Genomic DNA, 57671 nt, shown 5'->3' with positions numbered 1-57671 from the left:
CAATCCGCTAGCGGGATCGCGCGCCGTTCAATCCAGCGCGGAAGCCGGTCCGAAGAACTCATAGCGCGCCTGTCTGGCCGGCACGCCGAGCGTTTCCAGATGCTTCTTGACGGCCTTCATAAACGACTTCGGCCCGAGAAAATACACGTCGACGTCGTGCGTCGCCGGCATCCACTCGCGCAGCCGTGCTTCGTCGAGATAACCGACCGCATCAGGCGCGCTGTCTTCCGCGCGCGGCTTCTCATACACATAAAAGCGCTTCAGCTGCGGATGGCGCCCTGCGAGTTCGTCGATAAAGTGGCGGAACGCATGCACGCCGCCGTGACGCGCCGCATGAATGAAGTGCACCGGCCGCGCGGTCTTCAGCGCAACGCGCAACATCGCGAGCGTCGGCGTGATGCCGACCCCGCCGCTAATCAGCACGAGCGGCTTTGAACTGTCTTCGAGCGTGAAGTCGCCGGATGGCGCGAACACATCGAGCGTGTCGTCTTCGATCACATGATCGTGCAGGTAGTTCGATACCTTGCCGTTCGGTTCGCGCTTCACGCTGATCCGATACTCGTGTCCGTTCGCGGCGGCCGACAGCGAATAGTTACGGCGCACCTCCACGCCGTCTATCACCACGCGCAGCGCGATGTACTGGCCCGGCTCGAAGTCGAGCAGATCGCCGCCGTCCGCGGGACGCAGATAGAACGACGTGATCTCGTCGCTCTCGCGCACCTTGCGCGCGACCGTGAATTTGCGCGTGCCGCGCCAGCCGCCCTTTGCGGTTTCCTTCGCCGCATACGCGCCTTCTTCGAGACCGATCAGGATATCGGCGAGCTGCTGATAAGCCGCGCCCCACGCGTCGATCACCGCGTCGGTCGCGATCTCGGCCCCAAGCACCTCGCGAATCGCTCGCAGCAGGCAAGCACCGACGATCGGATAATGTTCGGGCAGGATGTTCAGCGACACGTGCTTGTTGACGATTTGCGACACAAGGCCGCCCAACTGCTCGAGCTGATCGATATGACGCGCGTACATCAGCACGCCGTTCGCCAGCGCGCGTGCCTGGTCGCCGTTGGCCTGGTGAGCCTGATTGAACAGCGGACGCACTTCCGGATACTCGGACAGCATCGTCTTGTAGAAGTGGCTGATGAGGGCTTCGCCGCCGCTTTCGAGGAGCGGAATGGTGGCTTTGACGATGGCGCGATGTTCGGCTGACAGCATGGACCTTACCTCTTTTCTATGAGTGGCTGAAGACCCGGCAAGCGGGTTCGCGCTTAATAACGCATGAAGCGGGCCAGCATTGATCTGTATTAAAATCAGTGCATTACGAATAGCCGAAGTGGATATGACACGAGTCGAATCGACTACTGAAGTAGTCGCGCTGACTGCATCGGGCCTGCTTGACGCGCTGTTGCCGCTGGTCCAGGACCTGTCGCGCGACCTGTCTGATGGCGAGCGCTACCGGCGCCTGCTCACCACGTTGCGCGAGCTTTTTTCCGGCGACGCGGCCGCGCTGTTGCGGCTCGATGGCGATACGCTCGTGCCGCTTGCGATCGACGGCCTGACCAGCGACACACTGGGCCGGCGCTTTCGCGTGAGCGACCATCCACGCTTTGTCGCGCTGCTCGCGAGGCGGGAACCGACCCGCTTCCCTGCCGATTCAGGCTTGCCGGATCCGTACGACGGTCTCGTGCAAGGCGTGAGCGGCCACCTCGAAGTGCACGACTGTCTTGGCTGTCCGCTTTATATCAACGGGCGTCCGTGGGGCCTGCTAACGCTCGACGCACTCAACCCCGCGCGCTTCGATAGCGTCGACATGAGTCTGCTGCAGGCGTTTCTCAGTCTGGCGGCCGCCACGGTCAGTGTGGCCGAGCGCATCGATACCCTCGCGCGCAATACCGAAGAAGAACGCCAACGGGCCGAAGCGTACCGGCAGGCAAGTGGACCGAGAACCCGGGAAATCATCGGCAGTAGCGCGGCGCATCGGCAATTAATCGATGAAATCCGTACGGTCGCGAATAGCGATCTGACGGTGCTGATCACCGGCGAGACGGGCGTTGGCAAGGAACTCGTGGCCAGTGCGATTCACACGGGTTCGCCGCGCGCGGACAAGGCGCTGATCAGCCTGAACTGTGCGGCATTGCCGGACACGTTAGTTGAAAGCGAACTGTTCGGGCATGTGCGCGGCGCGTTTTCGGGGGCATCATCGGACCGGCGCGGCAAGTTCGAACTCGCGGACGGCGGCACGCTGCTGCTTGACGAAGTCGGCGAATTGCCGCTCGCCGTGCAGGCCAAGCTGCTTCGCGTGCTGCAGAATGGGCAACTGCAACGCATCGGCTCGGACAGCGAGCATAAGGTCGACGTGCGGCTGATTGCCGCGACCAACCGCGATCTTGCCGAAGAGGTACGTGCCGGCCGGTTCCGTGCGGACCTGTACCATCGGTTGAGCGTCTATCCGCTGCGCGTGCCACCGTTGCGCGAGCGTGGGCGCGACGTATTGCTGCTGGCCGGCTTTTTCCTCGAGGAAAACCGCGCGCGCCTCGGGTTGCTGAGCATCCGGCTCGCGACCGACGCCCAGTCGGCGCTGCTTGCCTACCGGTGGCCGGGCAATGTGCGCGAGCTCGAGCATATGATCGGGCGAAGCGCCTTCAAGGCATTGTCGCGGCACCGCGAACGGCCGCGCATCCTGACGCTGACTGCGCTGGACCTCGGCATATCGACTGCGCCCGCATCGGTCGCCGCTCAGCGTGCAGCGGGGCAAAGCGAACTGGATGACGCGGATGCGCCCGGCGATTTCCGCAGCTCGGTGATCGCGTTCGAACGCTCTCTCGTATCCGGTGCGCTGGAGCGGCACGACAATAACTGGGCGGCCGTTGCGCGTGCGTTGGGGATGGACCGCGCGAACCTGAACCGGCTGGCGAAGCGTCTCGGGCTTAAATAGAAGCGCCTGCCCCGCTGCGCCAGCACGCTCGTCGGTCAGGAACTGATTTGGTAGTATCTGATCGGTCAGCCAGACCATCATTGCGTTCATCGAGGAGATTCCCGTGCGGCACTACACCAAAGAGAATTTCAATCTGATGGACAGCGTCGGTTTCGCGCTCAACAAGGCACGCAACCTGATCATCATGGAAATGGATGCCGCGCTGAAGGAAGTCGATATTTCGAGCCAGCAAATGGGCATCCTGCTGCTGTTGAAACAGCAAACCGCGAGCACGCCGTTCGAGTTGTCGAAAACACTCGGCATCGATACCGGCTTGATGACCCGAATGCTCGACAAGCTTGAATCGAAGGGTCTGGTCGTGCGTTCCCGCGACGACGAAGACCGGCGCGTCGTGAATCTTTCGCTAACCGGCAGCGGCCGCGCAGTGGCCGCGCAAATTCCCGAAATCGCGCCCGCCGTGCTGAACGAACGTCTGAAGAAATTCACCAAGGCCGAGGTCGAAGAATTGCGCCGTTTGCTGCGCAAGTTCGTCAACGACTAACCGGCCGCTCCGCTAACCGACTCCACATCACCATTCCGCCTGGCCCGAACGCGGTTCGATACGCTCTGTCAAAATCTTCTTGAAAGTATCTGATGCATCAGCTATTGTTCATGCAGAGAATGAAGGAGCCAGAGATGTCGTTCTATACACCGGACAACTTTCATCAGATCGGCAGCGTCGGGTTCGTGCTCAACAAGGTGCGCAATCAGATCTCAGCAGACATGGACTCTGCGCTGAAGGGGATGCACGTGAAGGGGCAACACATCGGCATCCTGATGTCGCTGCTGCGCGGATCGAACACCACGCCGGCCAGCTTGTCGCGACACCTCGGTGTCGATTCGGGCCTGATGACGCGCATGCTGGACAAGCTCGAAGGACTCGGTTTGATCGTGCGCTCGCGCGACACGGTGGACCGTCGGGTGGTCAATCTGCAGCTCACCGCCGCGGGACGGGCAACCGCGCAGCGCGTCGCGGAACTCGCGCCGGACGTGTTGAACGCGCGGCTGCGGAGTTTCTCCGGCGCGGAGTATGACGAACTGTGCCGTCTGTTACACAAGCTATTGCAAGACTGAGCCGTTTTTTTAACCCATATATCTGATAGGTCAGAAAATGAGCAGTCAATCAAAAGCGACACACTGTGCGTTTCGTGGACTGAAAGCCGGTATATCGGTGATAGGTGCGGCGGTGCTGTCCGCGTGCGTGAACTATGCGGGCATCCATAGCGACAAGCAGATGGCAAAGCCGCAGTACTATGCGACACAGCAGAGCATGCCGTCGGAAGGCGGCCATTGGCCAACCGGCGACTGGGCGGATCAGTTCGGCGATGCGCAGCTGAAGGCGCTGATCGACGAAGCGCTGAACGTCAGTCCGACGATCGAACAGGCGCGTGCCCGGGTGGCCGCCGCGGCCGCTTACAGCGAGACCGCGAAAGCCGCGACCTTGCCGCGTGCCGATGCCAGCTACTCGTATACGCGCCAGCAATTTTCCGGCACGACCTATGTGCCACCGCCGTTTGCGGGAAGCTGGCAGTCGGAAAACAAGGGCGTGCTCAGCGCGTCGTACGAACTCGACCTGTGGGGTAAAAACCGCGAAGCGCTGAAGGCCGCGCTGTCGCAATTGCAGGCGAGCGAAGCCGACGCGCAAGTCGTCCGGCTGACGTTGACGACAGCGGTCGCGCGTTCGTACAACCAGCTGGCGCGGCTCTATCTGCTGCGCGATATCGCCCAGCAGGAAATCGCACAGCGTGAACAGATCGACCGCATCACCGCCGGACGCATCGCAACCGGCCTCGACACCGAAGTCGAGCGCAAGACCGCGCAGGCGAATCTCGCGACGAGCCGTGCAGCGCTGAAAGCGATCGACGGCTCGATCGTCACGACACGTTATCAGATCGCGGCGCTGCTTGGCGCCGGTCCGGACCGCGGGCTGCAGATCGCGCGCCCCACGCTTGGCATCGGCGATGAAGTGCGGCTGCCGGACAATCTGCCGGCGGACCTGGTGAGCCGCCGCCCGGATATCGTCGCGGCGCGCTGGCGCGTCGACGCGTTGACGCACGAGGTCAAATCGACGAAGGCCGAGTTTTATCCGGACATCAACCTCAGCGCCGCGATTGGCCTCGACGCATTCGGCTTCGGCCGCTTTCTGAACGCGGCGAGCCGCACGGTTTCCGCAGGGCCGGCCATTCACTTGCCGATCTTCGACGCAGGCGAGTTGCGCGCAAAACTGAAGGGACGCTACGCGGAATTCGACTATGCGGTCGCGACCTACAACCAGACGCTCGTGACCGCATTGAGCGAAGTGGCGACGCAACTGGCCGATATCCGCTCAACCGACGGTCAACTTGACGACGCACAGACGGCACAAAGCGCGGCACGCCGTGCGGACGAACTGGCGCTCACTCAGTACAAGGCAGGGCTGACAAACCAGTTGACCGTGCTCAACGCGGACGTGAATGCGCTGTCGGCGGACCAGGCCGTTGCGAACCTGACGATGAATCGTCGCGATCAGCAGATCGCACTCGCCGCTGCGTTAGGCGGCGGATATACGGATGCGTCGGATACGAACGATGCGGTGGGACTCGCGGCGACCGATACCGCGCGATCTTCCACCGCCTCGCGCTGACGCGCGCCCATGCAACCCATGCAAGCCCCCCGGACACGGCACCCGCACGATTCAGCCCTGGAGATTGAAATGAGCGAAATGGACACCCCGAAGCAAACGAACGCAGCGGTAGCCGACGCGGCGCCCGCATCGCCTCAGGACGCACAGACAGCGCCGGCATCGCGCAAGCGGACGCTCCTGCTCGCGCTACTCGGCGCGGCGGTCGTCGTCGCAGGCACCGCATACGGCGCGTACTACGTGACGGTCGGCCAATACCATGAGTCCACCGACGACGCGTATGTCAGCGGCAATCTCGTGCAACTGACACCGCAGGTGACCGGTACGGTCGTCGCGGTGAATGCCGACGACACGCAGATCGTCAACGAAGGCGACCCGGTCGTGACGCTCGACCCAGCCGATGCGAAAGTGGCGCTCGGCAACGCGGAAGCCGCGCTTGCGCAAACGGTGCGGCAGGTCAGCAGCCTGTACGTGAATAACGATTTCTATCGCGCGACTGTCGCGCAGCGGCAGTCCGATCTCGCACGCGTGACGAGCGACTTGAAGCGCCGCCAGGCCGTTGCGGATACCGGCGCGGTGTCGGCCGAAGACGTCGCGCACGCACGCGACGCGGTCACTGCCGCGCAGGCGGCGCTCGATGCCGCGCGTCAACAGGCGCAAGCGAACCGCGCGCTGACCGACCGCACGACGGTCGCGCAACACCCGAACGTTCAGGCCGCCGCATCGAAAGTGCGCGACGCGTACCTCGCTTACGCGCGCAACACGCTGCCCGCACCGGTTACCGGCTATGTAGCGCGCCGCTCGGTGCAGGTCGGTCAGCGCGTCGCCCCGGGCACGCCGCTAATGGCAATCGTGCCGCTCGACGGCGTATGGGTCGATGCGAACTATAAGGAAAGCCAACTGCGACGGATGCGCATCGGCCAGCCGGTGACATTGAGCGCCGACGTGTATGGCAGCAAAGTCGCCTATCACGGGCGCGTGGTCGGATTTTCAGCAGGGACGGGCGCCGCATTCGCGGTGCTGCCGCCGCAAAACGCGACCGGTAACTGGATCAAGGTCGTGCAACGCTTGCCGGTGCGTATCCAGCTCGATCAGCGCGAACTCGACGCACATCCGCTGCGAATCGGGCTATCGATGCAGGTCGACGTCGAGACGCGCGATGACTCCGGCCATCAGCTAGGCGCCGCGATCAATACCGCGTACCGGACCGACGTTTTTGCCGCGTACGGTGCGCAGGCTGACAACGAAATCGCACGCATCATCGCGGCGAATATCGTAGAGGAAGGCCAAACCGCATCCGCCGACGCGAGGCACGGCCATCCCGCGAAAGCCGCAACCGCAAATACAGCGGCACAGCATGATTCGGTGCAACCGGCGAGCTGAATCGAGCCGCAAACCGTGGAGCGATCTTTTTGATCCGTATATCTGACACATCAGATTGTCAGAACACGTACTGAAACCAGCGAACGCAAAAAAGGAATCGAGAAATGGACACTTCGACGAACTCCGCGAGCCCGCCGCCGTTAAGCGGCGGAAAACTGGTGCTCGCAACGCTCGCAGTTGCGCTCGCGACGTTCATGAACGTGCTGGACTCGTCGATTGCGAACGTCGCGATCCCTACGATTTCCGGCAATCTCGGCGTATCGGTCGACGAAGGCACGTGGGTGATCACGCTGTTTTCCGCGGCAAACGCGGTGTCGATTCCGCTGACTGGCTGGCTCACGCAGCGCATCGGCCAGATCAGGTTGTTTGTCGGCGCGATTCTGCTGTTCGTGCTGTCGTCATGGTTGTGCGGTATTGCGCCGAATCTGATCGTGCTGCTTGCCGCGCGCGTGCTGCAGGGTGCGGTGGCCGGCCCGCTGATTCCGCTCTCGCAGGCGATCCTGCTCGGCTCGTATCCGAAGGAGAAAAGCTCGCATGCGCTCGCACTATGGGCGATGACGGCGACGGTCGGCCCGATTGCGGGCCCGGCACTCGGTGGCTGGATTACCGACAGCTATTCATGGTCATGGATCTTCTACATCAACATCCCGGTTGGGCTATTTGCGGCAGCCGTGACATGGATGATCTATCGGACTCGCGAAACGCGGACGCGGTATCTGCCGATCGACAAGATCGGGCTGCTGTCCCTGATCGCATGGGTCGCGTCGTTGCAGATCATGCTCGACAAGGGCAAAGACCTCGATTGGTTCAATTCGCCGGTAATCTGCGGGCTCGGCGTATTCGCGGCGGTCAGTTTCGTGTTCTTCCTGATCTGGGAACTGACCGAGAAGAACCCTGTGGTCGATCTCCGGCTCTTTGCCGTGCGCAATTTCCGAGGCGGCACGATCGCGATTTCGATCGGCTACGCGTTGTTCTTCTCCAATCTTGTGCTTCTGCCGCAGTGGATCCAGGGCTATCTGAACTATCGGTCGGTCGACGCGGGCATAGTGACCGCGCCGCTTGGCATATTCGCGGTGCTGCTCGCACCGGTGATGGCACGCATCATGCCGAAATCGGACGCGCGCGTGCTGGCCACGCTGGCGTTTATCGGCTTCGCGATCGTGTTCTTCATGCGCTCGGGCTATACGACCGGTGTCGACGCGTGGACGCTCGTGCTGCCGACGCTGCTGCAAGGCATTCCGATGGCGCTGTTCTTCGTGCCGCTGACGGCGATCATTCTGTCTGGGCTGCCGCCCGAACGGATTCCCGCGGCGGCCGGCCTGTCGAACTTCGTGCGCGTGTTCGCGGGCGGTGTCGGCACATCGCTGGCAACGACCGGCTGGAACAACCGCACAATCCTGCACTACTCGCGACTCACCGAGCAGGCGAGCATCGACAATCCGACCTTTAACGGCACGATCGGCTCGCTGCATACGACGCTAGGCGGCAGCAGCGATCAGGCGCTGGCGTTCTTCGAACGCTCGCTGAATGCGCAGGCCGCGATGCTTGGGCTGAATGACATTTTCTGGCTGTCGGCTGTGATCTTTATCTTGATCATTCCGCTGATCTGGCTGACGAAGCCGGCCAAGGGCGGCGCAGCGGGTGCCGCGGCCGGTGCACATTGAACCGCAAGTCGATCAGGCGATAAGCGCGTTGCGCGGCAACCTCGGTTTAACGCATCGCCGGTGCGGGAAAACCGGCCTTGCCACAGCTGGCTGAGCCCGGTAACAATGCGGTCGGAGCGCAGCGTGCGCCGCCCCCGACGGATGCTCAGCCTATGCTGAATGAACTGATCAAGACCATTCTCCTGCTGGTGACCGGTCTGTTCCCGGTCATCAATCCACCGGCGACTGCATTCATCACATTGACGATGATTCCGCACGCGACGCAAGCGGAGCGGGCCGAGCTGGCCACGCGCATCGCCGTCAATAGTCTGTTCATCCTGCTCGGCTCGCTGTCGATCGGTGCTTACGTTCTTTCGTTCTTCGGCATCTCGGTGCCGGTGCTGCGGGTCGCGGGCGGTATCGTGATCGCCGCCGCCGGCTGGAGCCTGCTGCAGTCTCCGACCGGCGACGCCGCTGAAAAGGACGCGCCGCCGTCAACCGGCATCGATCACGACGCATCGTTGCGCGCGAAAGCGTTCTATCCGCTGACGTTGCCGATCACCGTCGGGTCCGGTGCGATCTCGGTGGCGATTGCGTTGGGGACGGGGTCGCCGAAGGCGGGGCTGTCGCCGGGTCACCTGATCGGCGTTGGCATCGCGCTGCTTATTCTGTGCGCGAGCATCTATGTGTGTGTCCGATTCGCGGGGCACCTCGAGAGACTGCTCGGCGCGGTTGGGGTTCAGGTGGTGATGCGGCTACTGTCGTTCGTGCTGTTATGCATTGGCGTGCAGATCATGTGGCTTGGTGTTGCTGACCTGGTCACGTCGATTCATATCCCGTAGCGATATCGCGCGCGGCGTTCCGGCGAGGGCCCGGCCCGTTCTATATCGGCTCATTCTTCGCTCATTGTGCGCAGTCACACTCTCCGTTGTCCGATGCGTTCGAAGCAACCGCATCCGCGCTCAAGGAGAACGACATGAAAGGGATCCGCCATCTTTTGGTCGCTGGCGCGCTGACCGGCGGCATGATCGGCGTCGCGCAAGCGCATGTGTTTGTCGGGGTCGGCATCGCGCCGGTCGTGCCTGCGGTGCCGGTCGTACCGGTGCCGGTCTATGCACCGCCGCCACCTGTTTACTACGCACCGCCCCCGCCGGTGTATGTGGCGCCGCCCGTTGTCGCTGGCTACTATGGGTATCCTTACGGCTGGCATCGGCCGTACTACGCGTACGGCTACTGGCGCTGATGCGCAACAGATAGACCGTCTCGTTGAGCGGGCAGGGCAGCTTGCGTTAATCGCGCGGCTCGCCTGCGCGGCCCGAATCGGCTAACGGCAATCGGCGAGAAACGCTGCATACCGTGAGGCGTATCGTCCTCGCGGGCATTTATACCGGGCCGTTGTCGACGCAACAGAAACTCGCGCTCTTCACATCGATACACGACGCACCGCCGTAGGTGACGGGCTCGTCATAAGCGCTGACGCCGCTGCTCGGCGTCGAGAAACGGTGCACAACAGTATCGCTGAGGCCACTCATTCTTCGCTAATTCTCCGTCACTACGATGGTGTCTGTGGGAAGACACAACGCCTGAACCACAGACCATCAAAATCACCGGAGGGAATTACCATGAAATCGCTGATCAAGACCGTTGCTGTTGCCGCCGCTCTCGTTCTGCCGGCCGTTTGCTTTGCGCAGTCCGCTCCTCAGTCCGCTGTTCAGTTCACCGCTCAGTCTGCTGATGCTGGCGAATATGTGCAGATTGTCGAGATCGAAGCAATCGGCTATGCACCGGCCGCCGACCAGGGCCAGCCCGCTGCGGCCACTGCACCGGATCACACGACGACCGCGCAACCGGCTGACCAGGAAGGCTACGGTGGTGTCGCGAGCGGCATGTCCAAGTCCGGCCGCCCCGCATACGACCCGGCTAATGACGTCGGTATGAATTCAATCTTTCTGCATCACTAAGCCTTGTTGTCTGCCTTCGCAACGAACGTCAGGCCATGAGCATCACAAACTCCACCGGGGGCGTACAGCGCAGGCTGTGCGCCCTTCGTGTTTGAGTCGTTCGGGCATGCGTACGCTTGAACCGGGCGCAGCATCGGTAGAGTAGAATCGATTCGAAAAAGGCCTTGCGACGAGCTTTCCAGTCGCTTTGCGACCGGCCGGATCCGGTCTTTCGCTTCCGGATCGACTCGGGCGTCTTCGTCAACGTCACTCTGTCGCCGCGCCGCCATGATCAGATCGCTAAAAACCCAACTCGTGCTGGCGCTATGCGCGGTCGTCAGTGTGGTCGGCATTGTCCAGGGCATCAGTTCCTATCAGTTATCCAAAGCGGGCATGAGCGCGCTGCTCGATTTACGTCTCGAGCAGGTCGCGTACCGGCTTCGCGGCGGTCTGGGCGATGCGATTCCAGAGATTGCGGCGCGCGGTTCGCAGCCGGTCCGCGACATCCTGATCACCATCTGGCGCGACGATCTCGAAACGCCATACCGCTCCACCGAACCTTCATTGCCGCTGCCGCGGGACGCACAGGGCGGCTTCAGTTCGCAGATCGTGAACGGCGAGCAATGGCGTATCTATACGTTGCGCGAACCGCCACGGGTCATCCAGGTTGCGCAGCGCTCGGCAGTGCGTCACGAACTGGTGCAGCAAGCCGCGGTGAAAACGCTATGGCCGATCCTCGTGCTGGTGCCACTGGTTTGTGCGGCTGTGATGCTGGTCGTGCGCTTTTCGTTTCTTCAGTTGAACCGGCTCGGTTCCGAAGTACAGGCGATCGACGCCGCGCACCTGCAAGCACTGCCTACGCGTGGCGTACCGATCGAACTGCGCCCGTTTATCGATTCGATCAACCGGATGATCGAACGCCTCGCGCGATCGATCGAGACGGAGCGGAAGTTTATTTCCGATGCCGCGCACGAACTGCGCACGCCGCTCACCGCGCTGCAATTGCAGGCGGACAACCTGCAGCGCGATATCGTGCAGGGCAATCAGGAGCGGTTTCAGGAACTGCGCCGCGGCATCGCGCGCAGCGGCAGCATGATCGCGCAAATGTTGCGCCTCGCGCGGGCTGATGCGTCGCTGCAGACCGATGTGGTCACGCTGGTTGACGTATCGGATGTCGTGGTCGACGCGGTGGCCGAAGTGTTGCCGATCGCGATGGAACGCAACATCGATATCGGCGCGGAGGAAATGGCGAGTGCGAAAGTGCGGGCGATCGAAGCGGATCTTGGCATTGCGATCCGCAACCTCGTCAGCAATGCGATCCGCTATACGCCGGACGGCGGCAAAGTCGACTTGCGCACCGAAGTGCGCGGCAACATGGTATGGATCGAAGTGATCGACACGGGGCCGGGCATTGCGGAAGACCTTTTACCGCGCGTATTCGATCGCTTCTTTCGCGCGAATGCGGATATTGAAGGCAGCGGTCTCGGCCTGTCGATCGTCAAGGCGATCGTGGCCAAGTATGGCGGCACCGCATCGCTCAGGAATCGCGACGACGGCCGATCGGGAATCGTTGCATCGATCGGCTTCAGAATCGCGGTGTAGCCGCATAGCCGCCTGCCGCTTGGCTGGATAGCGCTCATTCGCCGCTCATTTTCCGCACGTACGATTGACCTGTCTCCCGAGGACAGGCCCGCGATACGTGACGCTGCCCGCTGATACGAATCTCTGGCCCCTCTGATTCTGGCTCGGCGATCGGCGTTGGCCAGAATCATTCGCCGGCCGCATGCGGTCGGCTTTTTTTTGCGCTTTTGCGCGAAACGCCGCGCGCCGTGACTCACTACAATGCAATGCAATGCAATCCGACTCATGGTGAACGCAAAGACGTGAGCGTGCGCCATTTCCGTTGTCCTGAACGCTCTCGAGTCGGCTATTATTCCGATACCCGGCGTCGCTACCCCCTGCTCCTCCTGGTCTTCCTCCGCACGCGCCGGCGGGGCTACGGCCTGATATGAAAACCGCTCTGCCGAGCGGTTTTCATGTTCATTGCGCCGCAGATCGAACACTACATATTCGTTGTCTGACACGAAATCATGCGAGTGCTACTGATTGAAGACGACCTGCAAATTGGACAAAGCCTGCTGCGCGCGCTAAAGGATGCGGATTACAGCGTCGATTGGGTGCGCGACGGTATAGCCGGCTGCACGGCGATCGAGGCGGCGGAATACACCGTCGTGCTGCTCGATCTTGGCTTACCGGGAATGAGCGGCATTGAACTGCTGAAAAGCTGCCGCACGAAAGGGAACCCGGTCCCGGTGCTGATCCTCACCGCGCGCGACGATCTCGACGCCCGCGTGCAAGGGCTCGATCTCGGCGCTGACGACTACATGCTCAAACCGTTTCAGGTACCCGAACTGCTCGCGAGAATCCGCGCGGTGATCAGGCGCAAGGCGGGCTACGCGGTATCGCGTCTGGGTGACGACACGCTAAGCCTCGATCTCGACAAACGCACGCTGTGCTGCAATGGCGTGACGTCCGTGCTGTCGGCCCGCGAATTCGCGTTAATGCTGGCGTTTCTCGAGCGGCCCGGTACGATACTGTCTCGCGAGCAACTCGAAGACCGGCTGTACGGCTGGGGCAAAGAGGTGGAAAGTAACGCGGTCGACGTGCTGATCCACTCGGTGCGCAAGAAGTTCGGCGTGACGGTCATACGCAATGTGCGCGGACTCGGCTGGACGGTCATGCTAAACGACGCCGCCGCAAAAAACTGAATGCGCCTGAAACAACGCGGCGTCGCTTGCGGCACGTTAGCGCGCCTACTGCCCGGCGAACGAACTGATCGTGCGCGCAAGCCCGGCCGGGTATTGATACATCATCGCGTGGCCGCCCGCCTCTACAACCAGCAAACGCGCGTTCGGCAGCAACTGCTTTAACGCTTCCGCGTTCTTCTGCAGCACGACAGTATCTTCGTTGCCGCTCATCACGAGCGTCGGAATACGTACCGCGCGTAGCGCTTGCGCGGCTTGATCATTCGCTTCCCAATCGCGCAGCGCGTCGGTTTGTCCGGCGGTGACCGCAGCGGAAATTCTGTGCTTGCCGTAGTCCGCCGGTGTGAACATATCCTGCTTGAAGCAGCGCGACGCTTCGTCGACGTCCGCTGCCGGAAACAGCACGCCCATCACATCGTGCAATGTGACACCGGGCTTGCCGGACAACATCGCTTCGACCTGCGGCGAGACCGGCGTACCGGAGCTGCCGGGCGCCGGCGCGCTGAGCAGCACCAGCTTGCCGATCGAAGCGGGCGAGTCGATGGCCAACTGCTGAACGATCGCGCCGCCCATCGACCAGCCGGCAACTGTCGGCTGCTGCAGATGCAGCGCATCGATCAGTGCCGCTGTGTCGCGTGCCATGTCTTCGATCGAGAAGGTGCTTGCATTCGGTTCAGAACGGCCCACGCCGCGATTGTCGAAGACGATCACATCATGCTGCTTCGCAAGCTCGGTGAGAAAGGCCGCATCCCATTCGGTCAGCGTCGCGCGAAAACCCGTGACCAGCACGAGCGGGCTGCCATTGCCTAACCTGTAGTAAGCGATCTGACCGCGCGGCGTGTCCGCGATCTGCTCGCGAGCCTGCGCTGCGATGCCGGTTGGTGGATTGTTCGTCTTGCACATGGGTTCCGGTGAATAGCGTTGAGTCTCGGCGCGCGCGGCGATCGCGGTCAGTCCGCAAAGCGAAACGACAAGCCCGGTGGCCATTTTTCGACGAATATTCATGAGATGCCTTCGCACGCAAGAAGATGAATCGAGCGGTTCAAATCAACCGTCGACGATTCTATCGACCGTCAATGAGCCGTGGGTTAAATCGTGCGACGGCGAGTGCGATGCGACAGCGCGATAGGCGAAAGTCAGGGCTTGCACGTCATCTTGAAGTCGATATCGGACTCGGCGGTGATCTGGAAACCGAGCCGTTCGTACAGACGCATCGCCGGGTTGCGTCGAAGCACACGAAGCGACACCGTGACGCCGGCTTCACGCGCTTCGGCGAGTACCGCGCGGATCACACCTCCACCGATGCCACGGCCCTGATAGCCGGGCAGGATCTGTATCTGCTGAAGGCGCCAGTCGTCTTCCGACCGAATGAGCTTGATCAGACCGATGCGCTGCGCATCGCAACAGATGATCCGCGCAGTCTCGAAGTTCGCCAGCATGCGCAGCCGATGCGACTCGTCATCGACCGGTTCGCCGGCGCGCACGAGATGCTCGGTCATCGTGAGCTTGCGTAGCTCCAGCAGAAACACTTCGTCGTCTCGCGTCGCGGCGCGCAAGCGAATGGCATCGTTCATTGTGTTTGTTCGGTTCGTCTGCGTGGGAGGACGATCGCCTGCATCGTAATTCATCTGTGAGGATTGGGTCGTCGGTTCAAATGCGATTCACGAAGGTGAGAAGATTCGGGATCACCTGAGCGACGAACCTGCTGGTGCTCGAGGCGGTCCGCCGAACCCGGCAGCGGACCGCGAACCGCCTGCGCGAACAACGTCTACGTGAAATCAACCGAAGATCGGCAGCGTGCCCAGCACCGCAAAGCCGATCACCGCACCGGCGACCGCGCCCAGCACACGCGCGGGATACGCATGAATCCGCAGCAGTGCGGTAGCTGCCGCGCCGATTCCGACCATACCGCTTACCGCGAACACGGCGAACAGCACGAAGAGACTGACCCAATAAGCGAAAGCGAAGGTTTCGACCATGATGGACCTCAATACAGTGAATGGATGAGCAGGTGGGTGAGTGTTGCAACCGGTTATGGGTGGCTATACAGGTTGCCGAGGACCGGACGATCATCCCAGCGCGTATCGATCGTGATCACGCGCTTGCTGGTCGCGCTGCTTGCGGCGGTCGACGGACCATAGGATGTGTCTTTGCCTGCGGCCGCGCGGTCTGCCGCGTGGCTCGCGGCATAAGTCGTCGCCGCGTCGGGCGCGGCATCCGGGTAATGCGTGCTGCTTTGCGGGTACTGGCCGTTGCGCACGGCGGCGAACAGTTCGGCGCGAACCTGCGCACGCGAGGCAGGCGCGGTATCCGCAGCATGGCTGACAAGTGGCATTGCGATGAACGATGCGACGACGAGGACCTGGCTAAGACGTTTCATGATGAGCTAACTCCCGATGGGTTACCGTTGTCGACGGCATGGACGAACTTTAGGGTTCTCCATGTGCCACGTGAATCGCAGGCCGGATCAGCAAACCGCTCATTCGACTCATCGCGAGGCGCGCCCGACCTGCAAGGGCGGCAGAGCGCTTGCGCCGCCGCGCCGTGCAGTGCAGTGCAGTCAGCGCATTGCGACCCCGCACGGGTCCTTTCGAATACCTGTCTCCCGTTTGTTCTCACCTTTGCGCGGAAAGCAGGGGCCGCCGCGCTGCTTCACCTGCATCCAGGCATTTGTGCGCATCGGGACAAGTCCGGCGAATTTCCTCCACCTACGCTTGCGATCGTGCGATGCAAAGAGGCGTACATGGGGTGTGCCGTTGACATCTGCCGCTCACGGAGTCTTGCGATGCATACCGAAGTTATCGACTACGGGCAGGGCCGCCTGCGCGCGGCCGCCACGCGCGCGGGTTGGCGCGAAGTCGTTATCGGCGTGGTTTGTCTGCTGGTGCTGCTGATGTCCGGCCGCGCGATGGCCGCGGGGACTGCCACGCCCGCCGAGTGCAACGCGCTCCAGGCAAAGTACCCGCAGCTCAAGGGCAAGACGCTCACCAACGCGATCAACCCGCATACGCCGGGTTACGAAGCACTCGACCCGAACGATCCGAGCAAGTACGTTGGCTTCGATATCGACCTGGGCGAAGCGATCGGCGATTGCCTCGGCTTCAAGATGGCCTACAAGCCGGTTACGTTCGCCGCGCTGCTGACGACGTTGCAAAGCGGTCAGGCCGACATCGTGATCTCCGACATCTACGCAACCGAGGAGCGCGCGAAGGCGGCGGACTTCATCACGTATTCGAAGGTGTTCGACGGTGTGCTGGTCGCGAAAGGCAACCCGAAGAAGATCACCGGTATCAATCCGTCGATGTGCGGGGCGACGGCCGCGGAGAACACCGGCTATGTCGAAATCCCGCTGATCAACAATCTCGCGCCGGCATGCAAGGCCGCGGGCAAGCCCGAGCCGACCGTGCAGCTGTACGACAACAACGCGAACTGTATTCAGGCGATTCTGGCGGGCCGCGCGGACACGTACATCAACGATGTGAATACCGTCGATCAGGCGGTGAAGGCATACCCGGACAAGCTCGAAAAGGCGAGCGCGGTGACGCTGCCGTATTCGGTCGGGATCGGCGTGCCGAAGAACCAGCCTGAGTTCCGCGCAGCGGTGATGGCGGCGCTCGTCGCGCTGCAGAAGTCCGGGGCGCAGGCACAACTGCTGAAGAAGTGGTCGCTGCCGTCGGAAAACCTCGAAGCGCCGAAGCTTATCGTCTCGAACTGAACGCGGCTGACCGATGGATCTGTTTCTGCACTACCTGAGTTTGCCGTATCTGCTGCGCGGGATCGGCTTCACGATTGCGGTGACCGCGCTCGGGCTCGCTGGCGGTTTGCTGGTGGGCGTCGTGCTGGCCGCGATGCAGTTGAGCAAGGTCGGCCCGCTGGCGGTCATCGCGCGTGGCTACACCGTGATCTTTCGCGGTACACCGCTGATCTTGCAACTGGTGTTCGCGTACGACGCGCTGCCTCATATCGGACTCAAGCTGAGCGCGCTGGGCGCGGCGGGTCTCGCGCTCGCGGCGAACGAAGGGCCGTTTATCGCGGAGATTCTGCGGGCTGGCGTGCTTGGCGTCGATCGCGGCCAACTGCTCGCGGGGCAGGCGCTCGGCATGACACCTGCCGTGCTGCTGCGCCGCGTGATTTCGCCGCAAGCGATCCGCACGATTGTGCCGGCGCTCGGCAACGAGTCCGTCAGTGCGTTGAAGAACTCGTCGCTCGCATCGGTGATCGCGGTCGACGAGCTGACGTTGCGCAGCACGCAGCTCGCGTCGTCGACGTTCGATTTCTTTTCGATCTTCTTCGCCTCGGGTTTGATGTACCTGGTGCTGACCGGCGCGATCGCGATGATTCAGCTGATGGCCGAGGCCGCACTCGATCTCGATCGGACTCCGTCGGACCGTTTCGCGCGGTTCCTGCCCTGGCGACGGGCCGCGCGTGCGGAGAATGACGCGGGGCAGTCGAACCACGGTCGTGCCGGCGATGAAGCTGCGATCGCCGCCGTGCAATCGGCGGAAAACGGGCAAACGACAACGTCGACAACGGACTCGCAGACGTCGTCGCGAGGCCCATTGCGCGTCGTCGGCGCGCCGCGTCCCGATCGCGCGAAACGCTATGCGGAACTGGCGCAAAGGCCGGCCGCGGTACGCGTGATGGGGCTGCACAAACGCTACGGCAAGCAGACCGTACTCGATCGCTTCGATCTGACCGTGCAGTCCGGTGAGGTGATCGCGCTGCTTGGCCCGAGCGGTTCGGGCAAGAGCACGCTGCTGCGCTGTATCAACCATCTGGAGCAATGGGACGCCGGCCAGATTCATGTTGGTGGACGCAGGCTCGGTTACCGCGAGGACGGCCGCCCGATGAATGCGCGCGACATCGCGAACGAGCGCGCGAGCGTGGGCGTCGGCATGGTGTTCCAGCAGTTCAATCTGTTTAGCCATTTGAGCGCGCGCGAGAATATTGCCGGTCCGTTGCGCTGGGTACACGGGATGAATGCTGCCGCTGCGGATCGCCGTGCATACGAGCTGCTCGACCGCGTTGGCTTGAGCCATCGCGCCGACGCGCTGCCGCGTCATCTATCGGGCGGTCAGCAGCAGCGTGTTGCGATTGCGCGGGCGCTCGCGCCGAATCCGCGCGTTTTGCTGCTCGACGAGCCGACCTCGGCGCTTGACCCGGAACTCGTCGGCGAAGTGCTCGAGGTGATCCGGCGCCTTGCGCTCGAAGATGGCCTGACCATGATTATTTCGACCCACCAGTTGCGCTTTGCCGATCAGGTCGCCGACCGGGTGGTGTTCATGAGCGGCGGCAATGTCGTCGAAGAAGGGCCCGCGCATGAACTGCTAACGCGCCCGCGTCATCCGCTGACGACGCGCTTCCTCAACGTGATGGGCGCCGACACGCGTTTCGAAGTCGCGCCCTGAGCCGCAACCGAATCCGCATTGCCCGGCGCCGGCTGCGTCGGGTTCCTCACGACACGAGGTTCGACACCGATGAAGCACCACACCCTCCCCGTATCGACGAAAACGATTCATTGGGGTTATTTCAGCAAGCAGGTGGCGCCCGCGCTGACGGTGCGCTCCGGCGACCGCGTGACGATCGAGACGCTCACGCATCACGCGAACGACGACCACGAACGGATGGTTGCCGGCGACCCGGCCGCCGAAAGTGTGTTCCACTGGACCCGCGAGCACAAGGCGGTGCCGCGTCGTGGCGCGGGCCCGACCGAAGGGCCATTCAAGCTCGGTTCCGGCGAAGGAGTCGGTGTGCATCTGCTGACCGGACCGGTGGCGATCGAAGGCGCTGAGGCGGGCGACGTGCTCGAAGTCCGCATTCTCGATGTGCGTCCGCGTCCGAGTTGCAACGCATGCTATGCGGGGCGCTGCTTCGGGTCGAACGTCGCGGCGTCGTGGGGCTTTCAGTATCGCGATCTGATCGAGGAACCGAAGCCGCGCGAAGTCGTGACGATCTTCGAACTCGACACCACCGGCGAACCGCACGCGCGCGCGGTCTACAACTACGTCTGGACGCCGCAGACCGACCCGGACGGCGTGGTGCACGCGATGATCGACTATCCGGGCGTGAAAGTCGACCACACGCTCGTGCGCAAGCGCGAGAACATTTTGCCGAACATCAAGGTGCCCGCAAGGCTACACTTCGGCACGATGGGGCTCGCGCCCGCCGAAGCGGACTACGTGAGCTCGATACCGCCGGGCTATACCGGCGGCAATATGGACGACTGGCGGATCGGCAAGGGCGCGCGCATGTACTACCCGGTCGCGGTGGACGGCGCGTATTTCTCGGTCGGCGATCCGCACGCGGCGCAAGGCGACAGCGAACTCGGCGGCACCGCGATCGAATGCTCGCTGACCGGCGATTTCGAATTCGTGCTGCACAAGAAAAACGATCTGGGCGGCACGACGCTCGAAGGGCTCACGCATCCGATGCTCGAAACCGATGAGCTGTGGTCCGTGTACGGATTCACGTTCGCGAACTATCTCGCTGAACTGGGCCCGAACGCGCAGCTCGAAGTGGCGCAGCATGCGAGCCTCGATAAAGCGATGCGCGACGCGTTCCGAAAGCTGCGCCGCTTTCTGATGACGGTGCACCGGATGAGTGAGGATGAAGCGATTGCATTGATGTCGGTGGCGGCGGACTTCGGCGTGACGCAGGTGGTCGACGGCAATTGGGGCGTGCATGGGTCAATCCGGAAGAACGTGTTTGCCGCGCGTTGAGCGTTGAGTTGGATTCGCTGACGCGTTGATGGAACGCAGCTGACGCGGTGCTTACATGTATTGCGCCAGCACAGTGCACATGCGCGACGCTGGCGCAGGCATGCACGCGCTTATGCTCATCAAAAGGGCATCGCTTGTTGTTCGTGCAACCTGTCGATACTCGGCGGTGCGTCCGCTCTCATGCGCCGCGCATCGGCGGTCGTGTCTTTCCCCGTCGGTGGCACAAAGGTTGCCTTGGATTGCCGTATAACGCGTCCGGCACTGTGCGAGGAAACCGACCGAACCGGTTCTGGGCGTTGCTGTGCGACGCTCCCGCGTCGCGTGTCACGACCCGGGAGTCCCTCGTTGGAATCGCTGCGCTTCACGACCGAATCCTATCCACAAGCGGAGCGGCTGCGCGCGTGGCGTGCTGCGCTCGATCGGCTCGGCCTGCGCAGCAGTGGCGGCGCGTTGCACGGCACGCGCGCGCTGCACGGCACGATCGAATCGCGGACGTCGATCGGCGGCTTTTCGCTCAGTGTCCTCACCTCGGGCGCGCAGACGCTCGAACTAAAGACGTCTGCTGCCGATAGTCTGCAAATCGTGCTTACGGTCGACGGCGCCGCGACGCTCGTCGTCGATGGCCGGCGCGAAGCGGTGGCGGTGCACGACATCGTCTACTTGCCGTCGCGCGAGCACGCGTCGCTGGTGTTTCCGACAGACTTTCGCGTCTTTATCGTGCGTGTGCCGCGCGCGGCGATCGGCTCACGCCTGTTCGCCTCGTCGTCGATGCGCGCCGGGAGAATCGCCGCGGACGCAGGCATCGGACACGTGTTTTCAGGGTTTCTCGCGTCGATTGCGGAGAGTGTCGACACGTTGTCCATTAGCGAGCTGCGTCCGCTCGAGCTTGCGCTCGCGGAATTTCTCGTCGCGTGTCTCGCGGGTCATCAGCACGAAGCGAGTATCAGCGGGTTGACCGCGTCGCAGGCGGCGATCTTCACGCGGGTGTGCCGCACGATCGACGAACGGCTCGGCGATTCGCATATCAGCCTCGCTGCAATCGCGCAGCAAGCGGGCGTGTCGTCGCGCTATCTGCAGAAGCTGTTCGAAACGGTGGGGCAGAGCTTTTCCGCGTATCTGCGGCAGCGGCGGCTCGAGCGTTGTCGCGCGGAGCTTGTCGATCCGCTCTACGAAAGGATGTCCATTTCGGATATCTGCTTTCGCTGGGGCTTTAACGATCCCGCGCATTTCAGCCGTTCATTTCGCGAGCAGTATCAAATGTCGCCACGCGTGTTTCGCCATGAAGCGAGTCTTGAACTCGCGCGGCATCTGGTGCGGCGCATGTCACGCGGTGTGCCGTTGAATGCGGAATCGTCGCTTGCGCAGACGGCGCCGGCTGTACCGCGCGAGTCTGCGCCGGCCGAAGACGCTTTTGCGTCGGCAATACCGCTTGATGCAGCGCGCGAAACGAATGGAGCCGACGACGACACGATTGTCGTCCGTCCACCCGCACAGACGCGTTTAGAGCCGGCCAAAAGCACAAGTGCCGGACGACGGCCGGCAAGGCCGCGACATCATCTATTGCGCGCAACCGCGAACACTGTGCACTGGGGCTATTTCTCTCACGACCTGAAAGCAGTGCTCGAAGTGGACAGCGGCGACACCGTCACGATCGAGACGCTCACGCAACACGCATCCGACGACTGGGCGCGTATGGTGGCCGGCGACCCCGGCGCGGAAAGCGTGTTTCACTGGACGGCCGAGCGCAAGAACGTGGACCGGCGCGGCGCCGGCCCGCTCAACGCATCGATCTACGGGCGCGGTGCGGGCGAAGGCTTCGGCGTGCATATCTGCACGGGCCCGGTTGCGGTTCGCGGCGCGGAAGTGGGCGACGTGCTCGAAGTCAGGATTCTCGACGTGCATCCACGCCGCTGCGCGAATCCGCATTTCGCGGGCCGCGCATTTGGCAGCAACGCGGCGGCATGGTGGGGCTTTCACTATCGCGAACTGCTGACCGAGCCGAAGCCGCGCGAAGTGATCACGATCTATGAGCTCGACGCCGAATTGCCGGAGCACGGCGCGTCGTTTGCGCGTGCCGTCTACAACTATCGCTGGACGCCGCAGCGCGATCCGTTTGGCGTTGTGCATCCGACAATCGATTATCCGGGTGTGCCGGTCGATCATGCGACGGTCGTCGAGAATCACAACGTGTTGAAGAACGTACGCATTCCCGTGCGGCCGCACTTTGGCCTGATTGCGGTCGCCCCGCAGCAAGACGGCCTGATCGATTCGATTCCGCCGTCCGCATTCGGCGGCAACCTCGATAACTGGCGCGTCGCACGCGGCGCGAGTGTGTATCTGACCGTCGGCGTGCCTGGCGCATTGCTATCGATTGGCGATCCGCACGCATCGCAGGGCGATTCGGAGCTATGCGGCACCGCGATCGAATGCTCGCTGACCGGTGATTTCCAGTTGATCCTGCACAAGAAGGCGACGCTTGCCGGGCAACCGTTCGCGGACCTTACGTATCCACTCGTCGAAACTGCGGACGAATGGGTACTGCATGGATTCAGTCACCCTAACTATCTGGCGGAGTTCGGATCGCATGCGCAGAGCAAGGTGTACGAGAAATCGACGCTCGATCTGGCGATGCGCGATGCGTTCATCAAGACGAGAAGGTTTCTGATGACCACCAAAGGGCTAAGCGAAGACGAAGCGATTTCGCTGATGTCGGTCGCGGTGGATTTTGGCGTAACGCAGGTGGTGGATGGAAATTGGGGTGTGCACGCGATCATTCGCAAGTCGATGTTTATCGACGGTGATTAGCGCGACCGCGCCGCGCCGAGCGCCAGAGCCGGCGCGGACCGGAGTCTTTCATCCGCGCCGATTGCCCAGGGACAGCCGTTAGCCGTTCGCGGTTAGCGGTTAGCCGAAAGTCGCGAGCGGATCGCCCGCTGCCAACGCTTGCGCGCGGTCCGGCGCGGGCGGATAGATCCATTGCGTGTTGATCATCTGCTTGCGCGTCTTGCCTTCGGCGTGCGTCAGCTTGATTTGCCGGTCCCAACCCTCGGAATAGATGGCGCCCCATTCGCCGAGGTCGACGCACGTCGCATAGAACGGCTGCCGATAGGCGAGCGTCGGCGTACCGAGCAGATCGGCCGCGACATTGTGCCCGCCGAATTTGCCCATCACCATCGCGTGCTGGCAGGACATCAATGCGTAGTGTCCGTCGTCGTCGCACAGCACTCGTGCGACATCGCCGGCGACGAAGATATCGCGTGCTTGCGGCACGCGCAGATCCGGCGCGACTTCGACGCGACCCAGCGCGTCGAGATGCGAGGCGACTTGCGACGTGAGCGCGCTGGCGCGCATACCGCCGGCCCAGATCACTGTTTTCGCTTCAATTCGAGTGCCAGATGCGGTACGAACGCCGTCCGCGTCGACCGACACCACGCTGGACCCCAGCACGGTCTCGATACCCATCGACTTAAATGCCTCGGTTACAAACGGGCGGGGATTAGGTCCGAGATCCGGACCGACCTCGGCCTGCGAACCGATCACCACCACACGAACGGCCGCGTCAGCGCCGAACACTTCTCGCAGACGCTTCGGCAATTCGGTCGCAGCCTCGATACCCGTAAAGCCGCAACCGACCACGGCAACCGTGTTGCGCGACGGCGAATCCGGCAGCTTTGCGAGCGAGGCCAGGTGGTTTTCCAGCGCGACGGCATCTTCGATACGATCGACGGAGAATGCATATTCGGCGAGGCCTGGAACGGGCGGTCTGCCCAGCTTGCTGCCGCTCGTCAGCAACAAGCGGTCGTACGCGAGCGATCGCATTTGTCCGTTCGCTGACACGACGTTCACCGTCTTTTGTTGAACCGAAATGGCGTCGACACTGCCCTCGGCGAACTTCACACCGACGGCTTCGAGCAGGGGCAGCAGCGGTGCGGCCATCTTCTGCGGCTCGCTCTCATACATCCGCGGCCGGATCTGCAATTCCGGCTTCGGCGAAATCAGCGTGACTTCAACGTCACTGCTTCTGACACCGGCTGCGTCCAGTACGCGAGCTGCGCCTAGCGCGCCCCATACGCCGGCAAAACCGGCACCTACGATCAGGATCTTCTGCGACATGATGATTGCTTCCGATTAGAGACTTGCGAAGTCGGCGACGTGCGCTGACCGCGCAGAAACGGGTGTCCTGCGCTGTCTCGTCATGAGGACTACAACCGGTCATCGCGACGCGGCGCCCGAGGTAGGGTTCCGGCGCCGCGACGGATCGAGGTTGTAGCGCTGGGTGGATATCGGCAGCGTCAAACTGCAAACGTGCTGCACGACGTCATCGTAGGCAGGTGTCGGGTATCGCGGTAGGCACGCGGACGGGCTCACGGTGTTGCGCGATGTGCATCAATCGGCACTGGCCGGCAGCGCCGCTTCATTTTTCGAAGTATGGCTTTTTGCGCGATCGAATCGAACAGTCAGGTGTCGCCGGTGCAGGTCTTCGGTTACGGCCCTAACCGGCAAGAAAGTCGGTTATAGACAAGCGCGAACGCGAACGGGTCGCCACGCTCGATAAGCGAGCAGACGCTCGAGCAAGAATGAATTGGTAAACCAGTGGAGGTCAGGCGTATGCGACGGATACGTCAATGATCATTGACGCCTTCGAACGGCGATCGCGGCAACGGGTCGCCGTCGACGAACGCGGTCGCATAACTGATTGCGAACTCGAATGCGGAAATGCGATTGGCGAATGCGCCAAGGTCGCCCAGCGAAGTGGCTTCGCCGTCTTCTTCCAGTATGCACGCGCGTGCGAGGAAGAGGTTTCCGTGCCGGATGGCGGACGGCTGAATTGCCGCGCCGTGATGATAGAAAATCATTTGATTTCCCCCGGGGACTCGCCCTGGCACAGTGTACTGCGACAAAAGTGTCAGCGATAAGGCATCGAGACTTTTCTTGCGGGCCATTCCGTGTGGTGCGCCCACGCGAGTCAAAACGTCACGCTACGGTCCTGGCAGGGCGAAATTGCCGCACGAACTATTCGCGCTGCGTTTGTTTAACTTTGTACTCGGGGCTTCTCGTATGCACCCATCGCCGCGATGTACTATGCTGCAATGCAACAGGTCCGGTTGTCTGTTCGGGCACCAGCGGGAATGGATGGGCTCGCTGATGCTGCCGCTGTATCTGCAATGGCATGGATTACCCATATGGGAGGTCAAGGATGTTCGATGCCGAGATCGCCACCACCCTCCTTAACCGCTGGGAACGCATGCGGAGAACCGAAGGCGTATCAGCGCTTGAACTGCTGCGCGAAGGGAAACTCGCTTTTCGTCACCACGTCTGCACAACGGCGGGCATGAGCGACACGCAGGACAGCGGCGCCTTCGACATCGAACTGCTGACGTTCGACGATGGCTCGACCGCATTGCGTTTATCGACCGGCGCGCATCTTGCCGCGTGGACTCGCTGGGTCGCGATCGACCCGGTCACCGACGAGGCTCAAGCGCCTCGCTATGCAATTGATCTGTAGAGTTGAATATCGCCGTCGCTATTCAAGCTCTCACATGCCAAACGCATCGGTGCCACAGAAATGTCATGTGCGCGGACTAGGGTCAATTGGTCGTGCCACCTTCGAGGGAGTCGTATGAAATTCCTTCTGACGATATTCGCAGGCATCGGTTTCGCGCTGTCCGCGCAGACCGCGCATGCAGTCGACATCACCGGTGCGGGAAGCACATTTGCGGCGCCGATCTATACGAAATGGGCCGACGCGTATCGGAAGGCCGGTGGCGGGCGCGTCAATTACCAGGGCATAGGTTCGTCCGGTGGCATCAAGCAGATTATTGCCAGAACGGTGGACTTTGCCGGCTCCGATGCACCGCTGACGGACGAGCAGCTTGCGAAGGATGGGTTGTTCCAGTTTCCGACGGTGGTCGGCGGTGTCGTGCCCGTGGTCAATATCCCAGGCGTGAAGCCCGGGGAACTGACGCTGTCCGGCCCGGTGCTGGCGGACATCTATCTCGGCAAGATCACGAAGTGGAACGATCCGGCAATCGTCGCGCTGAACCCGAACATCAAATTGCCGCCGGACCTTGCGATCGCGGTGGTCAGGCGGGCGGACGGTTCAGGGACCAGCTTTATCTGGACGCACTTTCTGTCGCAAGTGAGCGCTGACTGGAAGAGCAAGGTCGGTGAAGGCACCACCGTCAATTGGCCAACCGGAACAGGGGGTAAAGGCAACGACGGGGTCGCGGCCTTTGTGCAGCGATTACCCGGTGCACTTGGATACGTCGAGTGGGCGTATGTGCGGCAGAACAACATGGCGTATACCGCACTGAAGAACGCCGCTGGAACGGTCGTGCGACCGTCGACAGAGTCGTTCAAGGCAGCCGCCGCGAGCGCGGACTGGTCGAAAACGTTCTATCAGATTCTCACGAATCAACCCGGCAAGGACGCATGGCCCGTTGTTGGCGCAACGTTCGTGCTAATCCATACGAAACAGGAAAACGCGGACAAGGGACGTGAAACGCTGAAGTTCTTTGACTGGGCCTTTACGCATGGCGGACCGATCGCGCAGCAACTCGACTACATCACGTTGCCTGAAGCGGTGACGACTGAAATCCGCTCGCAATGGAAGGCGAAAATCAAGGATGCGGCAGGCAAACCGCTGCTGCCTTAGCCTTCGTTATTTGACCGCATGCGCGGCTAACGTTGAACATCGCCCTCACCAGGAGGTAACGAACCGATTTCGCTGTTTGATCCTGAATGCGCCTGGGCCCGCGTAAAATGGCGATCACCTCGTTTTCGACGCCTGATCCCAGCGGACTCAGAGCAAACCTCGAATGAACATTCAGGAATTTGCAGCCCTCCTCAAACTTTCGGTCAGCACCGTATCGAAAGCGCTGAACGGCCGCGAAGATGTCAGCGCGGCGACGCGCAAGCGCGTGCTGGAAGCAGCGGAACAATACGGTTTTTCTCCGGATCCGGCCGCGCGTCGGTTGCGTCGGCAAGCGGCCGACACGATTGCGTTCGTGATATCGCCGCCGCAAACCTCATTCGCTCATCCGTTCTTTATGGACATGCTGGCGGGTGTGAATGAAGCGATGGATAGCACCGACTATCAGCTGATCGTCGCTTCCGCACGCAGCGTGGAAACGGAACTCGATGTATTCAGGCGTTTGATCGAACGTCAGCGCGTCGACGCGCTGCTGTTCGGGCGCACACGCCGCAAGGACGAGCGCATCGCGTATCTGCTCGAGCGCGATATTCCGTTTGTCGCATTCGGCCGAAGCGAAACGTCCAACGCGTTTCCGTATGTCGATATCGACCATCGCGTCGTGGGGCGCGCCGGTTGCGGTCGATTTATCGCACTGGGTCATCGCCGGATTGCGCTCGTTCATGCGCCCGAGTATCTGATGTTCAGCCACCTCGAGCGGCGCGGGTATGAAGAAGCGTTGCGCGCCGCCGGGATCGCATTCGACCGGGACCTGTGTGTCGAAACGGCGATCTCCGAGGAAGGCGGCGCCGATGCTGTCCGCCGGCTGCTTGCGCTGCCGGATCCGCCGACGGCCATCGTGTGCGGGCACGATCTGCTCGCGCTGGGCGTGATGCGCGGCATCGCGGAAACGGGCAGGATGCCGGGCCGCGATGTCGGTGTGATCGGCGGGGACAATCATCCGATCGGGCGCTACGTGCAGCCCGCGCTGACCACCTTCTCAGCCGAGACGCACCGCGCGGGCAAGCGGATGGCGGCCATGCTGTTCGAGCGGCTGGCCGGCACGCCGGCGCAGCAGCTGCAGGAGATCTGGGAACCGGAACTGATCGTCCGCGCGTCGGATGGTCCGCATCGTGTGCCGGCCGCGGGTGCCGTGCAAAGCAAGGCGAAGACGCCCAAACGAGCACGCGCCGTCCGGGCATAAGCGAAAACGAAGACGAAGCGCGGCGGCACGTCTGGCCAGCCGCGGGTCTTATTCCTCGGAGACAGTCACCCACGCGCCCGTTTGAGCCGAGCGGAACACCGCATCGATCACCTGCATATTGGCGCGCGCGTCTTCCAGCGGAATAGCCTGCTGGCCGCCGCTCAGAATCGCTTCGGCGAACACGGTGGCGGCGACACCGTATTGATCGCAAACCGGAAGCTCGAGCCAGCGTTCGGTGTCAACTCCGGCGCTGTTGCGTTCACTGATGAGTAACCGCGTTGGCCGGTCATTCGGCGCATTGAACGGAATTTCGACTTCGATGCGCCCGGTCGTGCCGTGGAATTGCATCCGTTGATAAGGGTGAATTTGCGTCGAGTAGAAGAAGTTCGCTTGCACGCCTTCGAAATCCATCAATACCGAGCCAAGCCGGTCGACCCCGAATGCCGGGTCACGCTCCAGCATCGCGACGACACGGCACGGTTCACGCCGCGTGACGAAACGCGAAGTCGTGATCGGATAACAACCGATATCCAGCAGACCGCCGCCACCGATGTCATTCTGATTGCGGATATTGCGAGGGTCGGTGTTGTAATAGGAAAAGCCTCCGCTGATTGCCCGCAATTCGCCAAGCACGCCTTCGTCAATCAACTCCCGCACCTTCAGCCATTGAGGATGCGTGCGCACCATAAAGGCTTCCTGCACATATCGGCCGGTCTTGTTGCGCGCGGCGATCAGTCGTTCAGATTGCTCCGCATTCAACCCGATCGGCTTTTCGCACAGCACGTGCTTGCCCGCCTCGACGCATTTGATCGTCCATTCCACATGCAGGTGATTGGGCAACGGGATATAGATCGCATCGATTTCCGGGTCCGCGAGCAGCGCCTCATAGCTGTCATACGCGACGGCCAGCCCATACTTTGCGGCGGCTTCCCGCGCCTTCCGCGGATCTCGGGACGCAATGCCTTTTACGCGGCATTTCGGCGCGTTATGCATCGGCACGACGACTTTGTCGTTGATCTTTGCGGCCCCAAGCACACCCCAGACAATCACATCCTTCGCCATCGCATACCCTCTGGAATTCAATATGTGAGAAGCGGGGCGGCCGGGAGCGCAAGATGCTCTCCGCCCGATCCCGTTTGAACCAGTCTAGCGCACCTTAAAGCAAAAGCCGCTTTGAAATTGATGACTTATTAGTGTGACGTGCTGCGGATTTTGCATGTCGTAGATGCGCGAAATGATGCAATGAAACCTGCACCGGAAATGTGCGGGCGCAAGGTTCGTTCGAAGCTGGGGCGTCTGTTGTGTGGTCGGGCATCGCGGGTGCGGCGGTGCGCAAACCGCTTCGAATATTCTGCATCGCACCTCATCTGTTTCAAGGCTCGCCTTGTACTGTCCGGAATGGCCGATGCGCGTCGACGTCGATGCGCGCGTGGTTAAACCTTACTGTGCGATTGCAGACGACATCCATGCGCAAGGCTGGTCGGAGCAGCCGCATTTTCTGTCGACCGCATTGACGCATGCGCTTGAAGCGGAGTGCAGGGCACTAGCCGGTGCGGGCGCACTGCAGCCGGCGCAGGTCGGCCGCGGCGCGGCGCGCATGTGCAAACTGGACGTGCGCGGCGATTGCATCCGTTGGATCAAGCCAGGGCAATCGACCGTTTGCGATGCGTATCTCGCGGAGATCGACGCGTTGCGGCGCGCGCTGAACCGCGAGCTATGCGCGGGGCTCGACGAATTCGAAGGGCACTTTGCGTGGTACGCGCCGGGCACGTTTTACGTCCGGCATCGCGACCGGTTCCGCAGCGACGATAGTCGCGTCGTAACAGTGATTGCTTATCTGAACGATACCTGGAGCGCGGAGCAGGGCGGCGCGCTGCGACTGCATGTCGATGATGGCGGTACGCGCGATATCGAACCAGCCGGCGGGCGCATCGTGGTGTTTCTGTCCGCGGATATCGAGCATGAGGTATTGCCCGCGACGCGTGAACGGATCTCGCTGACAGGCTGGTTCACGCGTCGGCGACGTTGAACGGGGCGATGCTGGCCATCAAGCAAGGCAGATCAGGCGCTGCTTGCGGGCGCCTGAATGATCTTCCAGCCATTGCCCGCGGGGTCGCGGAACCCGGCGTCGACGCTACCGTAGCGGTCGACCGGCTCCTGCGTGAATTCGACGCCCTTGGCTTTCAACTGCGCGTAGCTCGCGCGACAGTCGGCGACGGAGAGCACGAGCGGTGGCATCGCCCCTTTCGCGACCATCGCGCGCAGCGTTTGCGCGGTGCCTTCGTCGTGAATCGGCGGGCCCGGCGCGAACAGTCCGAGCTGGAACGTCGGCTGATCCGGATGCTGGACCGTCAGCCAGCGGTACGAACCGTTGCGTACATCCGTGTTCACGCGAAAGCCGAGCTTGCCGACGTAAAACGCGAGCGCTTCGTCCTGATCGTCGACATACAAGCCCACCACACTGATACCCTGGTTCATGAGACCTCCTCCGTAGATGGCTGCAATTTAGCTTTGGCCACGCGGCGGCGCTTCTCCAAAACTGCGATCGTGAGGTCCGGGCGCTGGGCCGCTTTCAGTACGCAAGCGGGCACGCGGTCGAGTTGCCGTGTATCGGAGCGGACATCGATGCGCATCGCGCCGGGGCTTCGCCCGGTGATGTCGCGAAAGATGCGGCCGAAGGTGCCGAGGCTTTCCCAGCCGGTGGCGAACGCGATGTCCGTGATGCTCAGTTCGGTGTCGCGCAGCAACGTGATGGCCTGCTCGATACGGCGCGTCAGCAGATAGCGGTGCGGCGGAACGCCGAACGCGCGCTTGAACGAGCGCGCGAAATGGGCTTCGGAAATGCGACTTACGTCGGCGAGGCGACTGACCGGCCACGCTTCGTGCGACGCGGCATCCATGCGGTCTTTGGCGCGCAGCAGGCGGCGTAGCAGCGCTGGGTCTTGCAATATGTCGTCGCCGGCCGGGTGAGAAGACGGCGCAAGCGGGCGTGCTTCACGATCTTGGCGAGCGGGCATGAGTTTCGGGTGGCCGACGGTAAGCGGGTAGTTTAGCCCACCGCCCGGTATGGTCGCGGCATGTTCAAAGCCATCGACGCACGGCGCTTAACGCGCGTCGATGACTTTCACATCGCTGACCATCCGCCAGTCGCGTTCAAGTGTGCGCGTCGCGGCACCCGTCACGGTTAGCGTCGCGTGCAGGTGGATGTCACGGCTCGAGCTGCCGATCATCAGTTCGAACTCGCCCGGCTCGACGATGCGCTCGCCACGCGCGTCGGTGAAGTTCAGCATGTCGACGGGCAGGCGCACGCGCAGCCGCACGTTTTCATCCGGTTCGATACTGACGCGCGCAAACGCCTTGAGCTCCTTCACCGGGCGCGACGTCGACGCAAGACGGTCGCGTAGATACACCTGCACGACTTCGTCGCTGCGACGCGCGCCGATGTTCTCGACCGTGAAGCTGAACTCGAACACGCCATCGGCAATCGGCGCTTCCGATGATGCCAGTTCCAGTCCACCGTACGCGAATCGCGTGTACGTGAGCCCGAATCCGAACGGATAGCGCGAACCGAAGTGCCAGGCGACCGGCGTGCCCGCACTCTTCAGGCGATGGTTGTACACGTAGGGCACCGCGCCCGCGCTGGTCGGCACCGACAACGGCAGACGGCCGCTGAAGCCGGCACGCCCGGTCAGCAGTCCGGCTAGCGCTTCGCCGCCTTTTTCGCCCGGTGCAAAGGCCATCACGAGCGCGGCGATCCGTTCTTCCTGGCCTGCGAGGTTATATGGGCGGCCGCCCGTCATCACAACGACAGTCGGTGTGCCGGTCGCGATCACCGCATCGACGAGCGCCTGTTGCACACCGGGCAACGCGAGACTGTCGGTGTCCGAGCCTTCGCCGACCGTTCCCGACTGGAACAGGCCCGCGAGATCGCCAACGAAAACGATCGCGATATTGGCGTTGCGTGCGGCCTGCGCGGCCGACGCGATGCGCGAGGTGTCGGTGCTGATCAGTTCATCGCGGCTGTTCAGATCGCGCGAATCGAGTGCGACGTCGCCCGGGAACACCGGCGCGCCGGCGCGTCGGTGCTCGATAATGTCGCAGCCTTTCTCGTAGATCACCTGGGCTTCGCCAAGCACGTCGCGCAGCGCTTTCAATGGCGTCGTGACCGACGACTCCGACTGCTCGCCGCTATTGATCAGGTGCACAGGGAAGCTGTAACCCGCGAGCAAAGCAAGCGGGTCGTCCGCGGTCGGGCCGATCACCGCGACCTTCTGCTTGTCGTCCGCGGCGAGCGGAAGCACGCCGTCATTGCGCAGCAGCACCGCCGACTGGAGCGCTACTTCATGCGCCAGATCGATCGCTGCTTCACTGCGCAGATCGATGCGTTCCGCGTCGACGTAAGGATGTTCGAACAAACCGATATCGAACTTCGCACGCAATACGCGCGTCACAGCCGCATCGATCGTCGCTTCGCTGATCTCGCCGCGCGCCAGCGCTTCCTTCAGGTGCAACGCGCATTCGTGACCCGGCAATTCGACATCGAGCCCGGCATTGAACGACTGCGCGGCCGCCGCGGCAGCGTCGCGCGCGACGCCGTGATGCGTGTACAGCAGATTCACCGCCGCGTAGTCGGCGACGATCAGTCCATCGAAGCCCCACTTGTCGCGCAGCACGCCCTGCAGCAGTTCGTGATTCGTGTGACACGGCACGCCATCGATATCGTGATACGCAGGCATAACCGAACCCGCACGCGCGAGCTTCACCGCCATTTCGAACGGCAGCAGGTACGTATCGTTGAGCTCGCGAGGACCGACGTGGACCGGCGCGTGATTGCGCGCGCCTTCGCTCGCCGAATGCGCGACGAAGTGCTTCAGTGTCGCGAGCACGTCGCGCTTCTCGCCCTGCAAACCGTTCACGAAACTGCACGCCATCACGCCGACCAGATACGGGTCTTCACCGAATGTCTCCTCGGTGCGGCCCCAGCGTGGATCGCGCGATACGTCGAGCACCGGCGCGAGACCCTGATGACAGCCGATCGAGCGAGCCTGCTCGCCGATGGTTTCGCCCACGCGGCCGATCAAATCGAGGTTCCACGTTGCCGCGTAATTGAGCGGCGACGGAAAAAGCGTGGCGTCCTTGATCATCAGACCGACCAGACACTCTTCGTGCGCCATCACCGGAATACCCAGGCGCGTGTCTTCCACCATCTGCCGCTGCAACGCATTGAACGCTTTCACGCCGTCCTTCGGGTCCACCGAGTGCGTGCCGAGCGGACGCGTGACCTGTCCCAGACCATGCCGCAGCAGCGTATCCAGCGGCACACCGGTGTCTCGTTGCGCGAAGTCTTCGCTGCGCGACTGGTGGTGGCCGTCTTCGGCGAGCTTCAGCCAGACCGCATGGAGTTGAGCGATCTTCTCGTCGATCGTCATGCGCGCGAGCAGATCGGCGACCCGTGCGCCGGTCGGTATGTGGGCTTTGCGATAGAGCGGATATTCGCTGGTGTCTTCAAGCGCCATTCGTTCACTCCTGACCATGTTCTGGCTATTAGGCGGCTGTTGTGTGGTGATTACGTGGCTGTTTCGGTGACGAATGAGGCGGGCTCAGCCCTTTATCGAACCAGCCATCATTCCTTTAATCACGCGTTCCTGACCGAACGCGTATGCGACGATCAGCGGCAACGACGTCAGCGTGACAACCGCGAGCATCGCCGGCACGTTCGACGAGTATTGCCCCTGGAAGTCCCACACCGCGAGCGGTAGCGTGCGATGCTCCGGCGTCGAGGTCAGCATGTACGCGAAGATGAATTCATTCCACAGCGCGATACCGTTATAGATCGCGACGGTTGCGAGCCCCGGCGTGGATAGCGGGAAAAAGATGCGCCAGAAGATGTGGAAAGGACCGGCGCCATCCAGTTGCGCAGCCTCTTCGAGTTCTCGCGGAATCTGCCGCATGAACTCGGTGAGAATGAAGATCGACACGGGCAGGCTCAGCGAGACATACGGGCCAAGTAGCGCGAACTGCGTGTCGTAAAGGCCGAGGTTGCGTGTCAGCAGATAGATCGGCACGAGCGTCGCGTGCAACGGCACGATCATGCCGGCAATGACGATCGCAAACAACGTCTTGTTGAACGAGAAACGCATGCGCGCGAACGCATAAGCGGCCATTGCGCTAACCAGTACGATCAACGCAACCGATATTCCGACGACGAATACGCTATTGCGGAAATACGTGAAGTACGGGCCTTTGAGCACGGCTACATAGTTGCCGAAGTAGAGCCGCTCGGGCAACGCCCATACCGACGATGAAAAAGATTCATCCAGCGTCTTCAGGCTGGTCACGACGACAAAGAGAAACGGCAGCGTCGTGACAGCCAGCCAGATTAGTGCGAGCAGCGGCGTGCCGATTCGAAGATTCAGCTTCATCGCTCAGACCTCGGTCGCGTAACGTCGGGTGAAACGCAGCGACACCGCCGCAACCGCGCAGACGATGATGAACATCGCCGAACCGATGGTGCTCCCGTAGCCGAGCTGGAATGAGCTGAACACGGTGCGATACATGTAGGTGGCCATCAACTCCGACGCATTTTCGGGGCCGCCGCCTGTCATCACGTAGATCAGGTCGAAGTAGCGCAGCGAGCCGAGCACCGCGAGCAGCACCGCGGTGCGTACCGTGCCCTGCAGGTGCGGCAGTTTGATGCGCCAGAAAATGACCCATCCGGACGCGCCTTCGAGACGCGCGGCTTCGACGACCTCGACCGGCATCGAAGAAAGCCCCGCCAGAAACAGGATCATGTAGAACGGAATGTTCTGCCAGCAGATCACCGCGATCGTCGACGCCAGCGACAGATGCGGATCGCCAAGCCAGTCCTGCGCGAGCGCGCCGAGGCCGGTCGCGCGCAGTGCGGCATTGAGCGGGCCGAAGTTCGGATCGTAGATGTTCTTGAACAGCACACCGATCGCGACGCTCGACATCAGCAGCGGCAAGAAATAGAGCACCTTCAGCAGACGCGAACCGCGGCCGGCTTTTTCAAGGAGCACGGCGAGCGCCAGCGCGATCGGCAATTCGACGACGACCGAGATGACCGCGAGAATCGCGTTGTTCCACAGCGACAGCCAGAAGACGCCGTCGTGCACCAGATGCACCCAGTTCGAAAATCCGACATACCGGGCATCGGTGCCGAGACCATTCCAGTCGAGCAGCGAAAGACGCATGCTCGAAACGAGCGGATAGAGCAGAAAGACGGCGAGCAGCAGCACGGCAGGTGCGAGGAACGCGGCCGCGACCAGGGTCTGCGACGGGACACGCAACCGGCGTCGGCGTTCGGATTCGGCGGAGAGCGCGATATTCACGAGCGTGTTTTGCCGGCTGGCGCTTGATAGTACGCTATCGCGCCGGCCGGACTCTGCGGTTAGAGAAGGTGATTAACCACCCGCCTTCGCGGCGGATTCCATTTTCTGAGCGGCAGCCTCAGGTGTCAGCGACAGACCGAACAACGCCTGCGTCGTGTCCTTGTGAAGCTCGCCGAGCCGCGGCGGCAACGCCTGGTCGTACCAGAGCTGCACATTCGGCGCATCCACGATCAGCGTCTGAAGCCGCTTGAGAAACGGATCGTCAAGCGCGATGTTTTTGACCGGCGGAACCTTGCGGTCGCCGACGCGTGCTTTCATCGCGGTGTCGTCGGTCAGCGACTGGATCAGCTTGAACGCGGCTTCCGGGTATTTGCATTCGGTCGAGATGCTCAGGAAGCCATCGCCGACCGTGCCGATCACGTCACGCGGATCGCCTTTGCCACCCGGCACGCTCGGAAACGGGAAAAAATCGAGTTTCTTCGAGAACGCGGGGTTTTCGTTCTGGATCGTCGACGCTTCCCAGCCGCCCATCAGTTCCATTGCCGCGCGGCCCGAGTAAAGCAGACGCCGCGATGCGCCGACGTCATAGTCGAGGCCATTGAAGCCTTGTGCGAACGCGCCGGCCTTCACGAGCTCCTGGATGTGCTTGCCCGCCTCGACGAACGCGGGGTCGTCGAAGCCTTTGCCGTTGCCGTTGCCGTCGAGCGCGGCGCGTACGACGTCCGGGCCGCCGATGCGATCGACGAGATACATGTAGTACATCGAGCCCGTCCACTTGTTCTTGTTCGCCAGGGCGAACGGTGCGATGCCGTGCGAAGTCAGCACTTGCACGACATGCATCAGCTCGGGCCACGTCGCGGGTGGCTTGAGACCGTACTGCTGGAAAATGTCCTTGTTATAGAAGATCACCGCGGCGGACGCGTTTTCGGCTGCGACGCCGTAGGTCTTGCCGTCGAACGTTACCGCCTTCCACGACGAAGGCAGGAAGCGGTCCCGATACGCGGCGTCCTTCTGCAAATACGGCGTCAGGTCGACAATCTGGCCTGCCTTCACGTACTCGTTCAACGTACCGCCGCCCCACGATTCGAACACGCACGGCGGTTGACCCGCACCGAACGCGACCTTCAGCTTGGTCTTGTACGCATCGTTCAGGATGTGGGAATTTTCGACCTTGTATCCGGGGTTCTTCTGCTCGAAGCGATCGGATGCATCGCGCAGGATCTTCGCGGAGCCCGCGTTGGTCTGCTGGTCCCACGCGGTGATTACCTTCGTGTCTTGCGCGTAGGCCGCGCCCGTTGTGGCGATTGCGGTGACGCCGAACCACAGTGCCACACCCATCGCCTTCGATACCGCCGCGTACGCCATCTCGAAGTCTCCGCTCGTTAGAGTTTTTGATCAGTACGTTAGCCTTAACGTTAGCGATGTTAGTAACGTCACCGGCTGGTCGCCAGATGCGGTTAACCCTCAAGCATGCGACGCGTGCTTCACGCAATCGGCATAACGCGCTATCGTGCGTCACAGAAGCAGCTTTGCGCGATTACGCAGCGCAGGGAAGCCCTGATTGCGACTTTTAGTGATTCATCTAGAATCAATGTAGATTAACGTTATCGCTAACGGCATGACCAAGCAAAACCCGACGCTCGCAGATGTTTCACGACTGGCCGGTGTGTCGCAGATGACCGCCTCGCGCGCGCTCAATGGGCGCGCCGGCGTGTCGCGCGAGACACGCGACGAAGTGCTGCGCATCGCGTCCGATATCGGCTATGTCGTGAATCGCACCGCGCAGAAACTCTCAGGCGGGCGCAACGGCATCATCGGCATCATTACGCCGACACTCGATACGCAGTTTTCGAGCGAGCTGATTCTCGGTGCCGGGCGCGCGGCGCGCGCCGCCGGTTGCGAAGTGCTGGTCTATACGATGTCGGATGAAGAGCGTCGCACGCATCACGATGTGCTGGGCCTCGTGCGGCAGTTTTCCGACGGCGTGCTGGCTATTCTGCCGCGCGAGTCGCTGTGGCTCGACTTGCTATCGAAAGCGAACCTGCCGGTCGTCGTGATCGACCAGCGCGGCACGATGAACCGCTTGCCGTCCGTTTCGGTCGACAATTACGGCGGCGCCCAACTCGCGGTCGAGCATCTGATCGAACTGGGCCATACGCGCATTGCGTTTCTGGGGGGCAGCGATTCGATTGAAGGCGTGCGCGATCGCCAGCGCGGCTATCTCGACACGTTGGCGAGGCATCGGTTACCGAATGTGCCTGAATGGGTTGTGCCGGGCGACCTTTCGCAAATGACCGCTTTCGAGGTGGCGTCGGGTCTGCTGAACCTTCCGAATCCGCCGACGGCTATTTTCACCGCCAACGATCAAAGCGCGTTTGGCGCGATCGCGGCTGCGCGCGAAGCCGGCCTGCGCGTGCCGCATGACATTTCCATTATCGGCTTCGACGATATTCCGATGGCCGAGCAGTTTCATCCGTCATTGACGACAGTACGCCAGCCGTTTCAGCAAATGGCCAGTTCGGCGGTGAATACGCTGCTCGCACAGGTCGCCGGACACGATGCCGCGTCGCAGCGTGTCACGTTCGCGGCCGAACTGATGGTGCGCGCTTCCACGGGTCCGGCTCCGTCGGTGCAGCGGCGGCTGGTTGCGTCGCGCATCGCGCGCAAGTCCTGACCTATGTTTGAGCCTGAATCACGGTCGTTTTGACATCGACATTACCACGCGTCGCGTTGGAATACGGACACGCCGAGTGAGCGTCATGAATGAGCTGTTCGGCGACGTCTTTCGTCACGCCCGGGAGCATCACTTCCAGTTCGACGTCCAGCGCGAATCGCGCAAGTCCGCCTTGCGTGTTCGCGACGAGACCGACCTTGGCGGTAACCGTCGCGTCGGCCGGCATGGCAATCTTTTTGCGGCCCGCGACAAAACGCATTGCGTTCAGGAAACATGCCGAATAGCCCGCGGCGAAAAGCTGCTCCGGGTTCGTTCCGGTCGCGCCGCTTCCGCCTAGCTCTTTCGGCATCGTCAGTTGCAGGTCAAGTACGTGGTCCGACGAGATCGCACGTCCTTCGCGACCGCCGGTGCTGGTCGCCTGAGCTCGATATAAAACGTTCATGGTGATTCCTTGTGGGTTGTATGGACCTGCTCGTTAGGTGGACAGCGGAAACTCCAGAATGAAGCGTGTGCCATTGGCGTCGCTTTGCACGTAAGCGCGGCCGCCATGCAGTTCCATCACGGTGCGCACGATCGCAAGGCCGAGCCCCGTGGACGGAGGCCCGATCGGCGCGTGATGGCGCGACGAGTCGGCGCGGTAGAAACGGTCGAACACCCGTTCGAGTGCATCTGGTTCGATGCGGGAGCCTTCATTGGCAACCGTCACGCGCAACGCATTCGCGATGCGTTCGACACGCAGCTCGATGGCCATGCCGCGCGGCGTGTGACGGATTGCATTCGCGAGCAGATTGCTCACCGCACGACGGAACAGTTCGACATCTGCGTGCAATGTTCCGTCGCCGGTCACGCGCACCCGGACGCCTGCATCGTCGGCGAGACCTTCGAAGTATTGGGCCACGCACGTCAGTTCGAAATGCGCGTCGAAAGACTTCATGTGCATCACGAATTGCGGATGTTCGGCACGCGCGAGAAACATCACACTTTCGATCATGCGCGACAGGCGATCGCATTCCTCGAGGTTCGACGCGAGCAACGCCTCGTATTCTTCCGCGATGCGCGTGCGCGAAAGCGCGACCTCGGTGGCGCCGCGCAGGTTCGACAGCGGCGTGCGCATGTCGTGCGCGAGATCGGCCGTGTATTGCGACATCCGCTGAAAGCCGCCGGCAAGGCGCTCGAGCATCGAGTTCAGCGACGTGACGAGCGCGGCTAGTTCCTTCGGCGCTTTGTCGACGTTCATGCTCGTATGCAGCCGGTCGACGGTGATGAGCGCTGCGCTTGCCGAAAGCTGCCGCAGCGGGCGCATCGATTCGTGCACCAGCATCCAGCTCATCAGGAAAGCGAGCAGCATGCCGGCAAGGCCAGCGCCATATAAGCGGTCGCGGTAGTGATCGAGCAGCTGGCGGTGGTCGGACATATCTCTTGCGATGACGATGGTGACGGTGCTGCCGTCCGCTAGCGCGGCGTCCGCGGCCAGCACACGCACCAGGGCGCGCGCGCCGCTGCCGGTTTGCGCAATCGCGGCGAGCGTGATGGGCGAAGTCGCCGGCACACGCGTCGACCACACGAGCGAACTGAGCACACCGGTCGCGTGGCCGTCGGTGTTGTGTCCAAACAGCACATGGCCGCTCGCGTCATGGATGTTCATCGCAAGCGCCCGATTGCCGAGTACCTGGCTCGTCAGCCGCAGCGCGTGCGCACGCACGTCGGTTGACGACTGGAGTTCGTTCGCGAGACGCCGTGTATGGAACGCGGCGAGCACGAGTTCGTTGTCGTCCTGCAGCAGAAGCTGGCGTTCCAGCGCGGAGTACAGCGCGCTGCCGACCATCGCGAACACAGCCATCGTGGTGCCCGCAAATGCCAGCGCAAGCGTGGTAGTCAGGGAACGACACCTCATCGGTATTCCAGTTCGATCGCGTAGCCATGCCGTGCACGAAGGGGACAGTTCACCTGGCAAGGGCTCGTTGGCCGGTCACGCGTAGTCCATCCGGCAGAAGCAGAATACTTTTCAGTGCGACAAAAACCTAGAAGACGGCGGGATAGGTTTGGATGAATCCAGGTTTCATGTTTCCTATACCCGGGGGTAGGTGGTCCGACCGTGCGTTTAACTGGATGTACGCAGTACTCCATCTAATTGGTTTTCCGCAATTCGACGGACGTTGGTACACCCATGCGGAATTGGGCATCTGTGATGTCCGAATTGAGCAACCCGGACGGGAATAGGTAGTCCGAATAATTTGTTATCGATGCAAGCCGCGCGATACGAACAGCGCTTTCAGCAGTTTTTTCCTGAAGGCTTACGGAATATATCGTTGTCGTTACATTAATCGAATCGTTTGACGAGTTATGCAAGCAAGTAAACCCGAGGTTATTGAATCAGTCTTTCAGTACATTTCAATGTGGAAAGTATTATCGGGTGATCGACCCGGCGCGGATCTGAGCGATCAGCCGGGGCTGTCGATGTGCTGGGCTCATAGTGAATTTCCTTTCTGGAATGCGATTTTTGTCACTGATACGTTGGCAGATTCAAAGATTTTGGTAAGCAGGCTGCGCGAAGCAGCCGACTACATGCGCGCGAGACGGCACAGCGGTCTCGTGTATATCTGTGAAGACCATCTTGGCAATACGGCTCAACAGGATCTCGACGCGATCATCGCGAACGCGAGACTTGAATTCGTGATGGACATCTTCGGTATGGCTGGCGAGATGTTGCCGTTCGATGCGACACTGCTCGAATCGCCGCTGACATTCCGGCGGGTCAGCGACGAGGCCGCGTTGCAGACCTATGGCGAGATCAATGCCGAGGGCTATGGCTTTTCGCTCGAAGCAGGGCGGGAGGGTCTCGCGGGGTCCCGGTTCTGGAAATCCACGGCCTATAGTTTTATCGGTTATGAAGACGGGAAGCCGGTTTCAACGGCGGCGGCGATTGTCAATGGCGGGCGGATTTATCTGGCGCTGGTCGCGACACGACCGCACGCGCAACGCAAAGGGTACGGTCTTGCAACGGTCCGCCACGCGCTTCAGCAAGCCTGGCAAGCAACTGGTTTGACGCGTGCAGTGCTGCACGCGTCGCCGGCCGGATTGCCGGTGTATCTTCGTGCGGGTTTTCATCGCACGACGCGATTTCTGACTTACCGGCCCGCAAACTGAGTGGTGCCTGACGGTGCGGGCCGGCATTGGCCCGCTTCATGATCCCCGGTTCGCATGCGCGACGCGCAGCGTTCAATCGTCCGTTAAATCTTGGTTTGAGGCCGTATACACATCGTATGCATTGCGGAAGGTGTGGCGGCGTCTATTATCCATGGTGAATTACAACGGTCGACGGCGCTGTCTGCCGGGTCTACGAAAGATGAATAAAGGAAGAGAACGTGAATAGACGTAGTTTTTCTGCCGCCATGGTCGCGGCGGCCGCCGCTTCGATGATTTCCACGCGCGCATTTGCGGCTAACACGCCCCCGACGAAGGCGCGCAATGTCGTCCTGGTGCATGGCCTGTTCGCGGACGGATCGTGCTGGACCGACGTGATTGGACGACTTCAGGCCGCGGGGTTGAACGTGACCTCGGTGCAAAATCCGTTGACGACGCTGCCGGACGCGGTCGCGTCGGCGACGCGAGTGCTCGATCGGCAAGACGGTCCGACGGTTCTCGTCGGCCATTCCTTTTCGGGCATGATCGTGACGGAGGCTGGGGTCCACCCGAACGTGTCGGCGCTTGTCTATGTGGCGGCCCGCGCGCCGGATGCAGGCGAAGACTACCCGGCGCTCGCGAAGAAATACCCGACGCCGCCTGCGAGCGCTGGCATTGTATTCGATGGCGATGAGGGACGGCTTACCGAGGCCGCGTTCCTGAAAGACTTCGCCGGCGACGTGCCGACCGAGAAGGCGAAGGTGCTCTATGCGGTGCAGGAGCCGTTCCACAAGGAATTGCTTGCGGGCAAGACAACGCACGCCGCGTGGCGTTCGAAGCCGAGTTACTACGCGGTCTCGACAGAGGACCGGACCATCAATCCCGACCTCGAACGCTTTATGGCCAAGCGCATGAACGCGAAGACGATCGAACTGAAGTCGAGCCATGTGTCGATGATTTCTCATCCGGAAGAAATCACGCAGCTCATTCTCGAAGCTGCAGGACAACGCAGCAGTTAATCGGGTACGCGCGTGGCGGGTGCACCGGCTGCTGACGGTGCGGCCCGCGGCGCGCACGCATTGTCAGGCGGATTGCTCGCCGAACGGCGATCAGGCGCGTGACGAGCAAACCGCGCCCGTCAGGGCCACGTTTTCAGGCGCGCCACGGTGTCAAGCCAACGCTTCACACCGTCGATCGAGCGGAAGTCTTCGACGCTTCGCGCCGGAAACTGCGGATAGGACGCCGCCGCCATATCGCTCAGTGCTTGGCCGGGGCCGAGTTCCAGAAACGCGGTAGCGCCCTCTTCCAGACATGCCGCCATGCAGGCATCCCAGCGAACCGGTTGCGCGATCTGCCGGGCGAGCTTGTCGACGCCTGCCCCGATATTCGTCACGGGCGCTCCGTCGATGCCGGAAAACACACGCATGCATTGAAGGTCGGACCGACTGACGACCTTTGTCGCGAGTTGGCGAAACGCGACGGCTGCGTCGGCAAGCAGAGGCGTATGCGATGCGACGTTGACCGGCAGCGAAGAGACGCGCGACGCACCGGCCGCCATCGCTTCGAGTGCAATTCTGAGCAGCTTTTGACGGCGGCCGCCGATCACATAAGCGTTACCCGGATTGACGATTGCAATCGCCGCATCGTCACCGGTGCATAGCCGTTCAATCGTGTGCTGATCGAGACCGCGAACGAATAACATCGCGCCGTCCATCGGATTGCACGCACTCATCAACTCGCCGCGAGCCGCAATCAGATTCAGCAGCGCGACCGGCTCGATCAGGCCCGCTACGCCCCACGCGGCGACTTCGCCGACGCTATAGCCGGCCACGCAGCAATCGCCGGCAAGCGCGTCGTTCAGCGCCACCTGCGCGGCGAGCGGCTGCAATGCGCAAAGAATTTGCGCGGAGCGGTTATCGCGCAGCATCGAAGCATCGGCGCGTTTGAGCCATGTATGCACCGACATGCCAAGCAGCGCCGATGCCTGTTCAAAAAGCCGCGGAGCCGCGTCGCGGGTCAAGCGAAACATGTCCGGGTGCTGTGCACCCTGGCCGGAACACAGAATGGCAAGCTTCATCGGGTTGATCGGGCGTCCCATGCGTCGACAAACAGGCTCATCGCGAGCAGGTCCGCCGCGCCACCTGGACTGAGATTTCGTGCGACGAACCGGCTATGAATCGCTTGAGCCGTGTGCCGCCACCCGGGTTGCCAGATGCTTCCCGAAGCAAGGAACGCCTGCGCCTCCTGCTGTGCGTATCGAAGTCCTTCGAGGCCACCGCGGTACAGAAGGTTGGTGTCCTCAAGCTTTGCGATTAGCGCGAAGCAGGCATGCACACGCGCGGCGTCGGATTCTTTCGCGCGCGCATGGTATGCGAGCCGCAAGGCCGGAAGCGCGACGTGATAGATGCCGGGAAACCCGAGCGCGGCTTCGACCCGTGCACCCCCGGCCCCGTATCGACGCTCGGCTGCGGCGCCATGACTGACGGCCGGTCGGGTGCCCGTCAGAATTTCCATTCCCCAATGCCGTGCGACGATTTCGCCTAGCGTTTCCTGCTTATACCCACGATGCGCGGCGCGCAGGCCTGCCGCGGCACACAGAAGACCCAGGCCGAAGATCGCACCGCGGTGCGTATTGACGCCGCCCGTCGCGATCAGCATCTCGCGTTCCGCGCGCAGGCCGATGCGGCGAAGCTCGAGCATGCCGGCGTTCGCCGCCCCCGCGTCGGCAAGTTCCGCAAAAAACGGTTGCAGCGCGTGCGCACTGTCCCGCAGCGTTTGTGCATTCATATCGGCATGACTGCCGCTGTCGATATGGCTGACGAGTCCTGGCTTCGGCCAGGTCGTCACTTCCGCAAGCAGGCAGCTGACCGCGGCTTCCGCAACATGCGATGCATGGTGCCGCGGCATCGAACGCGCCCGCGAACGCGGCCGGACAACGCAATCGGCTAAAGGGTTCACGTCCGTTCTCCGGGGGATGGGCTGCGCGGGAAGTTCGCGGTCGACATCGCTAGAACGCATCGATAGCCAGTTGATAGACACGGTCACTGATGGGGGCGGCTTTCGGACGCCCTTTGCGTTGCAATCCCAATTCGTCGCGCAAATCACCGGCGTGCACGGTCTGTGCGCGGATCGCGCTTTCCAGCTGCGCGGCGAGCGAACTGCGCGGGTCCCAGACTTCGTGCACGGCGCCGGTTTGAGCGAGGTTGTCCAGACCTGGCGCAAACACCGGGTTCGATTTCGCTTTGGATTCGAGCCATTCCATCGGCAGCTTGGTGACTCGCGCAATCGATGGCAGATCCATCACTTCAGGGTGTGCACCTGGAAGCGCCGCGAGCGTGCGCGCGGCCAGCGCGGTCGCGAGGAACGCGCCCGCCGCGGTGTTCCCATACAGCAGGCCTACCGTCGGGTGGCCGAGCGAGCTCGCATAGAAAAGGCACTTCGCCAGATGGGCGAGATACTCGTTCAGGCCAAGCAATTCATCCCGCTTGCTCATACGTTGGCTGCTGCTGTCGACGAGCACGACGATCGGCTCGCGTTGCACATGTCCAAACACGTCTAGCAAGTAGCGCGACAGCGTCGCTGTCTCGTCGACGCCGGGCGCTATGCCATCCGTTATCCCGATCACATGTAGCGATCCGCCTGCGGGACGCGTCGCGTGACCGTACAGGATCCCATTCACCGCAATCAGGTGATAGCCGCTCGGAAAGAGCGACTCGAGAATCTCATCGAGCGTCATGGCAAGCGTTCCTGATACGGGAGCCAAGTTCCATAAAGCTGGTGTAATCCAGCTCGGGCAACGACGCAGGCGAGCGGGCACCCATCAGGCGCCACACATCCAGTGCATCGGCACATTCGCCGAACAGGTCGATGCGCTGTTCGAGACGAAACTGTTCCTGCTGCAGCGTGTGTTCACCCGCCGCGGAGTGCGTGGTCAGCAGTTCGAGTGCCGCGTCGCGAAAGTGCGCGATCGAATCGTCGACAAACCGGTCCGCGCCACCGATCAGCCAGCGATGCTTGCCGCCCATCGTGCGCCAGATCAACGCCCTGTCGCGCGAATCGAACTCTTCGATGCCGCGATTCGTTTCGATCACTTCCGGACCGGATACACCGATGCGCCCCTGTTCCGACACGGCCAGTGCCGAACAGCACGCGGCGATCAGGCCGCCGCCGCCGAAGCATCCTGCGCGTCCGCCGATCAGCCCGATGACAGGCACGCCCGCGAGACGCGCTTCATAGACCGCGCGCATGATTTCGGCGACCGCCAGTTCTCCCGCGTTGGCCTCCTGAAGCCTGACGCCGCCGGTATCGAACAGCAGCAGAACCGGAATCGACCGGATGTCGCGCGACGCTCTAAGAAGGCCGGTCAGCTTGGCGCCGTGCACTTCGCCAAACGCACCACCCATGAATTGGCCTTCCTGTGCCGCGACGAACACCGGCTTGCCGTCGAGCCGCCCGCTGCCGACGATCATTCCATCGTCGAATTGCGTCGGCAGATCGAACATCGCGAGATGAGGGCTGGTCTCGCGTTGCTGCGGCCCGAGAAACTCGGTGAACGTGCCGGCATCGAGCAGCCCGTCGATGCGTTGTCGCGCGGTCGATTCGTACCATGTGACCGAGGTGTGAGGCGCTTGCGGTTGTGCGTGCCCGGTAGCGGGCGAACTCGGGTTCATCAGGCATCCTCCGCGATTGACGCAACGGCTTGTGCAAGGCGCAGCGATACCGTGTCGGGACGAGCGCCACCATCGTTGATCGACATCCGGAGTCCTCCCGTGCGCGCTTGCGCGACGAAGTCGCCGATCACCGCTTTCCATACGTCGGCAAAGCCCCTCACAGCGGTATTGACGACCACTTCACAGTCCGTATCTGGCAGCACGCGCTCGACGAGTACTTCAAGATTGCCGGAGGCCACGACACCGACGATCGCAAGCAGTCGTTCGCCGCGCGCGCGCCGGTCGACGCTGTATCGGTATGCGAGATGTTCCATTGGTGAACTCCTACCAGTTCCGGAACCGCGAAGGCGGCTGATACAAGCCGCCCGACCAGCGAACGAGATCCTGGATCGAGCGCGCGGCAAGCAGACGGCGATCCGCGTCGAGCACGGCAATACCGATATCGTCCGGCCGCTGGATCACGCCTCTGCTGCGCAGTTCTTCAACCTTCTTCTTATCGCGCGCGCGGCCCACGTCGGTATAGCCGGCGACGCCGCGAATCGCCTGTTCGCGCTCGTCCGCGTTGCGACAGAGCAGCAGATTGGCGATCCCTTCTTCGGTGACGATGTGCGTGACGTCGTCGCCATAGATCATCACGGGCGCTAAAGGAAGCCGCAGCTTTTCGCCGAGATCGATTGCATCGAGGTTCTCGACGAACAACGGCAGGTTTTTATCGCCAAACGTCTCCCCTATTTGCACGACGAGTTTGCGTCCGCGCCGAAGCATCGGTGAACTGTCGGTATCCGCTTCGCTGCCCGCGCGCAGCCACGCTTCGCTCGGGTGTCGCCGGCCCGTTGCATCGGAGCCCATGTTCGGCGCGCCGCCGAAGCCGGCAATCCGGTTTGCCGTGACGGTCGACGAGTTTCCGTTCAGATCGATCTGCAGCGTGGACCCGATGAACATGTCGCACGCATAGAGGCCAGCCGTTTGGCAAAAGGCGCGGTTGGAGCGCAGCGAGCCATCGGACCCGGTGAAAAAAACGTCCGGACGCGCGCGAATGTACTCGTCCATGCCGACTTCCGAGCCGAAACTATGGATCTGCTTGACCCAGCCTGATTCGATTGCCGGAATAAGCGTGGGATGCGGATTGAGCGCCCAATGCGTCGCAATCCGATGCTTGAGGCCCAGCCGCTCGCCGAACGTCGGCAGCAGCAACTCGATCGCCGCGGTGTTAAAACCGATGCCATGATTGAGCCGCGTGACGCCGTAGCGCGCGTAAATGCCTTTGATCGCCAGCATCGCGGTCAGGATCTGCGACTCGGTGATCGCAGCGGGGTCGCGTGTGAAAAGCGGCTCGACATAGAACGGCCGTCCCGCTTCGACAACGAAATCGACCTGGTCGCCCGGTATGTCGACTCTCGGCAAGCTGTCGACGATGCGATCGACCTGCGCGACGACGATGCCGTTTTTAAAAGCGGTTGCTTCCACAACGGTCGGCGTATCTTCGGTATTGGCGCCTGTATAGAGATTGCCGTGACGATCCGCATAAACGGCGGCAATGAGCGCGACATGAGGCGTCAGGTCGACGAAGTAGCGCGCAAACAATTCGAGGTACGTGTGGACCGCACCTAACGCGATTTTCCCCGCGTATAGCATCTGGGCGGTTCGTTGCGCCTGTGGGCCCGAGTAGGCAAAGTCCAGGTGGGTCGCGATACCGCGTTCGAACACATCGAGATGCGCGGGAAGCACGACACCGGACTGCACCATATGCAGATCGTGCAGGATGCCTTTATCCGCGGCGGCGAGCGCTTTGGCGAGCAGATCGGCCTGCTTCTGGTTGTCGCCTTCGAGACAAACGCGGTCGCCAGGCCGGATCACCGCATGGAGCAACGAGGTGGCATCGGCGGCTTCGACGAGTTTGCCCCGAGCGAACGGCGCGGCGGCCGTCATTCTCGACGTTTTGTCAGCCCGGTTCGTATCCCACTTCGACATGGTTCTTCCCAACAAAAGCGCCTCGCGGCGCGTCTTATGGAGAATGAACTTTAGCGTGAAGATCTTTGCGGACGTAGCATATCTTCGTGAGTGTCGTTATACGTTCGGATAACTTGAGACCGTGGAACGGGTGTCAGCGGTGCCGCTAACCGCAGGCTGCGTCCAGCATACAGTCCGCCGGCCCCGGTATCGAGACCCGGAATACCGCGCCCGCCTGGGATCCGGGTTCGACAGCCAGCTTGCCGCCATGCGCTTCGACAATCATGCTGCAAATGGCGAGTCCCATGCCGAGGCCTTCCCGTTTGGTCGTGACAAACGGCGCGAACAGCCTCCCGTCGACAGCGGGTGAGATGCCGGGTCCGGTATCTTCGACAGCAATCACAACATCGCCCGTGACCGTCCCGGATGTGCTGATGGTCAATACGCGTCGGCTGCCGTTCAAGCCCACCATCGCGTCGATCGCATTGAAGACGAGATTGAGCACGACCTGTTGAAGCTGCACGCGATCGCCATACACCAGCCGTTCTTCGCTTAACGAACGGGCATCCAGTTCGACGCGGGCTTCGCAAAGGCGGCTCTGCGACTGGGCCAGAATCTCGTCGATCGATGCATTGATGTCAAACAGTTCGAAGCTTGGCGTGGCGTTGCTGACCAGCGCGCGCAAGCTGCGGACGATGCTTCGCCCGCGAGCGCTTTGCTCGACGATTTGTTCGACCATCGAGCGCGCTTGTCCAATATCCGGCTGCGCGGCGCTCAGCCAGTTCAACGCAGCGCCCGCGGCAGCTCCGACTGTGGCGAATGGTTGCGCGACTTCGTGCACGACGGAGGCAACCAGTTCTCTCATCGTGATCAGCGGTTTGACGCGAGCCAGTTCGTTTTGTGAATCGCGCAGTGCGTCGACCGCTCGGTCTCGTTGACGCGATTCTTCGGCAAGGCGTGTGCAAAGGCGCGCGTTTTCAAACGTGACGGCGGCCTGGGTGGCCAGTGCCACCAGCACTTCGACTTTCTCAGGCGTAAATACCGCTGTGGCCATGCAGTTTTCGAGGTACAGGATGCCGGTCGTGCGCGCCTGCTGAACAATGGGCATGCACACAATCGAGCGTGGCTGGTTCGACAGGATATACGGGTCCTGCGCGAATTCGCGGTGTTGCAGCGCGTCGCCGACCACCACATGCTCGCGCGTGCGCGCGACGGTTTGGAGGATTGTCGCGGGCATGTCGCGCGCGGAGACATCGGACGGTGACATCGAAAGCGCCACTCCGTCGCGGGTCACGTACGCGGTTGCAGCCGTTCGGAGCTCGGTTCCATTAAAAAACGCGAGCACACCCCGTTGCGCCCCGGCGAATTCGACCGAAGATGTCACGATCATGCCGGCAAGCTTGCTCAGAACGATCTCTCCGGACGAAGCGTAAGGGCTTTGCGGTTCCGGTTCGCTGTCGGCACCCGGCGCCGCCCATCTTTGCGCGGCACGTGGTTCATCAACGATGAGCGACCCGGGCTCACGTCTCCAGGTCGAGTCCATCGCGTGCACTTTGCCCTGAGCACCGAGACTCAGATACGCGTCGCGCGCGTGGCTCAGATACGAACGCGCGACGGTGTCCAGCCGGCGGCGGGTGTAGTGCCGTGCAGCGGCTTCGGCGGCGAGCGCTTCGATCTGGACGAAACCGTGCTGTTGCGCGTCGTTGATGGCTTCTTCGAAAAGACATTCCGCGTTGCAGAACCGCTTTTCTATGCAGGCGATCTGCGCCTCGACAAGTGCAAGGCGGCAACGGAAATTCTCCGGACAATATCGAACCCAGGCCGCGAGCGTGTTGTGCCGTGCATAAAGGGCAACCACGTGTTCGGGGATGATCGCAGGGGACGACGCCAACAGCGCTTCTGCATGCGCGAGCGCGCCATAGCATGAGTAATCCACGATTTCGACCAGCGAGTCCGACGTCCACGCGTGCTTTCTCGCGGCGCTTTCCGCCGCGAGTGCGGCCCGAAAATCGCCGAACGTCAACGAAACCTGCATCTGGTGCGTCCAGAACGCAAACGCGGCGAGCGATCTCGACAATGCGGGATTGCGGACAATGCGCGAGACCCAGTGCGGATCGTATCCGGCCGTCAGCAGCGACGCCTCGTCGACGGGCATTCCGCAGAGCTCGCGAAGCATGCAGATCTGCGTCATGAACGAGTCGGCCATCAGATCGATGTTGTACTTTCTCGCGACGTCGAACCCTGCATCGGCCTCCGCGAGCGCCTGCCGGATCGGCGTTCCCGAAAAGATCAGGATGCTGACGAGATTCCTGCGCGAATAGACTTCGAAGTTCAGATCACCAATCAGCGAAGCGCTTCGGACCGCTTCCCGAACCAGCGACTCCGCCTGTCTGATGGGCTTCGACCACGGCAGCACGCATGAACCCACCGTGACCTGAGCCCGCACTTTCATGCTGCCGAGGTACTTGCTGCCGATCAACCTCATCGCCAGTTCACCGAACTGAATACCCGTCTCGTAGTCGCCGTAGCGGACACCCAAAGCGCGGACCACGCCCGCATAAGCATGCGTGGACGCGTCGCAGTGTCCGTGCCGCAGACTGATCGACGTCATCCGCAGCAGGACGAGGTCGCGAAGATTCCGGTCGCAAAGCAGCGCAACGGGGAAAAAATCCACATACACTTCCATGATGCTGCGCAGCTGCACGTTGCGCATCAACGGGAGCTCAAACAACGCGTGCGGCTGGCGGCCACTCATCAGCGTGATCACGCGCTCGAATTCGCGGTCGACATCGTCGTCTGTCGGCCTTTTGGGCAACTGTTCGCCAGCCTGATGCAGATAGTTCACGGCGACACCCAGTGCATCGTCGAGCTGATCGCGAGCGGTCAGGATGGTCAGCAGCAGGCGGGTCACCTGGGTGCGCAGGCCCAGATCGAGAAAGTGGTACTTCAAGCGCGTGAGGCGGGATAATGCGACGGTTGCCGCACCTGTCAAGAATTCGCATTCCGCACGGTGAAACTCCGCGGCGTCGCGATCCGACGATTCACGCGTGCCGGAAAGCAGGCGCGTGGCCGCGACGAAATATTCGAGCGCGGACACATGCTCGGCCGTGTTCCGGGCGCGACGTCCGGCTACGAGATTCAGACGTCCGAACGACACGCGTTCATCGATTGCCCTGACAAGCGGCAAGCCGCGGTTGATCTGATTGACGACCACGAAAACCTGGTCGCTGTGCTGATCGAAGGTCGGACTCGCAGCGAGCCTTCTGCCTATCTCAAGGTGCATCCGTTGCTTGTCGGCTGCCGAGATCGATGCATAGACGGCTTCGCGGACACGATCGTGCCAGAACCGCCAGTCGCTTGCGTGCTGGTAAACGAGGTCGACTCTTTCCGCCTCGATTAGCGACGACAACGCATCGTCCGGCTCGGTGCCTGCCGCGGCGCTCAAGGTATCCGCCGAAGCGTTTTCGACACATGACAGATATCGCAGATCAAGCTGTGCTTCGTTCGACAGGTTCGCAATCCGGCGCCGCATAAAGTCGGCAATATTGTTAGGCTGGCAGACTTCCTCGGCCCTGCCGGGATTCCATAACCATTTGCCTGCGACGTAATCGAAGCTGATCAAGCCTTCGTCCGCGAGTGACGCAAGCAGGCGAATCGCAAAAAACGGCTCACCACCGGTCTTGCTTTCGACGAAGCGCGCGATCGGTATCGCAACGGAGATCGTGCAGGTCAACGTGTCGGAGATGAACTCGGCAAGATCGGTGGCGCGCAACGGCCGCGTCGGAACGACCACCATATGATTCCGGGTCTCGTTGATCCATCGCCGGATCGAAGACGACTGTGCTCCCGTATCCCGATACGCGGCGACGACCGATACATAACTGACTTGCGCGTCGGTGATCAGGTGCTGGATGACCGCGAGTGTGCCGGCATCGGCCCATTGCAGATCGTCAAAAAACAGAATGAGTGGGCATTCCGGAGTCGCAAACGCGTTCAGCAACTGCGTGGTAAGACGCAGAAACCGCAGTCGCTCGAGTTCGGGTGTCAGTTCCGGAACGGGTGGCAGATTGCCGAGAATGACCGCCGCGCAGGGCACCAGTGATGCGAGCGCGCCTGCGTTGATCCCGAGCGCATCGATCAGTTTCGCTCGCGTTGCCTGAAACCTTTCATCGCTCTCGCCGACGATTGGCCGCAACAGCGTCTGAAACGCCTGGACTAGCGCGTAGTACGGGACGGCTGCCTTGAGCGGATCGCATTTGCCCGTTGCATAGCAATGCGGTGTGTTCTCAAGCTGCAATATATGGTTCCCGACGAGCGAGGTCTTGCCCGATCCGGAATAACCCGTCAAAAGAATGAACTCGGGTTTTCCTGTAGCGGCGACACGTTCAAATGAAGACGTGAGCACGCGCAGTTCGCTGGTTCGCCCATATAACTTTCGCGGCTTCTTGAACTTGCGGCCGATGCTCTTCAGGTCGAGCGGAAATGAAGCGACCGCCTGATCAGCCGGATAAGACGAACGGCAACGGGACAGATCGGCCGTCAGGCTGCACGCCGACTGATATCGATCCTCCGGACGCCTCGCGAGCATCTTCATCAGGATTGCGGCGAATTGGCACGGCATGCCGGTAAAGCACGATGCCAACGTTGCCGGATGCGGGTCGACGTGCGCATGCATCGCGGCATCGGCGCAATGCAGCGGTGGCCGTTGGCCGGTCAGCATTTCGTAGAAGATGCATCCCAATGCATAGAGGTCGGTCCGTTCATCGACTTCGCCCGACACGCAGCCGGTTTGTTCGGGGGCCTTGTATGCGAAGTCAGGGTCCGCGATATCGACTTCGCGTTGGCGATTTCCGAAGCCGGTGAGCCAGCTGCGCGACGAATCGACGTCGACCAGGATATGCGAGGGATTGAGATCGCCGTGGACCAGCCCTGCGGTATGGCACGCACACACGGTTGCCGAAAGCGCTTCGGCAAATTTCAGAAACGCTGCAGGATCGAACGATTTGCCGGAAACGCTTGCCAGTAGCACGCCACCCGGGTCGCATAGAACCAGGGCGTCGCGTCCGGCGTACCGCGCAAGCGTTACGGGTACCGCGGCCCACCGCGGATCGAGCTGGTTGCGCATGCGAAACTCCGCGTGCAACCGCTCGGTGCTCTCCGGATCATGCTCCGCGACCACGCGGATCAGACGCCCGCCCGCCCAGTTGTCCATGCAACGGATCAAAGGTTCGTCGCCCGATTTCAAAATCGAACTCGAAGACTCCCTGGGGCCGTTAGCGGATGGGTGCGTAATCGCGCCATCGATGGGAAGCAGTTCGCCGTCACGTACGAGTGGACTGAACACATGGCTGGGCTTGGTCATCGCTTTCGAATCCGCGGGAAGTTCAGGTTTTAAAGTCGCGTATCGAAGCCGCATGCAGATGCATGGGCGTCACGGCGTTGGTCATACGCCTGCAGACTGGATCTTTCAGGTAGCGAACCGTCCTGACAGTAGTCGCAATGGACCCGTGTTCGTTGCACATTGCGTGCGATGCGCAAGAGAACGAACGATCAGGTCAAGCCGCGCATACGGATGGCGTCGTTTTTATGCAATTTTGGCCGTATTTTGACATTGATGCCGGAGTAAGACCGGTCATCCGACAATGGAATTTTCGTGAGTCGCCATTCTTGTAGAAAGCTGTCTTCATCATCGCCTCGTATGGGTCGACAGCACCATGCGCGACGCGCTTCCAGAACCTGATTCCCGTTATATGGGACATAATGCCTGGAAAGGGCAGCGCCACTGGATAAAAGAACCGGTAAGCGAAGCACCGGCTGCCGTGGACCACATTTCAAATGTGGCGCTAAATGTTTACGTTATCAACTTCTCGATATTACGCAACGTATACTATGTGTATACTTGTGGAAAGAAAGTGGGCGGGGATAATCGGTGTTTGCCGTATTTATGTAGGCTGCAAGCGACAGCGGTATGAATGAGAAACAAAAAGCTGTTACCCGCGAACCCCAAGCTCCGACAATCTGATGCTTATGCGTAACGACCACGCAATTTCGTTTGGATCCGCGGTGAACCCTCGTGACGCGTCGGCGGAACACTTTGTGGCTGGCTCGCCGTCCATCGTCTATGTCGTCGACGATGACAGATCGATTCGGTTGACACTGGGTTCGCTGTTGCTTTCCGTCGGCTACCAGGTGGAGGCGTTCGAGTCCGTGGCGGCATTTCTCGAGTTCGACCGGCCGGACACAACGAGTTGCCTCGTGCTCGACATCCGGCTGCGCGGCGAGAACGGTCTTGTGTTTCAGCGCGAATGTCATCGGTTTCATTTGCACATGCCAATCCTCTTTGTGTCGGGGCATGGCGATATCGCGATGTCTGTTCAGGCGATGAAAGCCGGCGCGGTCAACTTCCTTGAAAAGCCGTTTCGCGACCAGGACCTGCTGGACGCCGTGCACGATGCATTGGCGCGTGACTACAGCAGACGGAGTAGCGAGCAACGGCTCAAGCCATTGCGCGCTTCATATGGCCGACTCTCGGCCCGCGAGAGAGAAGTCCTGCACCTCGTGGTCACCGGTCTTCTGAACAAGCAGATTGCCGCGACGCTGGGTGTCAGCGAAGACTGTGTGAAGTTGCACCGCAGTCAGGTGATGAAAAAGATGGGCTCGCGCTCCGTACCGGATCTTGTGCGCAAGGCCAGAGATCTCGGCATCACGCCGCGCTGTTAGCCGCGTCACATCCGCGATTCGCTAGCGGCTGGGGGTGGAACATCATCTCTGGTTAGCAGCAACGCGATGGGCCGCGTGGAATCGAACGCTGACAGGAAAATGGTCAGCGCCACGGTGCCCGGCACCGCGAGGAACGCACCGGCGATGCCCCAGATCGCGGTCCACGTTGCGAGACTGATCAGAATCACGGCTGGACTCAGGTTGAGCGAGCCCGACATCAACCATGGGTCGACCACATTGCCTATGACGAAGTTAATGACCGAAAGCGCGATCAGCAGCGTGATCGGTTCGCTCCATTGGCCGAACTGAAGCGCGGCCAGCAAGGTGGGCAGCGCAACCGATAGCAGCGAACCCGCATACGGCACGAAATTGAGCAGCGCGACGAGTACCGCAAGCAGCGCGGCAAATTCCAGGTGGACCAGACGCATGCTGATATAGCTCAAAATGCCCAGTACCACACCCAGCAACGCCTTCAACGCGAGATAGGTGCCGATTTTCTCGTTCACCGCATCGATGACAGGCTCGAGGTCGGTCTTGCCGCGCATCACGGCCAATAGCTTGCGCCTGAACTTGCGATGTTCGAACATAAAAAATGCCGCATACAGCATGACGACGAAAGCCGTCGCCATCATCGATGAAACGGAGCCGAGTAGCGAAGTGAGAATGCCCTGCACGTTGACTGCGCCGAGCAGGTCGCGGCGGAAGGCCGTCCATGTCGCTTCGGTTTCGATATGCAGCAGCGCGGCGAATCGGGTCAGCAGCGCGAGCAGCGTCGATTCGTACTTCGGCGCGACCGCCACCATCCGGTCCGTATCGGCGAGCAGCAGTTCGGCGGCGAGGTAGGCGGCGATCAGAATGATCACCGCAGCACTTGTGTAACGCGTGCCGGGCCCGAGACGCTTGCCCACATGAGGCACGCGCCTGAGAATTTCAGCGAGCCCGTAGATCACATAGCAGGTGATGATCGCAAACGCGATTGGCACGAGCACCGTGCGCCCGATGTAAAGCACCCACCCGGTGATGACGGTGATGACGAGCACACAGGTGCATGCGACAAGGTCCGGTTTCATGGAGTCTCCGGGTTCGAAGCAACGATATGGGCCTTTCAATCGATGACCGACGGTTATGGAAACTCCAGTTGTGTGAAGGCTCGACAGTCGCGAATCGAAATAATAAGAAGACCAGAATTACTTACTGAATACCAAATCGGCGTAAGCGTCAAGCCAGTCGCGTGTAATCCGCATAACGACAGCGAAGCACCTGCGATCGGTGGTTCGCCCATCCCTGCAATGGCAACGTAACGCGAGCACGTAATGAAAGGCCTGGGTCGCGACAAGCGAATCGTGTCTGCGAATCGGGCGAGCCCGGCTGTAGCGAACGCGCGACACGCCATCGGGGCTTTCCCGCGTTCAACATGTCTTTTTGTTCATGCGCCACCCGCGCCACCGGCCGCAAACATCCATCGAATCGGCATAGAAAGCGCGCCGTTTAACTACCGTGACACCACTCGTCGAAACCTGAAAAAGAGCATTCCATCTTTCGTGGTCGCTGCTATGCCGGACCATTGCTCGCGTCGTTTTCAGAACGATTGCCGATCATTTAACCGGGGAATTACAAGTGAAGCGAGATGTCATGTTATTGAAGGTCAGATATGTTGCCGCGGCGGCCGCGATGCTTATGGCCGGGGCTGCACATGCGCAAAGCAGCGTCACCCTTTTTGGGCTTATCGATACGGGTGTCGTCTATCAGAATAACGCCCGGGTCACCCCTTCGAGCGGCACGTCGCCAGGGGCAAGTTCGTTTTCGCTTCAAAGCGGCAATGTGTTTACGTCGCGATGGGGTCTGCGAGGCACTGAAGATCTCGGCGGCGGCCTGAGCGCGATCTTCTGGCTCGAGAACGGTTTTAACGTTGCGAACGGCACCTTCAAGAACGGCGGAGACCTGTTCGGCCGGCAAGCGTGGGTCGGTCTTCACTCCGATCAATACGGTACGGTGACGCTGGGTCGTCAATATGATTTCCTGGTGGACTTCGTCGCACCGTTGAGCGCAACTGGTTCGGGCTTCGGCGGCAACCTGGCGACGCACGTGTTCGACAATGACAACCTGAACAACGATCTGCGCCTGAACAATTCGGTGAAGTTCAGTAGCGCGTCGTATGGCGGTTTCAAGGCCGGCGCGATGTATGCGTTTTCCGGCGAGGCGGGCAACTTTTCGAACAACAGCGCATACAGCCTGGGTGCAAGCTACGCGTATGGTCCGTTCAATTTCGGCGCGGGTTACCTTCAGATCAACCGCACTGCGCAACCTGCGCTGGCCAATGCAACAGGTGCGGTCAGCACCGGCGATGGCGATGCTTTGACGACCGGCGGCGACCAGCAGATCTACGGTGCGGGCGCGCAATACAAGTTCGGCAAGTCGTCGGTGGGTGTCGTGTGGACTCACTCGGTCACCGACAACATCACCGGCGTGCTGCAAGGTGGCAGCACGTCGACCGGCGCGCTGGTCGGCACCTCGATGAAGTTCGACAACTTCGAAGTGAATGGTCGATATTTCGTCAGGCCCGACTTTAGCCTTGGCGCATCGTACACGTACACGACGGGCCAATTTAGCGGCGCATCGAAGGGCTTCACGTCGGCGTCGCCGCACTGGAATCAGGTGATGGCGCAGGCTGACTACTCGTTTTCGCAGCGCACCGATGTCTACCTTGAAGGTGTTTATCAAAGAGTCAGCGGCGGGAACGGCAATTCGGCATTCGACGCGAGTGTCTACACGCTCGATCCGTCAGCGGGTAACGAGCAGGTGGTTATTGCGGTCGGCATGAAGCACCGGTTCTGATCAAGCGTAAGCGTGCCGTGCGGTCGAACATCGTCCGCACGGCGCAGGCGCGATGAATCGCTATTCGACGCGGCGGCAGTTGGCGCCGCCTGCGGCTATTTTGAAAGGCTACAATTTAGATGCGTTCATGAATTGATCAGATCAATCGTTCCTCAATGAAGGGGGACCATGCAACATTTTGCGCAGCTACCGACCGAAACCGTCACCAAGTGGCAGGAGATGGTCGATCTGCTTGCCGAAATCGTGCAGGTGCCTTCGGCGTTGATCATGCGAGTCGAGCCTCCGAACATCAGGGTGCTCGTATCGAGCAAATCTAGTGGGAATCCTTACGAGCCAGCCGAAACCGCGCCTTTGAATTCAGGTCTTTATTGCGAGACCGTGATGAAGACCCGCCGGCCGTTGCTGGTTCCCGACGCA

At 61.5% G+C, this 57671-nt stretch carries 49 protein-coding genes and 1 pseudogene (1 of these 50 running past the window's edge); 25 read left to right on the top strand and 25 right to left on the bottom strand.

Translation table 11 applies throughout. From position 1 onward, the window contains the following. Positions 1-27: 27 nt before the first annotated feature. Positions 28-1209, bottom strand: a complete 1182-nt coding sequence (hmpA, locus tag BX592_RS01200; RefSeq protein ID WP_134189807.1) for an NO-inducible flavohemoprotein — start codon at positions 1207-1209, stop codon at positions 28-30. Positions 1210-1333: 124 nt separating this feature from the next. Between hmpA and norR the strand changes: the two genes are divergently transcribed. The 8 genes from norR to BX592_RS01160 all read left to right on the top strand — a co-directional run bounded on the left by norR (position 1334) and on the right by BX592_RS01160 (position 9857). Next, positions 1334-2929, top strand: coding sequence for a nitric oxide reductase transcriptional regulator NorR (gene norR / locus BX592_RS01195; RefSeq protein ID WP_134189806.1), 1596 nt, complete (start codon positions 1334-1336; stop codon positions 2927-2929). A 103-nt stretch (positions 2930-3032) separates the two neighbouring features. After that, a complete protein-coding gene (locus tag BX592_RS01190) occupies positions 3033-3470 on the top strand; it encodes a MarR family winged helix-turn-helix transcriptional regulator (RefSeq protein WP_134189805.1) in 438 nt (145 codons plus the stop codon). A gap of 134 nt (positions 3471-3604) precedes the next feature. Next, positions 3605-4042, top strand: coding sequence for a MarR family winged helix-turn-helix transcriptional regulator (locus tag BX592_RS01185; protein WP_134189804.1), 438 nt, complete (start codon positions 3605-3607; stop codon positions 4040-4042). Positions 4043-4079: 37 nt separating this feature from the next. After that, positions 4080-5591, top strand: coding sequence for an efflux transporter outer membrane subunit (locus BX592_RS01180; RefSeq protein WP_134189803.1), 1512 nt, complete (start codon positions 4080-4082; stop codon positions 5589-5591). A gap of 69 nt (positions 5592-5660) precedes the next feature. Beyond that, positions 5661-6971, top strand: coding sequence for an HlyD/EmrA/EmrK family protein (locus BX592_RS01175; protein WP_134189802.1), 1311 nt, complete (start codon positions 5661-5663; stop codon positions 6969-6971). Positions 6972-7075: 104 nt separating this feature from the next. Then, positions 7076-8635 (top strand): DHA2 family efflux MFS transporter permease subunit, encoded by a 1560-nt coding sequence (locus BX592_RS01170; RefSeq protein ID WP_134189801.1) that lies wholly within the window; start codon positions 7076-7078, stop codon positions 8633-8635. 152 nt (positions 8636-8787) lie between these two features. Then, a complete protein-coding gene (locus BX592_RS01165; RefSeq protein WP_134189800.1) occupies positions 8788-9456 on the top strand; it encodes a MarC family protein in 669 nt (222 codons plus the stop codon). Positions 9457-9590: 134 nt separating this feature from the next. Further along, entirely contained in the window at positions 9591-9857 is a 267-nt protein-coding gene (locus tag BX592_RS01160; protein WP_134189799.1) for a hypothetical protein, read from the top strand. A gap of 139 nt (positions 9858-9996) precedes the next feature. Here BX592_RS01160 and BX592_RS33695 read toward each other — a convergent pair whose 3' ends face one another. Then, positions 9997-10146, bottom strand: a complete 150-nt coding sequence (locus BX592_RS33695; RefSeq protein WP_166676286.1) for a hypothetical protein — start codon at positions 10144-10146, stop codon at positions 9997-9999. Between the two features lie 90 nt (positions 10147-10236). Between BX592_RS33695 and BX592_RS01155 the strand changes: the two genes are divergently transcribed. The 3 genes from BX592_RS01155 to BX592_RS01145 all read left to right on the top strand — a co-directional run bounded on the left by BX592_RS01155 (position 10237) and on the right by BX592_RS01145 (position 13322). Further along, complete coding sequence (locus tag BX592_RS01155; protein ID WP_134189798.1) at positions 10237-10575, top strand: hypothetical protein; 339 nt, start codon at positions 10237-10239, stop codon at positions 10573-10575. A 267-nt stretch (positions 10576-10842) separates the two neighbouring features. Continuing rightward, complete coding sequence (locus tag BX592_RS01150; protein WP_134189797.1) at positions 10843-12156, top strand: sensor histidine kinase; 1314 nt, start codon at positions 10843-10845, stop codon at positions 12154-12156. Positions 12157-12644: 488 nt separating this feature from the next. Further along, positions 12645-13322 carry a response regulator transcription factor gene (locus BX592_RS01145; RefSeq protein ID WP_134189796.1) on the top strand — a complete coding sequence of 226 codons (678 nt, stop codon included), beginning with the start codon at positions 12645-12647 and terminating at the stop codon, positions 13320-13322. 45 nt (positions 13323-13367) lie between these two features. On the opposite strand, the gene BX592_RS01140 is transcribed toward BX592_RS01145, so the two are convergent. The 4 genes from BX592_RS01140 to BX592_RS01125 all read right to left on the bottom strand — a co-directional run bounded on the left by BX592_RS01140 (position 13368) and on the right by BX592_RS01125 (position 15699). Continuing rightward, positions 13368-14324: an alpha/beta fold hydrolase gene (locus BX592_RS01140; RefSeq protein WP_243849234.1), complete on the bottom strand. Its 957-nt coding sequence runs from the start codon at positions 14322-14324 to the stop codon at positions 13368-13370. A 131-nt stretch (positions 14325-14455) separates the two neighbouring features. Beyond that, a complete protein-coding gene (locus tag BX592_RS01135; RefSeq protein WP_134189795.1) occupies positions 14456-14893 on the bottom strand; it encodes a GNAT family N-acetyltransferase in 438 nt (145 codons plus the stop codon). 204 nt (positions 14894-15097) lie between these two features. After that, positions 15098-15298, bottom strand: coding sequence for a hypothetical protein (locus tag BX592_RS01130; protein ID WP_134189794.1), 201 nt, complete (start codon positions 15296-15298; stop codon positions 15098-15100). A 53-nt stretch (positions 15299-15351) separates the two neighbouring features. Beyond that, complete coding sequence (locus tag BX592_RS01125; RefSeq protein WP_134189793.1) at positions 15352-15699, bottom strand: DUF4148 domain-containing protein; 348 nt, start codon at positions 15697-15699, stop codon at positions 15352-15354. Positions 15700-16104: 405 nt separating this feature from the next. Here BX592_RS01125 and BX592_RS01120 point away from each other — a divergent pair, with 405 nt between their 5' ends. The 4 genes and pseudogenes from BX592_RS01120 (at position 16105) to BX592_RS01105 (ending at position 22843) form a co-directional block, all read left to right on the top strand. Then, complete coding sequence (locus BX592_RS01120) at positions 16105-17034, top strand: ABC transporter substrate-binding protein (protein WP_134189792.1); 930 nt, start codon at positions 16105-16107, stop codon at positions 17032-17034. Between the two features lie 13 nt (positions 17035-17047). Beyond that, positions 17048-18727: an amino acid ABC transporter permease/ATP-binding protein gene (locus tag BX592_RS01115; protein ID WP_134189791.1), complete on the top strand. Its 1680-nt coding sequence runs from the start codon at positions 17048-17050 to the stop codon at positions 18725-18727. A 54-nt stretch (positions 18728-18781) separates the two neighbouring features. Then, positions 18782-20038, top strand: a pseudogene (locus BX592_RS01110) (acetamidase/formamidase family protein); the annotation flags it as partial. 345 nt (positions 20039-20383) lie between these two features. Continuing rightward, entirely contained in the window at positions 20384-22843 is a 2460-nt protein-coding gene (locus tag BX592_RS01105; protein WP_134189789.1) for an acetamidase/formamidase family protein, read from the top strand. A 99-nt stretch (positions 22844-22942) separates the two neighbouring features. Here the strand turns inward: BX592_RS01105 and BX592_RS01100 are convergent, their stop codons facing one another. Together BX592_RS01100 and BX592_RS01090 are read right to left on the bottom strand one after the other, a co-directional pair. Beyond that, positions 22943-24151: an NAD(P)/FAD-dependent oxidoreductase gene (locus BX592_RS01100; protein ID WP_134189788.1), complete on the bottom strand. Its 1209-nt coding sequence runs from the start codon at positions 24149-24151 to the stop codon at positions 22943-22945. Between the two features lie 509 nt (positions 24152-24660). Further along, positions 24661-24894: a hypothetical protein gene (locus BX592_RS01090; RefSeq protein WP_134190001.1), complete on the bottom strand. Its 234-nt coding sequence runs from the start codon at positions 24892-24894 to the stop codon at positions 24661-24663. A 341-nt stretch (positions 24895-25235) separates the two neighbouring features. Between BX592_RS01090 and BX592_RS01085 the strand changes: the two genes are divergently transcribed. The 3 genes from BX592_RS01085 (at position 25236) to BX592_RS01075 (ending at position 27933) form a co-directional block, all read left to right on the top strand. Further along, a complete protein-coding gene (locus BX592_RS01085) occupies positions 25236-25544 on the top strand; it encodes a hypothetical protein (RefSeq protein WP_134189786.1) in 309 nt (102 codons plus the stop codon). A 114-nt stretch (positions 25545-25658) separates the two neighbouring features. Continuing rightward, positions 25659-26693 (top strand): phosphate ABC transporter substrate-binding protein PstS, encoded by a 1035-nt coding sequence (pstS, locus tag BX592_RS01080; RefSeq protein ID WP_134189785.1) that lies wholly within the window; start codon positions 25659-25661, stop codon positions 26691-26693. Positions 26694-26856: 163 nt separating this feature from the next. Continuing rightward, positions 26857-27933 carry a LacI family DNA-binding transcriptional regulator gene (locus BX592_RS01075; protein WP_134189784.1) on the top strand — a complete coding sequence of 359 codons (1077 nt, stop codon included), beginning with the start codon at positions 26857-26859 and terminating at the stop codon, positions 27931-27933. A 48-nt stretch (positions 27934-27981) separates the two neighbouring features. Here the strand turns inward: BX592_RS01075 and BX592_RS01070 are convergent, their stop codons facing one another. After that, positions 27982-28995 (bottom strand): Gfo/Idh/MocA family protein, encoded by a 1014-nt coding sequence (locus tag BX592_RS01070; RefSeq protein WP_134189783.1) that lies wholly within the window; start codon positions 28993-28995, stop codon positions 27982-27984. A 343-nt stretch (positions 28996-29338) separates the two neighbouring features. On the opposite strand from BX592_RS01070, the gene BX592_RS01065 reads away from it, so the two are divergent. Beyond that, positions 29339-29962, top strand: coding sequence for a 2OG-Fe(II) oxygenase (locus BX592_RS01065; protein ID WP_134189782.1), 624 nt, complete (start codon positions 29339-29341; stop codon positions 29960-29962). A 32-nt stretch (positions 29963-29994) separates the two neighbouring features. Here the strand turns inward: BX592_RS01065 and BX592_RS01060 are convergent, their stop codons facing one another. The 6 genes from BX592_RS01060 to BX592_RS01035 form a co-directional block, all read right to left on the bottom strand. Then, positions 29995-30411, bottom strand: a complete 417-nt coding sequence (locus tag BX592_RS01060) for a VOC family protein (RefSeq protein WP_134189781.1) — start codon at positions 30409-30411, stop codon at positions 29995-29997. Then, complete coding sequence (locus BX592_RS01055; protein ID WP_134189780.1) at positions 30408-30950, bottom strand: helix-turn-helix transcriptional regulator; 543 nt, start codon at positions 30948-30950, stop codon at positions 30408-30410. Before BX592_RS01055 ends, BX592_RS01060 begins: the two co-directional genes overlap by 4 nt. An 87-nt stretch (positions 30951-31037) precedes the next feature. Continuing rightward, the gene (locus BX592_RS01050; protein ID WP_134189779.1) at positions 31038-33449 is read right to left on the bottom strand and encodes a glycoside hydrolase family 3 N-terminal domain-containing protein; all 2412 of its coding nucleotides are present in this window, start codon (positions 33447-33449) and stop codon (positions 31038-31040) included. An 84-nt stretch (positions 33450-33533) separates the two neighbouring features. Further along, positions 33534-34355 (bottom strand): carbohydrate ABC transporter permease, encoded by an 822-nt coding sequence (locus tag BX592_RS01045; protein WP_134189778.1) that lies wholly within the window; start codon positions 34353-34355, stop codon positions 33534-33536. 3 nt (positions 34356-34358) lie between these two features. After that, a complete protein-coding gene (locus BX592_RS01040; RefSeq protein WP_243849233.1) occupies positions 34359-35282 on the bottom strand; it encodes a carbohydrate ABC transporter permease in 924 nt (307 codons plus the stop codon). 72 nt (positions 35283-35354) lie between these two features. Continuing rightward, positions 35355-36647, bottom strand: coding sequence for an extracellular solute-binding protein (locus tag BX592_RS01035; RefSeq protein WP_134189777.1), 1293 nt, complete (start codon positions 36645-36647; stop codon positions 35355-35357). Between the two features lie 253 nt (positions 36648-36900). Between BX592_RS01035 and BX592_RS01030 the strand changes: the two genes are divergently transcribed. Continuing rightward, positions 36901-37956 (top strand): LacI family DNA-binding transcriptional regulator, encoded by a 1056-nt coding sequence (locus BX592_RS01030; protein WP_134189776.1) that lies wholly within the window; start codon positions 36901-36903, stop codon positions 37954-37956. Position 37957: 1 nt separating this feature from the next. Here BX592_RS01030 and BX592_RS01025 read toward each other — a convergent pair whose 3' ends face one another. Together BX592_RS01025 and BX592_RS01020 are read right to left on the bottom strand one after the other, a co-directional pair. Then, positions 37958-38398, bottom strand: a complete 441-nt coding sequence (locus tag BX592_RS01025) for an organic hydroperoxide resistance protein (protein WP_134189775.1) — start codon at positions 38396-38398, stop codon at positions 37958-37960. 33 nt (positions 38399-38431) lie between these two features. Further along, positions 38432-39850 (bottom strand): heavy metal sensor histidine kinase, encoded by a 1419-nt coding sequence (locus BX592_RS01020; protein ID WP_134189774.1) that lies wholly within the window; start codon positions 39848-39850, stop codon positions 38432-38434. Positions 39851-40521: 671 nt separating this feature from the next. Here BX592_RS01020 and BX592_RS01015 point away from each other — a divergent pair. Further along, positions 40522-41103 carry a GNAT family N-acetyltransferase gene (locus tag BX592_RS01015; protein ID WP_166676285.1) on the top strand — a complete coding sequence of 194 codons (582 nt, stop codon included), beginning with the start codon at positions 40522-40524 and terminating at the stop codon, positions 41101-41103. 245 nt (positions 41104-41348) lie between these two features. Further along, positions 41349-42098, top strand: coding sequence for an alpha/beta fold hydrolase (locus BX592_RS01010; protein WP_134189999.1), 750 nt, complete (start codon positions 41349-41351; stop codon positions 42096-42098). A gap of 119 nt (positions 42099-42217) precedes the next feature. Here BX592_RS01010 and BX592_RS01005 read toward each other — a convergent pair whose 3' ends face one another. The 7 genes from BX592_RS01005 to BX592_RS00975 all read right to left on the bottom strand — a co-directional run bounded on the left by BX592_RS01005 (position 42218) and on the right by BX592_RS00975 (position 53061). Further along, positions 42218-43156 carry an ACP S-malonyltransferase gene (locus BX592_RS01005; protein WP_134189772.1) on the bottom strand — a complete coding sequence of 313 codons (939 nt, stop codon included), beginning with the start codon at positions 43154-43156 and terminating at the stop codon, positions 42218-42220. Next, on the bottom strand, positions 43153-43986 hold the full coding sequence (gene mdcB, locus BX592_RS01000; protein ID WP_341802957.1) for a triphosphoribosyl-dephospho-CoA synthase MdcB: 834 nt from the start codon (positions 43984-43986) through the stop codon (positions 43153-43155). The genes BX592_RS01005 and mdcB overlap by 4 nt, the downstream gene beginning before the upstream one ends. Before the next feature lie 100 nt (positions 43987-44086). Next, positions 44087-44815, bottom strand: coding sequence for a biotin-independent malonate decarboxylase subunit gamma (locus BX592_RS00995; RefSeq protein ID WP_134189771.1), 729 nt, complete (start codon positions 44813-44815; stop codon positions 44087-44089). Then, positions 44802-45749, bottom strand: a complete 948-nt coding sequence (locus BX592_RS00990) for a biotin-independent malonate decarboxylase subunit beta (RefSeq protein ID WP_134189770.1) — start codon at positions 45747-45749, stop codon at positions 44802-44804. The genes BX592_RS00995 and BX592_RS00990 overlap by 14 nt, the downstream gene beginning before the upstream one ends. Next, on the bottom strand, positions 45749-46063 hold the full coding sequence (gene mdcC / locus BX592_RS00985) for a malonate decarboxylase acyl carrier protein (RefSeq protein ID WP_134189769.1): 315 nt from the start codon (positions 46061-46063) through the stop codon (positions 45749-45751). The genes BX592_RS00990 and mdcC overlap by 1 nt, the downstream gene beginning before the upstream one ends. Positions 46064-46073: 10 nt before the next feature. Further along, positions 46074-47720, bottom strand: a complete 1647-nt coding sequence (mdcA, locus tag BX592_RS00980; protein WP_134189768.1) for a malonate decarboxylase subunit alpha — start codon at positions 47718-47720, stop codon at positions 46074-46076. A gap of 145 nt (positions 47721-47865) precedes the next feature. Beyond that, on the bottom strand, positions 47866-53061 hold the full coding sequence (locus BX592_RS00975; RefSeq protein WP_166676284.1) for a trifunctional serine/threonine-protein kinase/ATP-binding protein/sensor histidine kinase: 5196 nt from the start codon (positions 53059-53061) through the stop codon (positions 47866-47868). 701 nt (positions 53062-53762) lie between these two features. Between BX592_RS00975 and BX592_RS00970 the strand changes: the two genes are divergently transcribed. Continuing rightward, positions 53763-54419 carry a response regulator transcription factor gene (locus BX592_RS00970; protein WP_243849232.1) on the top strand — a complete coding sequence of 219 codons (657 nt, stop codon included), beginning with the start codon at positions 53763-53765 and terminating at the stop codon, positions 54417-54419. 5 nt (positions 54420-54424) lie between these two features. Here the strand turns inward: BX592_RS00970 and BX592_RS00965 are convergent, their stop codons facing one another. Continuing rightward, a complete protein-coding gene (locus BX592_RS00965) occupies positions 54425-55489 on the bottom strand; it encodes an AI-2E family transporter (protein ID WP_134189766.1) in 1065 nt (354 codons plus the stop codon). 562 nt (positions 55490-56051) lie between these two features. Here BX592_RS00965 and BX592_RS00960 point away from each other — a divergent pair. Continuing rightward, positions 56052-57254 carry a porin gene (locus BX592_RS00960; protein ID WP_134189765.1) on the top strand — a complete coding sequence of 401 codons (1203 nt, stop codon included), beginning with the start codon at positions 56052-56054 and terminating at the stop codon, positions 57252-57254. A gap of 168 nt (positions 57255-57422) precedes the next feature. Beyond that, positions 57423-57671 carry the 5' end (the start) of a GAF domain-containing sensor histidine kinase gene (locus tag BX592_RS00955; RefSeq protein WP_166676283.1) on the top strand. The gene runs 1353 nt beyond the window's last position, so only the first 249 of its 1602 coding nucleotides appear in the window; its start codon is at positions 57423-57425; its stop codon lies beyond the right edge, outside the window.

Source organism: Paraburkholderia rhizosphaerae, from assembly GCF_004366595.1.
GTDB classification, from domain to species: Bacteria; Pseudomonadota; Gammaproteobacteria; order Burkholderiales; family Burkholderiaceae; genus Paraburkholderia; species Paraburkholderia rhizosphaerae.
The sequence above is the reverse complement of the archived record's forward strand: the minus strand, read 5'-3'. Positions and strand labels throughout refer to the sequence as shown.

Excerpts from the sequence above, each read along its gene's own strand:
- hmpA (WP_134189807.1), bottom strand. The coding sequence starts at position 1,209 with ATGCTGTCAGCCGAACATCGCGCCATCGTCAAAGCCACCATTCCGCTC.
- norR (WP_134189806.1), top strand. The coding sequence starts at position 1,334 with ATGACACGAGTCGAATCGACTACTGAAGTAGTCGCGCTGACTGCATCG.
- BX592_RS01185 (WP_134189804.1), top strand. The coding sequence starts at position 3,605 with ATGTCGTTCTATACACCGGACAACTTTCATCAGATCGGCAGCGTCGGG.
- BX592_RS01180 (WP_134189803.1), top strand. The coding sequence starts at position 4,080 with ATGAGCAGTCAATCAAAAGCGACACACTGTGCGTTTCGTGGACTGAAA.
- BX592_RS01175 (WP_134189802.1), top strand. The coding sequence starts at position 5,661 with ATGAGCGAAATGGACACCCCGAAGCAAACGAACGCAGCGGTAGCCGAC.
- BX592_RS01170 (WP_134189801.1), top strand. The coding sequence starts at position 7,076 with ATGGACACTTCGACGAACTCCGCGAGCCCGCCGCCGTTAAGCGGCGGA.
- BX592_RS01165 (WP_134189800.1), top strand. The coding sequence starts at position 8,788 with ATGCTGAATGAACTGATCAAGACCATTCTCCTGCTGGTGACCGGTCTG.
- BX592_RS01160 (WP_134189799.1), top strand. The coding sequence starts at position 9,591 with ATGAAAGGGATCCGCCATCTTTTGGTCGCTGGCGCGCTGACCGGCGGC.
- BX592_RS33695 (WP_166676286.1), bottom strand. The coding sequence starts at position 10,146 with ATGAGTGGCCTCAGCGATACTGTTGTGCACCGTTTCTCGACGCCGAGC.
- BX592_RS01155 (WP_134189798.1), top strand. The coding sequence starts at position 10,237 with ATGAAATCGCTGATCAAGACCGTTGCTGTTGCCGCCGCTCTCGTTCTG.
- BX592_RS01150 (WP_134189797.1), top strand. The coding sequence starts at position 10,843 with ATGATCAGATCGCTAAAAACCCAACTCGTGCTGGCGCTATGCGCGGTC.
- BX592_RS01145 (WP_134189796.1), top strand. The coding sequence starts at position 12,645 with ATGCGAGTGCTACTGATTGAAGACGACCTGCAAATTGGACAAAGCCTG.
- BX592_RS01140 (WP_243849234.1), bottom strand. The coding sequence starts at position 14,324 with ATGAATATTCGTCGAAAAATGGCCACCGGGCTTGTCGTTTCGCTTTGC.
- BX592_RS01135 (WP_134189795.1), bottom strand. The coding sequence starts at position 14,893 with ATGAACGATGCCATTCGCTTGCGCGCCGCGACGCGAGACGACGAAGTG.
- BX592_RS01130 (WP_134189794.1), bottom strand. The coding sequence starts at position 15,298 with ATGGTCGAAACCTTCGCTTTCGCTTATTGGGTCAGTCTCTTCGTGCTG.
- BX592_RS01125 (WP_134189793.1), bottom strand. The coding sequence starts at position 15,699 with ATGAAACGTCTTAGCCAGGTCCTCGTCGTCGCATCGTTCATCGCAATG.
- BX592_RS01120 (WP_134189792.1), top strand. The coding sequence starts at position 16,105 with ATGCATACCGAAGTTATCGACTACGGGCAGGGCCGCCTGCGCGCGGCC.
- BX592_RS01115 (WP_134189791.1), top strand. The coding sequence starts at position 17,048 with ATGGATCTGTTTCTGCACTACCTGAGTTTGCCGTATCTGCTGCGCGGG.
- BX592_RS01100 (WP_134189788.1), bottom strand. The coding sequence starts at position 24,151 with ATGTCGCAGAAGATCCTGATCGTAGGTGCCGGTTTTGCCGGCGTATGG.
- BX592_RS01090 (WP_134190001.1), bottom strand. The coding sequence starts at position 24,894 with ATGATTTTCTATCATCACGGCGCGGCAATTCAGCCGTCCGCCATCCGG.
- BX592_RS01085 (WP_134189786.1), top strand. The coding sequence starts at position 25,236 with ATGTTCGATGCCGAGATCGCCACCACCCTCCTTAACCGCTGGGAACGC.
- pstS (WP_134189785.1), top strand. The coding sequence starts at position 25,659 with ATGAAATTCCTTCTGACGATATTCGCAGGCATCGGTTTCGCGCTGTCC.
- BX592_RS01075 (WP_134189784.1), top strand. The coding sequence starts at position 26,857 with ATGAACATTCAGGAATTTGCAGCCCTCCTCAAACTTTCGGTCAGCACC.
- BX592_RS01070 (WP_134189783.1), bottom strand. The coding sequence starts at position 28,995 with ATGGCGAAGGATGTGATTGTCTGGGGTGTGCTTGGGGCCGCAAAGATC.
- BX592_RS01065 (WP_134189782.1), top strand. The coding sequence starts at position 29,339 with ATGCGCGTCGACGTCGATGCGCGCGTGGTTAAACCTTACTGTGCGATT.
- BX592_RS01060 (WP_134189781.1), bottom strand. The coding sequence starts at position 30,411 with ATGAACCAGGGTATCAGTGTGGTGGGCTTGTATGTCGACGATCAGGAC.
- BX592_RS01055 (WP_134189780.1), bottom strand. The coding sequence starts at position 30,950 with ATGCCCGCTCGCCAAGATCGTGAAGCACGCCCGCTTGCGCCGTCTTCT.
- BX592_RS01050 (WP_134189779.1), bottom strand. The coding sequence starts at position 33,449 with ATGGCGCTTGAAGACACCAGCGAATATCCGCTCTATCGCAAAGCCCAC.
- BX592_RS01045 (WP_134189778.1), bottom strand. The coding sequence starts at position 34,355 with ATGAAGCTGAATCTTCGAATCGGCACGCCGCTGCTCGCACTAATCTGG.
- BX592_RS01035 (WP_134189777.1), bottom strand. The coding sequence starts at position 36,647 with ATGGCGTACGCGGCGGTATCGAAGGCGATGGGTGTGGCACTGTGGTTC.
- BX592_RS01030 (WP_134189776.1), top strand. The coding sequence starts at position 36,901 with ATGACCAAGCAAAACCCGACGCTCGCAGATGTTTCACGACTGGCCGGT.
- BX592_RS01025 (WP_134189775.1), bottom strand. The coding sequence starts at position 38,398 with ATGAACGTTTTATATCGAGCTCAGGCGACCAGCACCGGCGGTCGCGAA.
- BX592_RS01020 (WP_134189774.1), bottom strand. The coding sequence starts at position 39,850 with ATGAGGTGTCGTTCCCTGACTACCACGCTTGCGCTGGCATTTGCGGGC.
- BX592_RS01015 (WP_166676285.1), top strand. The coding sequence starts at position 40,522 with ATGCGCGCGAGACGGCACAGCGGTCTCGTGTATATCTGTGAAGACCAT.
- BX592_RS01010 (WP_134189999.1), top strand. The coding sequence starts at position 41,349 with ATGGTCGCGGCGGCCGCCGCTTCGATGATTTCCACGCGCGCATTTGCG.
- BX592_RS01005 (WP_134189772.1), bottom strand. The coding sequence starts at position 43,156 with ATGAAGCTTGCCATTCTGTGTTCCGGCCAGGGTGCACAGCACCCGGAC.
- mdcB (WP_341802957.1), bottom strand. The coding sequence starts at position 43,986 with ATGCCGCGGCACCATGCATCGCATGTTGCGGAAGCCGCGGTCAGCTGC.
- BX592_RS00995 (WP_134189771.1), bottom strand. The coding sequence starts at position 44,815 with ATGACGCTCGATGAGATTCTCGAGTCGCTCTTTCCGAGCGGCTATCAC.
- BX592_RS00990 (WP_134189770.1), bottom strand. The coding sequence starts at position 45,749 with ATGAACCCGAGTTCGCCCGCTACCGGGCACGCACAACCGCAAGCGCCT.
- mdcC (WP_134189769.1), bottom strand. The coding sequence starts at position 46,063 with ATGGAACATCTCGCATACCGATACAGCGTCGACCGGCGCGCGCGCGGC.
- mdcA (WP_134189768.1), bottom strand. The coding sequence starts at position 47,720 with ATGTCGAAGTGGGATACGAACCGGGCTGACAAAACGTCGAGAATGACG.
- BX592_RS00975 (WP_166676284.1), bottom strand. The coding sequence starts at position 53,061 with ATGACCAAGCCCAGCCATGTGTTCAGTCCACTCGTACGTGACGGCGAA.
- BX592_RS00965 (WP_134189766.1), bottom strand. The coding sequence starts at position 55,489 with ATGAAACCGGACCTTGTCGCATGCACCTGTGTGCTCGTCATCACCGTC.
- BX592_RS00960 (WP_134189765.1), top strand. The coding sequence starts at position 56,052 with ATGTTATTGAAGGTCAGATATGTTGCCGCGGCGGCCGCGATGCTTATG.